This window comes from Thiocystis violacea, from assembly GCF_016583565.1.
Taxonomy (GTDB): Bacteria; Pseudomonadota; Gammaproteobacteria; order Chromatiales; family Chromatiaceae; genus Thiorhodococcus; species Thiorhodococcus violaceus_A.
Window position 1 is genome coordinate 1 of record NZ_NRRF01000036.1, and the last position, 47,601, is coordinate 47,601.

30 protein-coding genes and 1 pseudogene are annotated in these 47,601 nt (G+C 60.6%); 20 read left to right on the forward strand and 11 right to left on the reverse strand.

Annotation, left to right across the window (positions count from 1 at the left end):
• Positions 1-236: pseudogene (locus CKO23_RS14730) on the reverse strand (IS4 family transposase); the annotation flags it as partial.
• A 298-nt stretch (positions 237-534) separates the two neighbouring features.
• Here CKO23_RS14730 and CKO23_RS14735 point away from each other — a divergent pair.
• From CKO23_RS14735 to CKO23_RS14745, 3 genes are all read left to right on the forward strand, one after another.
• Positions 535-1,245, forward strand: coding sequence for a hypothetical protein (locus tag CKO23_RS14735; RefSeq protein WP_200332519.1), 711 nt, complete (start codon positions 535-537; stop codon positions 1,243-1,245).
• A gap of 56 nt (positions 1,246-1,301) precedes the next feature.
• Positions 1,302-3,059 (forward strand): DUF4214 domain-containing protein, encoded by a 1,758-nt coding sequence (locus tag CKO23_RS14740; protein ID WP_200332521.1) that lies wholly within the window; start codon positions 1,302-1,304, stop codon positions 3,057-3,059.
• A 323-nt stretch (positions 3,060-3,382) separates the two neighbouring features.
• Positions 3,383-4,594 (forward strand): glycosyltransferase, encoded by a 1,212-nt coding sequence (locus CKO23_RS14745; protein WP_200332523.1) that lies wholly within the window; start codon positions 3,383-3,385, stop codon positions 4,592-4,594.
• A 19-nt stretch (positions 4,595-4,613) separates the two neighbouring features.
• Here the strand turns inward: CKO23_RS14745 and CKO23_RS14750 are convergent, their stop codons facing one another.
• From CKO23_RS14750 to CKO23_RS14775, 6 genes are all read right to left on the reverse strand, one after another.
• A complete protein-coding gene (locus CKO23_RS14750; RefSeq protein WP_200332525.1) occupies positions 4,614-5,642 on the reverse strand; it encodes a glycosyltransferase family 4 protein in 1,029 nt (342 codons plus the stop codon).
• A 12-nt stretch (positions 5,643-5,654) separates the two neighbouring features.
• Positions 5,655-7,157, reverse strand: a complete 1,503-nt coding sequence (locus CKO23_RS14755) for a class I SAM-dependent methyltransferase (protein WP_200332527.1) — start codon at positions 7,155-7,157, stop codon at positions 5,655-5,657.
• A 265-nt stretch (positions 7,158-7,422) separates the two neighbouring features.
• Positions 7,423-8,694, reverse strand: coding sequence for an ABC transporter ATP-binding protein (locus tag CKO23_RS14760; protein WP_200332529.1), 1,272 nt, complete (start codon positions 8,692-8,694; stop codon positions 7,423-7,425).
• A 97-nt stretch (positions 8,695-8,791) separates the two neighbouring features.
• Positions 8,792-9,562: an ABC transporter permease gene (locus CKO23_RS14765; RefSeq protein WP_200332531.1), complete on the reverse strand. Its 771-nt coding sequence runs from the start codon at positions 9,560-9,562 to the stop codon at positions 8,792-8,794.
• On the reverse strand, positions 9,559-11,925 hold the full coding sequence (locus CKO23_RS14770) for a glycosyltransferase family 4 protein (protein ID WP_200332533.1): 2,367 nt from the start codon (positions 11,923-11,925) through the stop codon (positions 9,559-9,561). Before CKO23_RS14770 ends, CKO23_RS14765 begins: the two co-directional genes overlap by 4 nt.
• 1 nt (position 11,926) lies before the next feature.
• A complete protein-coding gene (locus tag CKO23_RS14775; protein ID WP_242482459.1) occupies positions 11,927-12,793 on the reverse strand; it encodes an FkbM family methyltransferase in 867 nt (288 codons plus the stop codon).
• 205 nt (positions 12,794-12,998) lie between these two features.
• On the opposite strand from CKO23_RS14775, the gene CKO23_RS14780 reads away from it, so the two are divergent.
• The gene (locus CKO23_RS14780) at positions 12,999-13,391 is read left to right on the forward strand and encodes a GtrA family protein (protein WP_200332537.1); all 393 of its coding nucleotides are present in this window, start codon (positions 12,999-13,001) and stop codon (positions 13,389-13,391) included.
• Between the two features lie 151 nt (positions 13,392-13,542).
• Here CKO23_RS14780 and CKO23_RS14785 read toward each other — a convergent pair whose 3' ends face one another.
• Both CKO23_RS14785 and CKO23_RS14790 read right to left on the reverse strand, forming a co-directional pair.
• Positions 13,543-14,541 (reverse strand): glycosyltransferase family 2 protein, encoded by a 999-nt coding sequence (locus CKO23_RS14785; protein ID WP_242482455.1) that lies wholly within the window; start codon positions 14,539-14,541, stop codon positions 13,543-13,545.
• Between the two features lie 51 nt (positions 14,542-14,592).
• The gene (locus tag CKO23_RS14790) at positions 14,593-16,845 is read right to left on the reverse strand and encodes a DUF6311 domain-containing protein (protein WP_200332539.1); all 2,253 of its coding nucleotides are present in this window, start codon (positions 16,843-16,845) and stop codon (positions 14,593-14,595) included.
• An 898-nt stretch (positions 16,846-17,743) separates the two neighbouring features.
• On the opposite strand from CKO23_RS14790, the gene CKO23_RS14795 reads away from it, so the two are divergent.
• Together CKO23_RS14795 and CKO23_RS14800 are read left to right on the forward strand one after the other, a co-directional pair.
• Positions 17,744-18,823 (forward strand): DUF4214 domain-containing protein, encoded by a 1,080-nt coding sequence (locus CKO23_RS14795; RefSeq protein WP_200332541.1) that lies wholly within the window; start codon positions 17,744-17,746, stop codon positions 18,821-18,823.
• Between the two features lie 478 nt (positions 18,824-19,301).
• A complete protein-coding gene (locus CKO23_RS14800) occupies positions 19,302-20,687 on the forward strand; it encodes a capsule biosynthesis protein (RefSeq protein ID WP_207168560.1) in 1,386 nt (461 codons plus the stop codon).
• Between the two features lie 62 nt (positions 20,688-20,749).
• On the opposite strand, the gene CKO23_RS14805 is transcribed toward CKO23_RS14800, so the two are convergent.
• Positions 20,750-21,145 (reverse strand): hypothetical protein, encoded by a 396-nt coding sequence (locus tag CKO23_RS14805; protein ID WP_200332545.1) that lies wholly within the window; start codon positions 21,143-21,145, stop codon positions 20,750-20,752.
• Between the two features lie 750 nt (positions 21,146-21,895).
• On the opposite strand from CKO23_RS14805, the gene CKO23_RS14810 reads away from it, so the two are divergent.
• The 5 genes from CKO23_RS14810 to CKO23_RS14830 all read left to right on the forward strand — a co-directional run bounded on the left by CKO23_RS14810 (position 21,896) and on the right by CKO23_RS14830 (position 26,856).
• On the forward strand, positions 21,896-22,297 hold the full coding sequence (locus tag CKO23_RS14810; RefSeq protein WP_242482456.1) for a DVU3141 family protein: 402 nt from the start codon (positions 21,896-21,898) through the stop codon (positions 22,295-22,297).
• Between the two features lie 44 nt (positions 22,298-22,341).
• On the forward strand, positions 22,342-24,000 hold the full coding sequence (locus CKO23_RS14815; protein WP_242482457.1) for a polysaccharide biosynthesis/export family protein: 1,659 nt from the start codon (positions 22,342-22,344) through the stop codon (positions 23,998-24,000).
• Between the two features lie 33 nt (positions 24,001-24,033).
• On the forward strand, positions 24,034-24,813 hold the full coding sequence (locus tag CKO23_RS14820) for an ABC transporter permease (RefSeq protein ID WP_200332547.1): 780 nt from the start codon (positions 24,034-24,036) through the stop codon (positions 24,811-24,813).
• Positions 24,810-25,511, forward strand: a complete 702-nt coding sequence (locus CKO23_RS14825; protein WP_200332557.1) for an ABC transporter ATP-binding protein — start codon at positions 24,810-24,812, stop codon at positions 25,509-25,511. Before CKO23_RS14820 ends, CKO23_RS14825 begins: the two co-directional genes overlap by 4 nt.
• 265 nt (positions 25,512-25,776) lie before the next feature.
• On the forward strand, positions 25,777-26,856 hold the full coding sequence (locus CKO23_RS14830) for a chain-length determining protein (RefSeq protein ID WP_200332559.1): 1,080 nt from the start codon (positions 25,777-25,779) through the stop codon (positions 26,854-26,856).
• A gap of 30 nt (positions 26,857-26,886) precedes the next feature.
• On the opposite strand, the gene CKO23_RS14835 is transcribed toward CKO23_RS14830, so the two are convergent.
• Positions 26,887-28,854 carry a capsular polysaccharide biosynthesis protein gene (locus CKO23_RS14835; RefSeq protein WP_200332561.1) on the reverse strand — a complete coding sequence of 656 codons (1,968 nt, stop codon included), beginning with the start codon at positions 28,852-28,854 and terminating at the stop codon, positions 26,887-26,889.
• A gap of 390 nt (positions 28,855-29,244) precedes the next feature.
• On the opposite strand from CKO23_RS14835, the gene CKO23_RS14840 reads away from it, so the two are divergent.
• The 9 genes from CKO23_RS14840 (at position 29,245) to CKO23_RS14880 (ending at position 46,860) form a co-directional block, all read left to right on the forward strand.
• The gene (locus CKO23_RS14840) at positions 29,245-30,018 is read left to right on the forward strand and encodes a glycosyltransferase family 1 protein (protein ID WP_200332563.1); all 774 of its coding nucleotides are present in this window, start codon (positions 29,245-29,247) and stop codon (positions 30,016-30,018) included.
• Positions 30,019-30,380: 362 nt separating this feature from the next.
• Positions 30,381-31,304, forward strand: a complete 924-nt coding sequence (locus CKO23_RS14845) for a hypothetical protein (RefSeq protein WP_200332565.1) — start codon at positions 30,381-30,383, stop codon at positions 31,302-31,304.
• Positions 31,305-31,593: 289 nt separating this feature from the next.
• Positions 31,594-32,610 (forward strand): hypothetical protein, encoded by a 1,017-nt coding sequence (locus tag CKO23_RS14850; protein ID WP_200332567.1) that lies wholly within the window; start codon positions 31,594-31,596, stop codon positions 32,608-32,610.
• The gene (locus tag CKO23_RS14855; RefSeq protein WP_200332569.1) at positions 32,607-35,300 is read left to right on the forward strand and encodes a glycosyltransferase; all 2,694 of its coding nucleotides are present in this window, start codon (positions 32,607-32,609) and stop codon (positions 35,298-35,300) included. Before CKO23_RS14850 ends, CKO23_RS14855 begins: the two co-directional genes overlap by 4 nt.
• 545 nt (positions 35,301-35,845) lie before the next feature.
• Complete coding sequence (locus CKO23_RS14860; protein WP_200332571.1) at positions 35,846-38,782, forward strand: glycosyltransferase family 2 protein; 2,937 nt, start codon at positions 35,846-35,848, stop codon at positions 38,780-38,782.
• Positions 38,779-39,843: a glycosyltransferase family 4 protein gene (locus CKO23_RS14865; RefSeq protein WP_200332573.1), complete on the forward strand. Its 1,065-nt coding sequence runs from the start codon at positions 38,779-38,781 to the stop codon at positions 39,841-39,843. Before CKO23_RS14860 ends, CKO23_RS14865 begins: the two co-directional genes overlap by 4 nt.
• A 368-nt stretch (positions 39,844-40,211) precedes the next feature.
• The gene (locus tag CKO23_RS14870) at positions 40,212-42,383 is read left to right on the forward strand and encodes a tetratricopeptide repeat protein (protein WP_200332575.1); all 2,172 of its coding nucleotides are present in this window, start codon (positions 40,212-40,214) and stop codon (positions 42,381-42,383) included.
• Between the two features lie 41 nt (positions 42,384-42,424).
• Positions 42,425-44,863, forward strand: a complete 2,439-nt coding sequence (locus tag CKO23_RS14875) for a hypothetical protein (RefSeq protein ID WP_200332577.1) — start codon at positions 42,425-42,427, stop codon at positions 44,861-44,863.
• Between the two features lie 299 nt (positions 44,864-45,162).
• Entirely contained in the window at positions 45,163-46,860 is a 1,698-nt protein-coding gene (locus CKO23_RS14880) for a hypothetical protein (protein WP_200332579.1), read from the forward strand.
• Positions 46,861-47,601 lie beyond the last annotated feature (741 nt).

Below are 47,601 nucleotides of genomic sequence, written 5' to 3' on the forward strand. Positions count from 1 at the left end.
TCCTCGCGCGCCCCTTGATAGGCCGCATGGATCGACGGTTGCTGGCGGGTGACCACCTGCATCATCAGATCGAACAGCGTCGAGAACAACAGATGACGGGTGTACTGGCTTTGCGCCGTCTGCTCAAACCAGGCGTTGAGCTGGTCCGGATGGAAGCTGCGCTCCAACACCGCGCGCGCCATGGTGGGGATGGGGAAATGCTCGGCAAAGCGCTCAAGCAGTGGATTCAGCAACATCGTCAACAGCCCGCTGGTTACAAAAGGGCGCGATTGTACCGAGGACGCGCGACTCGCGCTGCTCGGGCGATTCAGCTGCGTCGAGGGCGGGCGACCGGCAGGAGTCGTTGCGTTCACTTTTTGTGACCTTCACAGCCCTGGGTCTTGGGGGCAGCGTCGCGAACACCGTCACGCTTCTCGTGAAAACTCAGCCTGACTCTCAGGCCTGGGGTGTAGAGTCAGTCTCTGCCATCCTGCTCGCGTCTCGAGGCGCGGGGATGTATGTGACCCCATTGAACAACGAAGGAGCGCGCAAAAAGTGTCTAGGAATCCGGATTCGACTAATCGTCTACACCTGATCGGCACCGGCTCCGCGTGCGTGCACGCTCGTCCTTCCAGTGCGGTAGGCCAGAAGCCGTGGCTCGATGCCCGAGGTATTGCCGCCTTCTCTGCCCAACTCGGCACTCTTGCCAGCTTGCTGTTGGGCCTTGCCATGCTGAATACCCCTATCCTGGCTGCCGAGCCAGAACGTCCTGCCGTGACGGTGCTGGCGTCGGTCCCTGCCGATGTGCGTGGCGGGGACAGCCTGCGGATACCTGTCGACGACGACCTGCAGTCCTTCGTGGTGAGAACGGGTGATGTCAGGTTGGTGACAGATTTGCTTTCGATCGATGGGAGTAGCCTCGACGCGAGCAGCACTGCCCGGGACTCACTCCCGAATCTGACTTCGCGAACCTTGGCGTTCGAACTCTTTCCCGATACCTATGTCGAGATCCTCGTCTCCTCCCAGTCCCGCCCAACGTCGAGCGTCTTGTCCATCAGCGGAGGTCTTCGCGATGGCGACCTATCCACCTTCTCGATGACCATGACGCCGGACAGCTACCTCTTGACCTACCAGGATCGGCACACGCAGCTTCTCTATCGGGTCGTTGGTGATACCAGCACGGGTATTGGTCGAGTCACGGAATACGATCGTCGCCATCAGCCGATGATAATCCACTCCTCTCCCCTTATTCCTCCTGCGGAGTGATGTGGGGCGCAGAGATGGATGCGCTTTCGTAACGAGTACGTGTCGAGGATTTCGCTATGCGTTGCACAACACAGGGATTACCGAAGTACCGCTTTCTGCTCTTTTCGTTCTGCCTGCTTCTTCTCAGTCTATGTGGAGCCCGTGGCGCTCTTGCCGCGACCATTGACGTGATGCTGGTCTATGACACCACGGCAACTGACTGGGTGAGTTCGAACGGCGGCATGACCGCATTTTCGGAAGATGTCATCAATCGGATGAATCAGGCGATGCAGAACAGTGGCGCGGCGATCAACTTCCGGCTCGTTCACGCCATGTCGATCAATTATACGACCCAGTCGAGCTTGTCCACCCCACTGACAGCCGACTTGAGCGCCTTGCAGTCAGGTGCTGGCGTCTTCGCTTCCGTTGCGGCCGCGCGAGACGCCTACGGTGCAGATCTGGTCGCTATGCTGATTGACCACGGCTATGCTTGGGGGTATGTGGGGCAGGGCTATTTGTTGACGAATTGGTCAGGCCATGCTGCGTATGCTCATACCGTCAGTGCGATTCGGTCCGTCGCCATTAGCAACACGCTGACGCATGAGGTTGGTCACAACCTGGGCGCGCACCACTCGAAGCACCAGGCCACGTATCCCGGTCCCAATGACTACCTCGACGGCCAGTATTCCGCCGGTTGGTATTTCACGGGCGGTGACGGTCAGGATTACCACACTATCATGGCCTATAATGACGACGGCTTTGGAAACCATTACGAAGAGGCGCCACTCTTCTCTACGCCACTCAAGAGCTACCAGGGAACGACCGCCGGTAGCGCCAGCGATGGCGATAACGTCCGGCTGCTGGCCCAAACCGGCGCTGTGGTCGCCACTTACCGAGTCTCGACCGCCACCGATGCGCCGGTTGCGATTGCAGCAACGGACATCTCCAGCACCGGATTCACGGCACGATGGAACGCCGTCAGCGCCGCATCTGGCTATCGGTTGGAGGTATCGGGAAACACGGCCTTTGGCGACGTCGTTGTTCAGGATGTCGGGAGTGCGATGAGCTATGCGGTCGGAGGGCTGACGCCCAATACTGACTATTATTACCGAGTCCGTGCCTATAACAGCTCCGCTACCAGTGAAGCCTCCAACATCATTCCGGTTCGTACCCTTAGCTCAGGTGTCCTGGACGACCCCTATGACTTCGTTGCGCAGCAGTATCTCGACTTCCTGGGGCGGGCGGGCGAGACGGCCGGCATCAATTTCTGGGCCGATCTTCTAAATAGGGGAATCTTGACTCGTGCTCAGTTCGTAGACAGCTTTTTCAGCTCTCCAGAGTTCCAGGGTAAGATCGCATCACTCGCAAGGCTCTACTTTGCCTATTTTCTGAGAATCCCTGATTACGACGGCTTGATTCATTGGATTCGGCAGTTGCAAGCTGGAGTAAGCCTGATCGACGTCTCTCAGGTGTTTGCAGTCTCCCAGGAGTTCGTCGGTAACTATGGCGCGATCGATAACGGTGCGTTCGTAGATCTAGTCTACGAAAATCTTCTTGGGCGAGCCCCAGAGGACGAGGGTCGCAATTTCTGGATAGGTCAGCTTGAAGGAGGTTTGGGGCGCGGAGAACTCATGATTGGTTTCTCCGAGTCTCCCGAGTTCAGGACGCGCAGTTATAGCTGGGTGCAGGTGACCATGATTTACGTTGGCATGCTGCGGCGGGCACCGGATCAGGGCGGGTTCGATTTCTGGGTGCAGGCACTGCAGGGAGGACGCTCCGTGACGGATCTGATCGATGGATTCCTCGAGTCGCCTGAGTATGCTTCGCGCTTCTAACGCCTTGTTTGCGGCTCAGGTGATGTGGCCGGGGGGGGCGGATGAGGCGGCTGCGGGAACGAGGCGCGCCGGCTGCCAGGGTTCCTCGATGGGGTGAGCGCAGGGAAACCTGTTCCGCTGCTGGCCAGGGCTCGAGCGCATCCATGTAACGCTCGCGCCCAGAATCGCCGTTCGGAGTCTGGGAAGATCGGAGCATCCGTCAAGCGCTTAGGCCGCATTCGAATGCCGAGTGATCGACCAGCGCCTCCTTGGGTTCGGTTGAGGTTGTTGCTTGGGGTTCAGGGTCCGAATCAAGCAAGATCAGGCCTTCTGGAGGAATTGGTGTGAAGATCATCCTGTCCGTGGATGCCATCCGGCATCCTCTCACCGGGATCGGCCGGTACGCCGCCGAATTGGCGAGTGGGCTATCCGATTATCCGGGGATTGAGGCCGTTCGCTTCTATCTCAACGGTAGATGGTTGAACTCTGTGGCGAGCGAGACCCGGCAGTCGGCTGTTTCTGGGCCGTTGCGACGGTCTCTGCTTGCACGGGCTCGCTCTAGCCTGCCAAACAATTCGCTTACGCTCAAGACGTCTCGGCAGGTGGTTGGGGCGATCGATCAATGGCGCTTGAGGCGCCTTGACGATCATCTATTTCATTCTCCGAATTACTTCCTTCCCCGGTTTGGTGGGCCAACAATAGCGACAATCCACGACCTTTCGACGCTCATCTATCCGCAGTACCACCCAGAAAGCCGCGTTGCACTTGTCAATTTGGAGATACCTAATACCCTGGCTCGCGCGTCTCATCTCATCACTGATTCAGCAGCTATCAGGCTAGAGTTGATCAATCGCTTTGGGTGCTCGGCCGAACGGGTTAGCGCTATTGCGCTTGGGGTGGATCCCGTTTTTCACCCGCGTGAGCCGCAAGCGCTAAAGCCTCGGCTGGAACCCTATGGATTGACGCCGGGCGCTTATTGTTTGTGCGTGGCAACGATTGAGCCACGTAAGAACATTCAGCGCCTCATCATGGCTCACGCGAGTCTGCCATTGGCCTTGCGTCGCCATTATCCGCTCATACTGGCGGGCGAGACTGGTTGGAGGAGCGAGGAGATCCATGCGAGCATCACTGCTGCTCAACGCACTGGGACAGTCCGCTACCTCGACTACCTGCCCCAAGAGGATCTGCCATTCGTCTTTGCCGGTGCTCATTTGTTTAGCCTGCCCTCGCACTACGAGGGGTTCGGTTTGCCGTTACTCGAAGCCATGGCGAGTGGCGTACCCCTTGTGACCTCGACCTGCCCCACGTTGCTCGAGCTTGCTGGAGACGTCGGTTTAGTGGTCGATCCTGAGGATACGAATGCCTTGGCAGAGGCTCTTCGGCGCGGCATGGAAGACGATCTTTGGCGAAGAGATGCAAGCGCATCAGGCCTCGCTCGCGCGCGTCAATATTCCTGGGAGCAGTGTGTTCAGTCTACATTTGCTGTCTATCAGCGAGTGATGTACGGACGGTCGGCAACCGATGCGCTACACCTTTCTTCCCTGTCCGGTGGCTAGATCATTCTGCCTTGAGGGATCACGCGTCGAGGAGCCGAGTGATCGTGCTTTCCCAATTGATGTCCAGCCTCTGATACCGATCGCGGCCTGCACGGCCCATTTCAATAGCTGTCTGGGGATTTCCATGCAGTGCGTCGATGGCTTCTGCGATAGTCTCCGGTAGCGGGGGTACGATCCGACCGGTTTCGCCTTCAATCACGAATTCCAGTGGCCCTCCAGAATCCGTGCAGGTAATAACGGGTTTGGATGAAAGCATGGCTTCCAGCGTGATGTAACCGTAGTCCTCGTCGAAAGGTCCGAAGAAGACGGCAAGCGCATGCGCATAGAATGCAATCTTTTCAGCCTCGCTAACGTGCCCAAGCAGTCTGACACGATGCTCCAGTCCGTACCGAATGATGAGCTGTCGACAATGATCTGTAAGCCCACCTGTACCCGCAATGAGAATGGCGACCGGAGAACGTAAGTGCCGGGCAGCTTCGATGAGGAGGCTCTGTCTTTTTAGGTTCTCCACGCGGCTGGGATAGAACACGTAAGGTTCTGGTTCTGCCCAGCGAAAATGTGTCGCGAAGGCAGGAGGATGGAGAAGCGGGTCACTATCGAGTCCGTTGAAGTGCGAAAGGCGCTCAGCGACGCGGGCCGATTCTGCGAACCGACGTCGGGCGCGGGCAAGAACGCGGTTGTCGTAGTCGATCACCGTCTCACGCATGTTCAGACTCTCTGGCGTTGCTGTTTTGCTATCGAACAGCTCATATACGGCGCGAAATTGATGCATCACCCAAACGATGTGGTGAGGATGGGTCACGCCGTAGCCTGGAAACTGCAAACTGATCAGGCGATCCACCCTTTGCCCGTTTGGTCGGCTTAGGTCAAGCTGTTCGCAAAAGGTCATCAGGCTGAGAACGCTTGCCGCCGGTTGGAATTGGAAGGGGAAGCGAAGCAGCTCAACGTGGTGACCGGCGTGTTGCAGGGCGGTCACCAGACCGTTGACTTGGTGATTTGCTCCGCCCGCGATGAAGGGTACCTGGCAAGCGGTCACGATGATGTTCATCGGCTGTTCCTGCTATGCGTCGTTCGAACGGCTGACAGCCATGTCTTCACTGGCGGGAATACCAGGTTTCGTTGCGAGCAAGGCAAAGTCTTGGGGTCCATAGAGGTGGCCATTGACGCGGTTCGCGAGAGGTGTGTCGACGGCCAGCCTGTCCTGTTCGGGGTAGGGGTGCAGGCGCCATAGGCGGACATCCTCGAAACCCTGGTAGTCGACGAGAAACCTCAGGCCTGTTGGCGTCACCGGATGATGGTGGCTAAAGTCGTGGTAGAACGTATGGCTGCCGACCAGGACGTTTTCGGGATTGGGTGTCTCGAAGATCAAGCGACCGCCGGGTTGAAGTACCCGCCAAGCCTGTTCCACCAATTGAAACAGCAGCTCAAACGGCAGATGCTCGACGACATGGAAGCCGGTGATCACGGCATGCGAGTTATCCGCGAGGCGCGCGAGATAGTGCAAGGCATCGGATCGATGCACCTCCAGCCCTAGTTTTCTGGCACGCGCGACCATGTCTTCGTTGAGATCGACGCCAATCGCTCGAAAACCCTGGTCGGTCAGTAGGCGCATCCACTCGCCACGCCCACAGCCGATATCCAGCATCGGAGATGTCAAAAGCTCATCCGGTAGTTTTGCAATGTCCTGCAAATAAATCCGCTGATCGGCGGCTATATCCGACTCCTGTCCGCGATGTGCCTCTTCAAACGCGAGGTAGTAGGCATCAAGGCGATCTTTGAGGGCCGTGTCCGCGTCGTCCGGAGTTCTGTCAGGGCAGACGGGTCGCTGATCGAAAGCGCGTTGTTGGAGAACTTTGACGCGCGCGCGCAACAGGCCGATTTCACCAACTGCCGTGTCGAGTCGCTGGCCGTGACCTCGCTGTTGCTCCGCCTGCTCGTCGGTGCTCTTGCTTATTCGATCAAGCGCCCGCGCTTGGCGTTCGACCTGTGCTCGCTGGTCCTCTTCCATCTGACAAACGCGTGCTTGAAGCTCGTTGGCAATATGCGCTTGCTCCTGAAGCTTCTGTGACACCTCTGCGCGGAGACGGTGAGATTGACCTAGGCGCATCTGACGCCACAGGTGATACGTCCAGTTCAGACGCCGGACGATCGATCGGAATCCGAGTCGGGCGCCAACCCGGGAGAGATAATAGAGCGCTGGCGCTACACCGAACCCTGGGAACCTCAATCCAAGCGCGCGCGCTTCGGGAGATGCGCGAAGCGAAGACAGCACGAAAGGTTGCCCGAATCCATGATCGAGCATCTCGCGGTGGTGGGCCGCTCCATCGGGATCCGCCGGGCGCCGCAGCAACGCACGATACGCCTGGTCGATGAAGGCAGTCGGCTCAGAGATCGCAAGTAGATCGTCGATGCAACCCGCGAGTGTCTGCGCGTCCTTCTTGGGCAAGGTCGCTAGCCTTGCCAGTGGGACCAGCGGTTCGATCAGGTCGACTTGGTAATCGGGGCGGCTGGATTCTTCGCGGACACGCTGAATCAGCGCATCGACGTCAGGCAAAGCTTGCATGCAATGATTCCTGATAATGTGTTCTTGATGGCGAGAGCGCGAAAACCGCTGGCGATACCTGTCTCGCCTTCCTTTCAGTTATCAGCCGCTTTCCTCCTGTCCCTTCTCGTCTCCTTTCTGAAGCCATTGGTGGCGTCCAGGTGACCGAATGACATTCCGGCGCAGGGCGGTGACGGATGCATACCAGAGCTCACGTGAGCGGCAATATTGTGCACGGTCTTCTTGGTCGCATACGATGCTGTCCGGATCTTTGGGCGGCGATCATCTAGTCCAGCGGGATTGGGTGCAACTGTGAGACTGGGCGGAGCCGACAAACTCCCGCGAACAGAGGACCTCGAATGCCGGCGACCTCGAAGGTTACAGCATGATCTCGCCAGTGATAACAGGCATCTAGATGGTTTTCTTCTGAGTGGAGCGCGGCGCTGAGCGTATACTGGCCCGGCGCCACATCCATATCCATCGTGAAATCGATCTGCCATTCCCCTTTGCTCGTCGGAAGAGCGAGATCTAGATAGCGCGTGTTAGTGCCGAAGATATCCTGTCCGAAGCGATCGCGAATCAAGATGCCCGCAGTGATTTCCGGAAGGTCGCGATGGATTCGATAGTTGATGCGAACCGTTACTGATTCGCCGCTGCTGATCGTCTCTGCGCCTGAGTCTGCTCCGACAACGCGAGCCGAAAGGATCTCGGCATCGCCAGTGCCGTAGTCCGTTCTCGCGCGGTCCTGCTCGGTGATTTGCAGCGAATCATCGCTTTGTCTGGCAACCAGATAGTTGTACAGATTGATGGTGCGCTCTGGCTCGCCGATCGTATAAAGCTTTCCGTGCTCTAGGAGTAAGACGCGATCGCAGAGCATTTTTACAGCATTGAGATCGTGCGAAACGAGCACGATGCTTCCTCCGCTCTCGCGAAATTCACGAATGCGCCGATAACATTTCTGTTGGAAATGCGCATCCCCGACGGCGAGTGCTTCGTCGACGAGAAATGTATCTGGATCGGCGTGAATGGCGATGGAGAACGCCAATCTCATAATCATACCCGAAGAGTAAGTCTTCAGCGGCTCTTGAATGAAGTTGCCTAATTCCGAGAAGTCGAGGATGGCTTCACGGCGTTCCGCGATTTGGTCCTGTGTCAGGCCGATCAATAATGCATTGTTTGTTAGATTTTGAGTGCCGGAGAGTTCCGGATTGAATCCAGTTCCGAGCTCCAGAAGACCGGTGATGCGTCCGCCGCTTTCGATTTGCCCGCTGTCGGGAAGTAGCACGCCCGTCAGAAGCTTTAGCAGCGTCGACTTGCCAGCACCGTTGTGGCCAATGATGCCAAGCGTGCCTCCCTGGGGCACATCGAAGGTGACATCTTGCAGTGCCTGATGTACATGATGATAAGGTCGCCTCAGGATGATCTCTTTGAGCCGGTCGGATGGGTGGCGATATAACCGGAAACGTTTGCAAAGTCCATCAGCACGAATCACGATAGGGTCTTCGCTGCAATCAGTAGGGTCAGTAAGGTCGATGTTAATCCCGCTGCTAACCACCATAGGCCTGGCATCGGAAAACAGGCAACGCGATTCCGGAACAAAAAGAAAGTGGCGATGGCTGATCCGTTGATCAGAAGTGCGCCTATCATAAAAACGATCACAGAAAATCTCGTACGTCTTTTTCTAGCGTTTTGACGAATAGGTAGCTCAGTCCGAAGATTGCGAAGGCCAGTACCGCTACCCAGCTCAATTGAGCGTAATCGGGCTGTGTTTCACCGATGAACATCGCGTGGTAGCTCGTTGTGATTGGCGCCATAGGGTTAATGATTCCGAGAATTTTGTATAGCTTCTCAGGAACCACTGTGGGAACCCAAACGATAGGTGTCAGCCAAAACCAAAGCTGCGTCAGGATCGTGACAAACTCGCGGGTATCGCGCAAGAATACGTTGAGAACGGCGGCGAAAAGACCGAGTCCAAGTGCAAGGACTTGCTGGATGAGAAAAACCCATGGCAGGACGAGTAAGGTTGGTTTAAATGGAACGCCAAGTAGGAGTAGCACGAAGAGAAAAAAACTCAGACCTATCAGGAAACTCAGGCTCTCCGCAAGTACAATGAAAATCGGCAGGCTTGGCAGAGACAAGGCGATTTTGGAAAGTATCCCCTTCTTGTCGACAAAGACCGACGCCGCTCGGGTCAGCGTGTTGGAGAAGGCTAGCCACGGGAGCATTCCGGCAATCAGATAGACGCTGTAGCCATAGGCGTCGTTGACGCCAGGTAAGCGTGCGGCCATGATCTGACCAAAGATCACCACGAAGATGAAGAGCATCACCAAGGGATGCAGAAACGCCCAAGCGAATCCGAGCGCAGAGCCAGCATAGCGATCCACGAGTTCTTGACGCGCGAAACTCCATAAGAGCATCGGACTCATTGCGCGTAGGCCTGCCGCTGGCTGTCTTCGATCGCCTCCCACATGTGCTTCGCGATGACATCCCAGTCACCTGCCTTGGCGGCGCGATCGCGCGCAAGCCGTGCTCGCGCCTCGCGTCTGCCACTCGCCTCTGGCGCGAGCAAGGCCCGCAATGCGGGCGCGAAGTCGTGGAGTTCCGCCTGAATGAAATCGCGCTCTGCATCCAGGATACCGCCCCGGGCGCCGAAGGGTGTGCTTAGGATCGGGAGGCCCGCGGCCGCGTATTCCAGCATCTTTAGATTGGTGCCTGAACCGGTCGTCATTGGATTTAGGCCAACATCGGCTGCCGCGAGCCACACCCGCAGTTCGGCATCCGTGACTCGGCCCACGAGTTTCAGGTTTGGCGTCGTCTTTGGCTGTCCTGGCGCCTCGCAAACACTCCCGACCACGCAGAAGAGGATGTCGGGACAGGCTTCCGCGATAGCGATCAGGGCCGTGAGTGCGTCTAGATTCGGACCATGCAGGCTTCCCACGAAGAGCGCCACCGGGAGCGCGCGCAGCCCCAGCCGATCCCGGAGTCGATCCCGTCTACTGTCGTCAAGGCTGGGATATGAGGCCGAGTCGACGCCGTTCGGCACGGTCGCCGGGCGCTTGGGAAGATCGTAGCGAGCCTGCATCCGCGCGGCGTCTTCATCGCTGCAGCAAAGCACGAGGGGCGCCTGTCGCGCACAGTCGCGCTCTGTGCGGGCGACCGCCTCGACCTGCTCTGGTGCGTGACCGAAGATCGACCCCTTCAGATCGACTTCAACGTTCAGCGACTCATAAATAATTGGCGCGTTACAGACCGAGCGGATCGCTGGGAAGGCGTAAGGATGGCAGGCGATCAGGATGTCCGCCCATGCGACGGCTTCACGGATGGCCGCCAACCAGCCGGGGGTCAGTTCCGGGCGCAGCATGGCGGCCATGTCGGCGCACGACGCCCTCAAATCCCGGCTCAGCCTGTGCTCGAATCTGGCGTGGGCTTCCGTCATTGGCACGACAACCTCGGTCAAACCTGGCGCGAGCATGCGTGTCTTGGGTGTGGAACGCGCATCTGACAAATTGACGACCCTGACGTCGGCCCTCCGGGCGAGTTGCCGATACAGCTGAAACATGCGCACTTGACCGCCATTCCTGGGCGGAAAGATGCTGAAGGTGTTCACGACCGTGATGCGCGGAGCCGGTCTGGCGAAGTCGCGCGCGAAGTTTGGCCACTGGATGTGAACGACGCTCTCGGCGGCGCGATGCGCCAATCGGTCGCGCAATGCTGGTTCGAGGATCAGCCGCCGCATTCCGTCAGCGAGATCCGGCACAGATGGCGCCGCGATCAACCCGTTTTCCATGTGTTGCACGAGTTCGGTGACCCCGCCGGCGTCGGCGCAGGTCAAGACCGGTCGGCCGGCTTGCAGCGCCTCGAGTGCCACCAGCCCATAGTCCTCCTGCTCCGGCACAAAGACGACGAAGAGTGCGCGCTGATAGGCCTCCGCTAGCTCGGCGTCGGTCAAGCGACCGATCAGACGGATCTTTGGGTGGGCTCCAGCCAGCGCTTCGAGGCGACCACGCTGCGGGCCATCTCCACCAATCACCAAGGGTACGTCGAGCTTCGCCATAAGGTAGGCCTGCACAACCCAGTCCAAGCGCTTTGGGCCGTCCAATCGGCTAACGGAGAAAATCGCCCCTTCGATCGCCTTTTCGGTGGCTTGAGGCGCAGGGCGTGGCGGTGCTGGGGGGTGCTGCACCGTCACCTCCATCCCCTGCGGGAAATAATCCTTGCGCTGCTTCACGGTGCGCGAAATAGAACAGTAACGGCGCATTGCGGTTGGTGCGAGCCCGATCGCATCGAGCGAATGAACAACCTGCCGGATCAGTGCGCCGGGCAGGGCAAAGACACTCGGTGGTAGATGAGGCGCATCAAGGCGTAGCTCCTCCAGTGCTCCGAAGATCTCCGGCAGGGCGCTGCGAGCGCCTGCGGAGCGGGAGAGCATGGCCGTCAGCCGGTCGATCGCCGGAAAACCCTGTGGAGGCGTCGCACTCATACTCGTCGGCCAGGTGTCGTAAAGACCGCGCAACTTGTGCAATAGAAAGAGATGATGATCCGGATGTGCCGCCATCCAGGCCGGATACTTACCGCTGATCACTCGATCGAAATGCAAGAGGTCCAACTCGGCGAACTGGCGGTAGCTGTCGACGATCTCCCAGAAAGTGCGTTCCGGTGACGGGAGCTTGATCAGTTCGGCTTCGACTTCCTCAAACGCATTCAGTGCTGCAAGCCAGCTTGTCCAGAGATTTTCAGCGCCACCGATGACGAAGGGCACTGGGCTGGGTGCGACTAACGCAATCTTCATATCACTGGCCTACCGGCCATGCGTCCACGCTCAAGGCTATGGTGATCTGAGGCAAACGTTCTGAGGGGACCATCAAATAATCCCAGTAATAGGTGTCCACCGAGGCCAGCCAGTCCGCTAGATTGCGGAACGGATGACCTAGGAGATCAGTGAGGGCATACCCCCAAGCCGATGCGAGCACGAAGAGGTCCGCGGGCTGGCGACCGTAGACGCTGTACGAGGGGGAGCCGAACTCAACGGAAAACACCGGGCGATCCCGCGCTGCAAGCGCCCGCGCGCCGCCGAGGACGTCGAGCTCGGCGCCTTCGACGTCGATCTTGATGAAGTCCACTCGGTGTTGTGATGCCTCTGTGCTGAGCAGCGCATCTAGTGTGGTCACATCGACATCGATCTCCTTGAGGACAGCGTGCCGTTCGTCGTTGTAGTGGCGCCGGCGTAGTCCGCTTTCCTCGGGCGCATGCGTATTGACGACGAAGCGTGCGCGGCCTGGGCGCTCGCTCACGGCTGCATTGATCAACGTCACCTGCGGAGATTGTCCGAACAGGTGCGTCAAGTAGGCATATTCTCGCGGCAACGGCTCGAACACCCAAAGTTGTCTGGCGTGCACCTGCTCCAGGAAGATGCGCGTGTGCCGGCCTGAGTGGCCACCGACGTCGATGATGTTCGCACCGAGCGGGAGAATCCGGAGGTAGCTGCGCTCAAGTGTGGCTTCCCAATCCCAGGCGAGGGGGTCGGGGGTTCTCAGCGTCAGCGCTCGCAGATAGTCGCGCCCCGCGGGAGAGTCGGTTGAGCGATCCGACAGCCGAGCTGGCCCCCTGGCGTTGTCATTCTGATCCTCTGCCACAGCATGTTCCCTCTTTGGCTTCATCACCTAACCTGATCCGACCTCGCATAGAAACCTCAAGATTCCGTAGAATGGTCCCCTGTCCGCCAGTCTACCAAAGCCGGCGCGTGCCTCCGAAGAGTGCGCTGCCCAGCCAAGTCCGCCTCCCCCGACTGCAGAACGACGACCAGGAAGTATCGAAATGCCTCTCGACGTGACATGGGCTACCTCAGCCGGATCTAGACGCCTCTTGGAGACTGCCTTTCGCCTGGCCCGATTTGGCTTGGTTGGTATCGTCGCCACGCTGGTCCATCTGGGAGTCGTCGTCTCGCTCGTTGAGTCTGGCGTCTTGCCCGAGCCTCTCGTTGCGAATCTGTTTGCCTTTTCCTGCGCCGTTTTCGTTTCCTACTATGGTCACAACTACTGGACGTTCCGGCAACGTCGAGGCAGTGTGCCGCAATTCCTGCGCTTTCTTGTCATCACCGTGATGGCTCTGGGGCTCAACCAGCTCATTCTCTATGTCGTCACGCGACCGCTGGGGCTGGACTATCGCATCGGTCTGTTGCTCGTCCTCTGCCTGGTGCCCCTATTCACCTATGCGCTGTCGCACTTCTGGGTGTTTCGCGAAAACTGCGGCGCCTAGTCCCGCCTCAGCCATACATGCCCGCACGCAACGGAGACGGCAGCCAAGTCTATCGCGCTGATCTGCTGCCTGGTGGGGTGGGCATGGTTCAGGGAAGAAGGTTCGCCGGTTGTCGACGATCGAGGCCAAACCAGTTCCAGTAGCATGGCCCTCAGCTGGACCGCCTCGGTTCGGTCTGCCGAGAGGGGGGCTCAGAGACAACACTGCCTTCGGAGGCGTCGCGCTCGAAGCCGTGCGTGCTTCGGACCAGGAAGAGTGGCCGCTGTTTCACTTCGAGATAGAGACGCCCCAGGTACTCGCCGAGGACTCCGAGCGAGATGAGTTGAATGCCGCCCAGCATGAGAATGACGACGATCAGGGTCGCAAAGCCAGGCACGTCGACGCCGGAGATGAGTGTGCGAACGATGAGGAATGACGCATAGAGCATCGCCAGCAGTGATACGACCAGGCCCACATAACTCCAGAGTCTGAGCGGTAAGGTCGTGAAGCCGGTCAAGCCATCAAGGGCGAAGTTCCAAAGCTTCCAGAGATTCCACTTCGACTCACCCAATGCACGCTCCGCCTGCTCATATTCGACCTCTGCTCGTCGAAATCCGACCCAGGCGAAGAGCCCTTTCATGAAGCGATTGCGCTCAGGCAAGGCATTTAGCGAATCGACCACGCGACGGTCGAGCAGCAGGAAGTCGCCGACGTTCCGGGGAATCGGTGTCTCCGTGAGTCGGTTGAAAAGTCGATAAAAAAGGCCGGAAAACGCCTTTTTCATGCGGCTTTCCTCGCGTCGATCCATGTGGACGCCATACGCAATATCATAACCCTCTCGCCATTTCTCCAGGAATCGAGGGATGACGTCCGGCGGATGCTGTAGGTCGCTATCCATCACGACCGCGGCTGCGCCCCGTGCAAATTGAAGCCCCGCACTTACGGCGTATTCTTTGCCAAAATTTCGAGAGAGATCAATTATTTTGATGCATGTGTGAAGATTGGCAAGCTCTTTCATCACTAATAAACTGTCATCGTCGCTGCCGTCATTGACAAGAATGATTTCTGTCTCAAGGTCAATGTCTCTGATAACGGCAAGAAGCGCCGAAATCATCCGCGGCAGCATCTGCTCTTCGTTGAAGACGGGTACGATGATCGAGAGAACTTCCAATGCGACTCCTGCGGGTCTGGCTGCGCTGATTGTCGTGAATCCTGGTCGATATCAGTCTGATCGAGACGGGTCTTGATCCTGTTGATCGGATACGCGCGCATGGATGAGTGCGATGCCAAGCGGTCGGAGATCACCGTCACTCAAACCGATCTCCGCTGGTGAGCGTGGGCGTGCGATACGAAACTCGAATGTCAATCGACTGGTGCCTTCCGCCACCTCCGCCGGTAACTCGACGCGGCGCCAACCACCGGCATCTGTCTCTGTGAAGAACCATTCCGCGAGCGGGTATCCATTCACGAATACTTTGACGCGCTGCGAATCAAATGTCTTTCCCAGCAAGGCATTGACCTCGAACTCCGCCAGGGTCTTCCCCTTGAGGGGGCGTGCTAACGGCAGCTCGAGTTGCGCCTTTCGGCCCAGCGACCAGGTTCCCCAAGCTTCTGGTAATGACCAACCAGCGCCCAAGTGGTTGCTGTCCGGGCTACCCGCGATCAGGTGAAGCTCCCGGCCAGGGTCATAGGCCGAAACGGCATCTAGCGGATGGGCGCTCCATTCCGTCTTGAGATCTTCCGGCAAACGCTCCCACTCCAGACTGCAGGCGTAGCCATTCTCGAACTTGCGGCAGGCGGTCTGAGGCACGGACATTCTGTGGAGCTGACCAGGTGAAAAGGGCGGGTTTTGGAAGACGATCAATCGTCTGGGTTTGAGCTTGACTCTGTAGGCGTCTTGACCAACCTCGCGGGTGCAATCTGGTACCCAGCGCGCCGCGTAGAGGCTGTTGGTGTGCAGTTGGGCATGTGCGGCCAGGAGTTGAAGATCGAAATCCAAGTCCATGCCCTTGGTGTCCGCCGTGCAGAACATCGGCGGGTAAAGCAGCAACTCATCATGGAGCGGCACCAGAGTGCGCCAGCGCGCGTCGGTCAGGATGGGTGCCGTCTCTGTCGAGCGGGCTTTCACGTGCGCCTGCAATGGCCGCGTGTCTAGCCATTGCAGGGCGGCCACGAGCAACAGAGCCGGCGCGACAAGGCGCCGAGGTAGCCACGCCAGCAGGCCCAGAAGGGCCGCCAGATAGATCAAGTAGAGTGCCGGCCAGAAAAACCGACTCGTGACGCGGAAATGTCGGGCGAGTGCATCCAGCGGAGCCGGCCAAGGGTAACTAATGAGTAAGGTCTCGAGGGCATAGACGTTCGGAGAGAGAGCGTAGATGAAGAAGCCCATTGCCAGCAATGCCAGTAGCACAAGGCTCAGTTGCCCATCATCCGTTCGTCTCCCTCTTTTCGGCATTGGCGTTTCGAACTGCAGCCACCGTTTCATCCCCAAAACCATGACGATCAGCAGGGCGGCCCAAATACCTGCCCCGAAGTAAGCGAAGCCCTCGACGGCCTGGTGTCCAGTGGGATCGACGTGGCCTCGGCCCGGAAGTAGCCCACTGAGTCCCTGGGCAAGCAGGGGTGCGAGCAGATTCATGGTGTAGGTCGTCTCGGGTGCGACTGGGGAGGGTAGGCCGCCCAATTGAATATGTCCGGAAACGAGCATCAGGCTGAGTATCCAGCACACGCCGAGAAGAGTGCGTATCGTTTCTGCCGCTACCCTTCGATAACGTAAGAGACGTTCCACCCGCGCAGTCCCGAACATCGCACCCGTCAGCGCGAGGAGGTAGGGATGGACCCAGAGCGCCGCCGTCAGTAAGACGATCCACCAACCGAGTGCCCGCCATGGGGTTGTTCGGTCACGGCCTTCCCTCACCATGAGTAGCAACCCGAAGAGCACCAAGAAGTGCCCCATCAGCGCCAGGTGCTCCATCCAGTAGCGCATCAGCAGAACGGGAGTCGTGCACGCGATCACCGTTGCGGCCAGCACTGCGATTAGCGTGGTTGTCACGAATTCTCGCAGCAAGAGATTGAAAGCCACGGCTTGCAGCGCGAAACACAGCAGCACCCAGGCGCCGAAATAGTTCACCGCTTGCCCGGTCAAGGAAAACCACATCTTCGCCGGAAGGGCTAAGAGAGGGATGCTATCGGTGAAGATGATATTCATCCCCGCCGGTCCCAGATTTGCTGCGGCGAAGAGTGGAAAACGCCACGCGTCATGCAGGTAATAGAGCAATCCGACGAGCGCTTGATTCTGGTCGCCAGTTGGAAACCAGGCGCGATCGTTCTGACCAGACAAAAATCCCACGCCGACCAGTCCGATGGCAATTGCGGTTCCAAGCAGCCCGGATATCGCCACCAACCAAGGGGTAGACGGCGTCCACTGAGCGTCGATGGGCGAGCTTTCGCTGGTCGGATTTTGGAGCGCTGTCATGACTTCGTCGGGCAATAAGCGGCGGGAAACTGGAGCGATTACCGTGAAAGATGCGCTGCGCGGGAGCCCCGGTGCCCTGTCCCGATCCTGCATCTCGTCTCTGCGGCTACGAGGCTCACGCCCCTCTCCGCTGCGGCGATACGCACGCCCCGTATTGCCGGCGGTGGCTTGCTCTCCACGCTCTACGGCAGCTACCATCTGGTGCGTCTGGGTACCCGTGCAGAGCTTCGAGTGGAGCATTCATTGATCGGTTGGATTCAACGCATTCCGCAACCGTTCGACGTCCCCACTTTGGGCGCTAAAGTCTAACAGGACTCCCGGGTATCGCGTGAAATTTCCGCAGTGATGCGGGTTGCGCTTCGTCGAGAGCCGTGCCGGCGCTGTGCCGCTGAATGCAACGTGCTTGCTCCGCTCGTTAGTCGCTACCGCTCTCACGTGTGCAGATTGTCCGGGGGCGGCGCTTGAGATCGATCTTGTCCGAGTCTCTGTTTGGGCTCACGCAGGATGCGTCGTCCAATCGAGGGCGCTGCGGTTGTGATCGGCTCGCTCGTTTCTTCGTGCTGGGGTCCGTGGTAGTAAGCGTGCCTGTGAGTTTGGGTCTGGGCCTTGCTGGTCTTCCGTGCGAGATCCACTCTCGGAGGCCAGGATACTAGGTCGCGGGGGGGGCGGGGCTGCCTCCGTGGCTGATCAGCCAGCCTCGGCCGCTCTGGGGACTTCCTTGCATCGGAGGCGTGCTCATTGTATAAACACCTCGTATCCTTGCCCTTGACCCTCTCTCCCTCACCATGATTTTGCTCGCTCGGCTTGGGGCAAAAGGTGGACTTGTCCACGATGGGTCGTGGTACCCTGTGCTCGATCGTATCGGCTCTCACCCTTTATAGATGAGGTATTGTCACCTATGGCTACTATTACTTACGCGAACGGAGTCAAGTTCGACGCCAGCGTTGCTGACATTTTCGGTACTGCTTACTTGGCAGCATTTGGCCGCGCGCCCGTACCATCAGATACGGAAAGTGCCAATGATCCTGCAGGCTTGCCCTTCTGGGTCAATCAATACCTCGGCGGCTCCGGTGCCAACGCGGGTTACGTAAATAATCTTGGTGCGATTGGGGATGCGTTCGTTAACTCGAATGAGTTTGAGAGTGCCTTTGGTACTACTCTGACTGATGCTCAGTTCGTGCAGTTGCTCTACACCAATCTCCTGGGTCGTTCCCCAGATCCCGGTGGGTTTGATTTCTGGCTGGGCCAGGTTCAAATGGATGGTCGCGGTGCCGCCCTCATGGCGTTCGCTGACTCGAATGAGTTCGCGGCCTATAACTCAGATCTCGTCGAGGCGACAAATAGTTACATTCTCGCGCTCGCGGCTGCTCCCGCCGATTTCGCTCCAGACTTCAATAATCCCAGCTCCTTGGCGGCCGTGAGTGACAAGTGGCTGGCAGACAACCCCGGTCTCGATCCGATGAACGACGTCTTCAACGTTGGTTCTTCGGATCTTGCGAACTTCGCCAAGCAGCCAAGTGATCCGAACGGGTATCTCAACGGTTCCGACTTCGGGCAAGACATCGTCAGCTTCGATTTGACGAAACCCTTCGGTCATGATGTTGTCCTTGGAATGATCCTTGCCGATAAGTTCGCGTTCGACGCGAATGGCCGAAAGCAGGGCGACATCATTTCCTTCACGGGCGTCTCGGATGCTTCCGAACTGGCTGGGATGATTGCGTCGGTTGAACTCGGCAAGGATATGGATGCAAGCAATCCGGTCATTCCCGACTATCGTTACGAGATCTTCTTCGGCGATAAGGACTTCTGGGATATGACGGTTACCTTTAATAACGGTGACAGCATCCAGTTCATCGACTTTATTGCCGACGACGCAAATGCGTTTGCGTCAGGCTTGACCGCGGGAATGGTGAATGAAGGGGATCTTGTGAACCTTATTGGTGTGCTCGAGGCAAACGACAACATCATCTACGCCTGACAGTAAGCGCACTCGGAGACCTTGGTGGTGGTCCATTCGTCACCAAGGTCTCCAAGAAACCGTCACCGCATCCACTTAGCTTGGTTTTTTAAGTCTCTCGCCTCAGTTCCTGATTAGGCTGTTCTTAACTGCGGCTTATCAATAAACCGGTTATCGCTTGCTTCGCTACCGCGTATCCCCCTAACAGCGAGTGATTTCCGCGATGGCAGGATCGCTAACTTGTCCCCTGCTTTGATTGGGCGAGCCAGCAATGTCTATTTGCGGATTTTTCGCTGTGTCTCTTCTCTGGTTTGTTGTGTTGTGATGCGGGGGCGTTGATCTGTTCATGCGACTCTGCGGCGGGGCGTCGCGAGTGATGAAAGGTCGCCCTTGGCTGCGATTGGAACCTGAGATTTCGCGAATTCGTAACCTGAAATAGGGGAGGGCGCTCGTGCTGTCAGCGTTTGCGGGAAAACGTGTCCTCTTGCTGCAGGGGCCTATGGGTCCCTTCTTTTCGCGATTTCGTAAGGATCTGGAAGCGGCTGGTGCCGTCGTTCATAAAGTCAATTTTTGCGCTGGAGATCGACTCTACTACCCGTTCGGTGCGGTCGATTTTCGTGGAAGCCTTGATGACTGGCCGGCTTTTCTAAATGGGCTGATCGGCCAGTTCAAGATTGACACAGTATTCTTGTTTGGCGATTGCCGCTTCTACCATCGCGTTGTCCCTCAGGTGATCCGATGGCGCCGTATTGCCCTCTACGTCTTCGAAGAGGGATATTTGCGCCCTGATTTCATCACTGTCGAACCTGGCGGGGCAAATAATTACTCATCTATGTCTCGTGACCCCGATTTCTATCGGCGCCAGCCTTTTCAGCCGATTGCTCGGGGCAAGCCGGTCCAGGTAACCAACGCCTTTGTATGGGCTGCGGTCTACTCTATTTTTTATGCGCTGGCCAACACTGTGTTGCGTTGGCGGTTTCCTCACTATCAACACCACCGGTCATTGAGTCCGATCCGCGAAGCCTTTTTCTGGGCGCGAAGTGCTTGGCGTAAGCGTTTGTTTGCTTATCGGGAGCAGCGCGTGGCGGATTGGCTGAATGGTTCTGCGGCGAAGCACTATTTTCTGGTGCCGTTGCAAACCCACAACGATGCGCAGATTAGCGTGCATTCGCGGTTTTCTGGAATTGAAGAGTTCATCGAGAATGTTTTGATCTCTTTCGCTCGCAGCGTGCGAACTTCTGAAGCCGGCGATAGATCCCTAATTGCTGAGAGCAGTCCGCCCGCTCCCGCTGCTGGTGCTTGTCCCACTTTGCTTTCATCCCAGCAGTCGGGGCCGTCTCCCTATCTGGTCTTCAAGCATCATCCGCTTGATCGCGGATATCGGGATTATGGCGTTTTCCTCCAGAGAATGATTCGCAAGCATGGCCTGGAAGGACGGGTCGTCTATGTTCATGACGTTCATTTGCCGACACTTTTGAGCAACGCTCTGGGGACGATTGTGGTCAACAGTACGGTCGGACTCTCATCGATTCTCCACGGCACGCCGGTATGCGTTCTCGGCGATCCGGTTTACCACATGCCCGGATTGACGTTCCAGGGGGCGCTCGACGAATTTTGGCACGCACCTGGTCAGGTCGATAAATTGTTATTCGAGCGGTTTCGTGCTTGGTTGCGGGCTCAAAATCAGGCGAATGGAAGCTTCTATGCCAGACTTTCGCCCCTGAATAGCCGAACCGGAGTGCTGTGGCCGCCTGAGCTGGGGCGTCCATCGGGGCAAGAAGATGGGGTCGCTTTGGTTTCGCCGGTGCGAGCGCAGAAATCGCCGAAATGCGGGTACTATGACCTGGATGTTGCGCGGGTCGCCAATGCTGGCTCTGATATCTGACACTTCATCGCGCGCTTAGTCGTCGGTTGATTTGCGTCCTCGGGATTGCAGGTCAGCCAACCCTAACTTTCCGGTTGAGTGTTTTCGGTCTGCGGCAATTTTGGTCGCTTCCTGCCGATCGTCTGGGCATGCAGATTCTTCTTGAGGACGAGATCGACAACGTGCTGTTCGCGTTTGTTTGCTCGCCGGCAGTGATCCTCCTGGAAGATGTCCGCGAAACGAACTACCCAGGAAGCCCATGTCTTGTTTTTGCGTTCACGCCAGGCGTGAGAGGATACCGATTCCCAGGAATAGCCATTAAAGACAGCGGCGTTGACGAAGTGATCAAGTGCTCGCACGCCTGCTCGTGCGCGTTCTACACGGCCGGTGCAGCCATAAAATACCAGCAACATGAGACCGAGCAGAGCGAGCGGCAACAAGAGCAGCGACAGCAGAAAGCCGACCAGGAATTCCTTCATCCTTAAGAGCCTCGAGGTGAATCCCGGAGTGTTCGGGAGGGTTGCCGTTCGCAACGGGCGGGGCTTGCGAAGCCGCTTATGGTAGCGTTGGGCGCGCGTCCTGGCGAATTCTGGTTGAATGGCAGAGCGCTGCATCCGGGATGCGACTGCACTTGGCTTTGGGGCGGCTCAGTGTCGAGCCGAAAGTATCATTTTTATCTCGTGTATTTTGTCGGGGTTTGAAACGGCGAAAGCGGATTCCGCGTTTTGCTTGGCTTCAAAGCGCCAGCCCTTCTGATTTCTCCAGTGCTAAATCTCCTGCTCCGCGCCTCCCCCTAAGAGTCTGTCCGCAAATCACTCGGACAAGTCGTTTAGCGTTTACCCCGTTTGTCTGCTCGCATTCGACAGAGTGGCGTTTGGCGATGTTTAGAGCAGCATTGCCGTGGGCTTGTGTGCGATATCCGCCGACCTGGCGTGCGGGGTTGACGTATGCTGTCTGATTGTCTCCGAAAGGCTCGATGCGTCACTTTCGAGCGCGTTGGGAGACACGGGTGTTGTGAATATGAAACGGTGGCCAACCAGTGAGTGGTGCTTCTGGTCCATTTGGTGCAAAACTGCTAGGATCTGCCGCCAAAGCGGTTGTCGGGTGAGCGGCATTCATCGGCAAGGGCCGGGTTCGTTACCCTTACCGCCTGCTTGCGCGGCAGCTTGGGCGCGCCAACCTACACATGAGGCATTTTTGCTTTGCGACGGGTTTTTCTCAGCTTGAGCTTGGCTTTCCTCTCGGCGCTTCTGGCCGGCTGCGCGAACCTGTCCATGAAATCAGATTGGTCTTCCAAGCTGTTCTCGTTCGGTCAGGCTGAGGAGCCCTCGGTCGAGATGGTCAATTTTCAAGATCTACTGACGCGTGAGCCGGCCAATACGTTGCTGTGGCTCCCGCAGAGTCCATGGGGCTCGGATATCCATGTGCTGCTGCATGAACAGTACGCCGCGGCTAGCGGTCGCAACTGCCGCAACCTGACGATCGATCCGGATGGCCGGGCGGCTCCCGCGCTGGCCTGCCAGAACCCGAAGCACAATAAGGAGTGGCAGGCGGTCCGTCTGTTACAGATCGACGGTCGTCCCGTGTTGGGTGACAGCTCCGCTCGCGCGCAAACCTGGAGTGGGCGGTGAACCTGAATTCCCTTTCTCCATCTTTACTCTCATGCGGCGCCCTGTTGAGGTTTGGCCTGATCCTCCTGTTTCTGCTTGGGCTTTCGGCGCTTGCGCAGGGGCAGGGTATCAGCGCTAAGGTGGACGTCGCGGCGGACCAGCGCGTGGTGACGCCGCTTCAGAACGTGGCGCCGACGCCGTTGGTGGGCATCCCGAGGACGGACGACATCGAACCTTTCGGGTCGAATCTCTTTGCCGGCGGCTTCAGCGGCAGGCGGACGGCGGAGTTGAATCCTGGCTACCGCATCATGCCTGGCGATCAGATCACGGTTCGGGCTTGGGGGGCGCTGGAAGTCGACTTGGTCTTGCCCGTAGATACCCAGGGCAACATCTTCATCCCCGAGGTTGGGCCGGTCCAGGTGCAAGGCGTCACGGCCGCGGAACTCAATGACCGCGTGACCAAGGCGATCAAGGAGATCTACACGGACAATGTGTCGGTCTACACGAATCTCCAGGGCGTGCAGCCCGTGGCGGTGTTCGTGACTGGCTATGTCAAGAATCCAGGGCGCTATTCGGGTCCGCCGCGCGACTCGGTTCTGAACTTCTTGGATCAGGCCGGCGGGATCGATTTGGAGACCGGGAGCTTCCGCGACATCCGGGTGACGCGGGACAATCGGGCCATCGCCCATGTCGACCTCTACCCCTTTCTGATCAACGGTGTCTTGCCGCGACCGCAATTCGAGGAAGGGGATACCATCGTGGTGGGCCGGCAGGGCGCCATGGTGGCCGTTGCCGGTGACGTTGCCCAGGCCTATCGCTTCGAGCTGGACGCGCCGACGCAGTCTGTCGATGAGCTGCTGCGTTGGGTGCAACTGAAGCCTGGGGTTTCGCATGTGCTGCTGACGGGCGTGCGTGATACGGGTCCGTTTTCCTCCTATCTGACGATGCCGGACTTGCGCAGCAACTGGGTGCAGGCGGGCGATCAGCTCCTCTTTTCGGCCGACCAGCGCAATGAGACCATCGTCGTGCAGATCGAAGGCAGCTTCGAGGGGCCTTCCCGCTTCACGGTCCCGCGCGACGCGCAGTTGATGGAGCTGCTCGATAGTGTCCCCGTGGACCCGGAGCTGGCAGACGTCGATAGCGTGTCGATCCGCCGCAAGAGCGTCGCGCAGCGCCAGCGCGAGTCGCTCGACGAGAGCCTGAGACGGCTCGAGACCGCCTATCTCGGCGCCTCTTCTCAGACAGTCGACGAGGCGAAGATCCGTGTCTCGGAGGCCGAGCTGATTCAGGACTTCGTGACCCGTGCGCGCAAGCTGGAGCCGACGGGGCGGCTGGTGGTCGCCGAGAGTGGCAAGGTCCGCAATACCAGCCTGCAGGATGGGGACGTCATCACCATCCCCAATCGCTCTGATTCCGTCTTCGTGAGCGGCGAGGTGCTGGTGCCTCAGGCCATGGTCTATAAGCGCAGCCAAAGTGTCAGCGATTACATCGAGCGGGCAGGGGGCTTCACGGAGCGGGCCAATACGCGGGATGTGCTCTTGGCGCGTCAAAGCGGCGAGGTCGTCTCCGCGGCCGATGCGACGCTGCGCGCCGGGGACGAGATTCTGGTGCTGCCGAAGATTCCGACCAAGAACCTGGAGCTTGCCAAGACCCTGACGGAGATCCTCTACAAGATTGCCTTCACGACCAAGATCGCCTTGGATGTCTCCAACTCCGCCTTGTAGACCCGGGAACACCGGCCTTAACGAAGCGTCGACATGCGATCCCACTGGGAAGTGACCTGGAGCGTTTGGCAGGCGCTCTTCATGCGCGAGATCCTGGCTCGCACCACGGGCGACAGGCTCGGATGGTTCTGGCTGCTGGGTGAGCCGGTGGCCTTCATGGCCATCATGAGCGCAGTTAGGAGCCTGGCGTGGCGGACGCAGGGCATCGTTGGTGCCGATTTCATTCCCTGGTTGGTTGTCGGTCTGCTCGGCTTCTTCCTGTTTCGCGATGGGCTCATGCGTTCCTTGACCGCCGTCCAGTCCAGCCAGGCGCTGTTCGCCTATCGCCAGGTCAAGGCTGTGGATCCCGTGCTGGTGCGCGCCGGCGTCGACGGTATTCTGCGCAGCCTCGTGCTCGTCGTTCTGCTCGCCATCGGACTCTTGGTGGGCATCGATGCCCTGCCGGCGCACCCCCTGGAGGCATTGTTCGTGTGGCTTTCGATCTGGCTGCTCGGATTGGGGTGCGGGCTGGTCGTCTCCGTTGCCGCTCGGCTGGTGCCGGATGTCGAGCCGTTCGTGAAGATGCTGGGCCTGCCTTTGATGATTTTGTCGGGAGCCATCTTTCCATTGCACAACATCCCGCACCAGTTCCTGCAGTACCTGCTCTACAACCCGGTGATGCACGGCCTTGAGATGCTCCGCGTGGAGTTCTTCCCGGGTTACCAGGTGGTCGGGGGCACCCATCTGGAGTATCTCTGGTATTGGAACTTCGCCACGCTCGCGCTCGGGCTGGCGCTGCATGTGCGCTTCGCGGAGCGATTGAAGGCGCAATGATCGAGGTCAAGGGCGTCTACAAGCGCTATCACACGCGCAACCATCACCCCACAGACTGGGTCTTGAAGGATTTGGATTTCCGCTTGCCCAAGGGCGTGAGCCTGGGCGTCGTCGGCGGCAATGGCGTGGGCAAATCGACCCTCTTGCGGTTGATCGGCGGAATGGACTATCCCGACCGCGGCCAGGTCATCCGCCATGGCCGCGTCTCCTGGCCGATCGGACTGACCGGCGGGTTTCAGGGCTCCATGACGGGGCGCCAGAACGTCAAGTTCGTTGCCCGCATCCACGGCAACGCCTGCCGAATCCAGGAGGTCGTCGATTTCGTGCAAGACTTCGCGGAGATCGGCAAGGCCTTCGACGAGCCGATCCGAACCTACTCCAGTGGCATGCGCAGCCGGCTTGCCTTCGGCCTCTCGCTGGCGTTCGACTTCGACCTCTACCTCTCCGATGAGGCGACCGCGACCGGCGATGCCTCCTTCAAGGCCAAGGCCAAGAAGGCCTTTCATGATCGTATCGGCACGTCGAATATCATCATGGTGTCGCACAGCGAGGGCATCCTCCGCGACCTCTGTCAGGCTGGCCTCTGGCTGCGCAAGGGCGACGCGATTTGGTTCGACGATATCGACGACGCGCTCAAGGCGTACAACGCCAGTGTCAAGCCGTCTCGGCCTATGAAGGTCGATCGGGAGCGTTTCTGATGGTGGCCGATTGGGGTGGGCTGCATCCGGGGTGCGGCTTGGTCGTATGGGTTGGGTTTCGGGGCGCCGTTGCCGGCCACCTCGATGATCCTTTCTTGTGCATGGTCGCTAACCGAATTCGCCCTGTCTCGACAGGAGCTTGCTTCTCCGGACGTCGGCGGCTCGGATCGCGTGGGCGCCTCTGGCTCGGGCGGGGTCGAACGCGAACTCGATCACCCTCGCTCGCCACTGGTCTGGCCATGGCCTCATCCAAAAAGGGCGTTCAATGAAGTTCTTGCGCACCTATCCCACATGGGTCCTGATCTCGGCGGCAATCCTTGGCGCGACCCTCTACTGGTCCCTGTTTGCGACGGACCGCTATGTCTCGCGCGCGCATGTCGTCCTGCTCAGCGCGCAGATCGCCCAACCACGCGTCGGGCTTTCCGCCATCCTACCCGGCCCGACCGGCAATGATCTGCTGATGATGCGGGACTACCTGCTCTCGACCGACATGCTGGCTCTACTGGATGCGGAGCTCAACCTGCGCGCCCATTATTCCAGCTCGGGGATCGACTGGCTGTCCCGCCTGTCCGCGTCGGACGTGCCCGCGGAGGAATTCCACCGCTACTTCCTCAAGCGCGTCTCCGTCGAGCTCGACGAGTACGCGCAAGTGCTTCACGTCAGCGCCCAGGCCTATGACCCGGAAACGGCCCGCCGGATCGTGGCCCTCATGCTCCAGTCCGGCGAGGCCCACATGAACGACATGGGGCATCGTCTGGCCGAGGAGCAGGTGCGTTTCATCGAGATTCAGGTGGAGGCGCTGCGCACGCGCATGGTCGAGGCCAGCGACGCGCTGCTGACCTACCAGAACAAGCACGGGCTGGTGTCGCCGACCGGGACGGTCGATAGCATCAGCTCGGTCGTGGCGGGGCTCGAGAGCGAGCTGGCCAAGCTCGAGGCGCGCAAGGCTGCCATCAGTGTTTCTCAAAGCGCGCGCTCACCGGAGATGATGCGTCTGAACAGCGAGATTCGCGGGATGCGCGAACAGATCAGCATCGAGCGTGCGCGTCTCGCGCGCGCCTCGGGTGACGCGCTCAATCGGCTGTCGGCGGAATTCGAGTTGCTGCGATTGCAGACCGAGTTCACCAGCGAACTCTATTCGAGCTCCTTGGCGGCATTGGAGAATACGCGCGTCGAGGCGGCGCGCTCACTGAAACAGGTCTCCGTGCTGCAGGCGCCAACCGACCCCGACTATCCCACCGAGCCTCGGCGGCTCTACAACATCACGGTCTTCGCCATTCTTGCGCTCCTGGCGGGACTCATTGCGCAGCTCCTGATGGCGATCATCCGCGACCACAAGGACTGAGGCGCCTTCGAGCCTGACACCGTGAGAGGCTCAGTCGCGGCGACGCGCGAGCCAGCCGAGCAAGGGTCTGACGGCCTGGCGCCACCAGGGCAGGCCGCGCCCATCCGTTCGCCACGCCAGGAGTTCGTCCAGCGCGCGTTCGGGGGTGGTGAAGCGGCCGGTGGTCAGGCTTACGTAGGTGGGGTAGAGAATCAGGACGCCGGCCACGAGCATGTCGAGCGTCAGAGCACGGGTGCGACGGTCGATGGGTGCCTGATCTGTCGTGAGGCCCCAACCGGCGTAAAAGGGCTGGCCGTGACAGACGACCTGCTTGCCGCGAAGGAGGGCCTCGAACCCGGTCAGCGACGTCAGCACCTGCACTTCGTCCACCTGATCCAAGAGCGCGCCCATGGGCACATCGGGCACCAGTTCGTCGCACCACTCCCGAGCCTGTTCTTCGGCCTCCCCGCGCGCGCGCAAACCGGCCAGGACGTCGGGATGCGGTTTGTAGATGAGGTAGGCGCTGGGGTTGTCTCGCCGGGCCTGCCGCAGCAGGTCGAGATTGCGTCGAATCCCCGGCGCGCCCCGACGAATCGATGCATCAGCCTCGACCTGGCCCGGGACGAGCACGACACGGCTTGCCGCGCGTGGCCGCTCCCATCCGGCCGCGCCCACGTTGTACTTGGTCAGCCCGGCGCGGACGATGCGTTGGCGTAGCGTGCGGGCACGTGCGAGCAGCCCCGTGTCGAAGTCGGCCGTTTGAAGGATCACCTCAAGATCGGACGGGCGGCTCGGATCATAGTAGATGCCACGTCTGTCCACGACCCAGGAGAGCGGTCGAATCAAGTCCGCGCCCAATCCGACCGATCGCAGGAACCCGTCTTCCAGGCGCAGCGTTTCGGCCCCGTCGAGCGTCGCCGCCGTCCCCCACACCGCCAGCGTTTCCCCGTTCGCCGCATTGCTGACACTGGGCGCGAAACCGAGTTGGCTGCCCTGCAGAAACTGCCGAAGCAGCGGACGTTTCCAGGCTGAAAACCCGATTGCTCGGATGGGCTCTGGAAAGCGCTCACGCATGCGCCGTTGCAGGCCCATCCAGCTCAAGAGGCGCTCCACCTCGCAGGCCTGGCCGGTTTCCGGATCCAGATAACGCGGATAGGCGATGAGCGCGGCGTGAATCAATTGCTCGAGTTCCACGGGGCGGCGCCAGGCCGGGGCAGGCAAGGTATCTCGGGTCAAGCCCCAGCCAGCATAGAAGGGCATGCCGAAGGTCCGCACCGGGCGCCCCCACAGCAGGGCCTCGAATCCCATCTGGGAGGTGACCGTGTAGACGGCCTCGGCGTTCGCAATGAGCGAAACAGGATGCACGTCCTGGCTCAACACCCGCACGCGCTCCATGCCTGCCAGTGCGCGGGGATCGAAGTGGCCGCGCCTTCTTCCGGCGAAGACATCCGGATGAATCTTCACCAGGATCTGCGACTCTGGGTGCTCTGCGAGCGCGCGCCCAAGCATCTGCTCGAAGCATTCGGCGTTTGCCGAGCCTAGATGGATCGCGGGATCACCACAGGTTTGATCGACGACGAGCACGTAGGGACGGCTCAGTCGTGCGCGATGTGCCGGCAGATGGTTGTATTTGGATACCCGCGCTGCCTGCCATGCCGACTGAAGCGCCGAAGCCCGCTGGCGTTGCTGGGCTGACAGGGGCTGGCGGATGAGCGCGTCGAGTCTCGATGGCGTGGTCGCATCGTAGTAGATGCCACGGTCATCGACGACGATCGATAGGGGCGGATCGTCCGACCCCAGTCCGACCGAACGCAGAAAACCATCTTCGAGGGCGAGATAGGGTAGGCTGTGCGCCTGTGCGTAGTGCCTGGCGCGAGCGGCGGTTCGCTTGCGTCCCCAGCCGGCGATGGCGCTGAGCCCTGCCGGTGCGCGAAAGGGGTGCACGCTGACGATCGGCTCACCTAAGAGCACCGCGAGGCGCGGAATCTTGAGAATGCCGGGGGAGAGGATCCCAATCATGCAAGCGAGCGGTGGCGAGTGGCGAATGTCGACCGCTGAGTGTACCCCGAACGGAATGCGGATTGCGTCTTGCCGCCTGGTTTCTGTGCCGAGTGCTCTCAGCGCGCACTCCCGGTGCGCGCTGCAGGGTACCCCGTCATGGTGCTGAACCAGGCTCATCTGTCCGCCGTTGTCTATGTCGTCGAGGAGCGTCCGAATCCCTCCTCCGACTACTTCGTCCTCCCCGCGCTGCGCGCCGCGGGCTGCCGGATCATCCGATGCGGCTTCCGGCAAGTCCCTGCCTCCGCCGATCTCGACGGCGCTTGCATCGTCTTCGTGCGCTACGTCCCGCAGCCATGGATGCGGCTGGTCGAAGCGCATCGGTCGCGACTGCGGCGGGTGGTCCTCTTCATGGATGACGATCTCCTGGATCGCCGCGCGGCCAAGGGGCTGCCGTGGCGCTACCGCTGGAAGCTTGCGCGCTTGTCCACATGGCGGCGGGGTTGGCTGAGAGGGCAGGGCGCCGAGTTGTGGGTATCGACGCCCTATCTTGAAGCCAAATATGCCGAATGGCATCCTCGGCTGATCCCAGCGGTCGCGCTACCTGCGGTTGAGCGTGACGACAGCGTTCGGCTCTTCTACCACGGCAGCGCCTCTCACGCGTCCGAAATCCGCTGGCTGTATCCGGTGATCGAAACCGTCTTGCGCTTGGAGCCGCGCTTGACGTTCGAGATCATTGGCGGAGCCGACGTCAATCGCCACTATCGCCGCCTTCCTCGAACAAGTGTCGTGCACCCCATGTCGTGGCCGGCCTATCAAGCCTTTCTGACTGTGCCCGGACGTCACATCGGCCTGGCTCCCTTGCTTGACGAACCCTTCAATCGCGCTCGCGCCTGCACCAAGTTCTTCGATATCACCCGTGCGGGTGCTGTCGGGCTCTATGCGTCGGCGGGTGTCTGCGGCGACACCATTGAGCATGGCGTCAATGGATGGCTGGCGCCGTTGGACGTCGGCACCTGGGTTGAGGCGATCCGTTTCTTGGTTCAGGATGCTGTGCTTAGGCAGGCTTTACTAGGTTATGCCCGGGAGAAGCTCGGCGCCTTCTCGCTGACAGCGCATGATATGGGCGCTGCTCAGAATGGCGAGCCGGTCCTCGATTCCGCCGATGCGCGGAAACGCCAATAGGCGGGCGCAAGATGCAGACGATCTCGATGGACCGTCGTCATGCTGTTCCGCGCGTCCCATGTCCGACTTGGCTTTTGTGGAGTCAGGCGCTGCACTGAGAATGACTGGCGCCCTTCTGGTTCTGGTTGCTCGCTTTCCACCGGACACTTAGACTTGTGAGCTGGGCTGTTAGCGGCGCTGTATCCTAAGGCAAGACTGATGTGGCATGACTCTCCATGATTCGCTGGCGTAGAGTGCCGAAACCGCGCGCCCCAATCAGACTGCTGCTTCATCTGGGGATGCCAAAGTGTGGCTCCAGTGCCCTTCAAAGCTACCTGAGCAGCTCCGCGCTCGAGCAAGTCACTGAGGGTCGTTGCGCTTACGTGTCGCTGCAGCGTGATGGCAGGGTTCTGTCGGGGGCTGAGTTAGCGAGGAGCGCGGTTTCCTCGCCCTATGGCTATTGCTCATCGCTCGGGGGGGATCTCATCAAGGCGTTGACCGCCCAGCAGCAAAGGGATGCGCGCGCCGTGCTCGAAGAGCTTGGTGGCAAGCACGAGACCGTGATTCTGTCCTGTGAGGCTTGGGGGGCGCATCCAGCCCATTTTGCCGATGATTGCCTATTTGCGGACGACAGGTTTCGGGTCGAAGTCGTGGCATACGTTCGCCCGCAAGTGGAATGGATGAATTCGGCTTGGTGGCAATGGGGGGCTTGGACCACGCTCCAGTCAGGCCAGTGGATTCGCCGCCAGCGGCACAGCGTGTGCTGGCATTCGCTGCTTAGTCAATGGGAATCCAAACCATGGGTCGAGCAGTTGAATGTCCGGGTACTCGACGGAGATATCGTCCAAGATTTCATGGCGGATCTCGGCTACGCGGTGGGGCCGCAGGCGCAGATCAATCGCGGGCTTCCCGCCATCGTTCTGAGGCTCTTCCAACGTCACCGTCAGCTGCGCGCGGGTCCGCACGATTCGGCAATCGATTTCGTCTTGAGTCGACATCTCCGACTCGATAAGACGCACACGCCATGGGTTATGCGCCCCGGCCTAGTGCGTGAGCTCGTGGATTTCTTTCGGGAAGACAATGAGCGTTTGTCTTTGCGTCTAGCGCCCGATGACCGCGAGAAGATGCTGAGTGACCGGCGCTGGTGGGAGGCCGATGCCTATGCGGGGAGAGCATTGAGGTCGCCTGCTGTATTGGATAGGGTCAACGGCGCTGAGCTGGAAGGGCTTGCCGTAGCCGCCTTGGAGGCGATCGGCCGTCTTGACGCTGAGTTGAGGCGTTGTCGCTCAGCCAAGGAAAGCACCTGAGCCAAGCAGAACTGCTTGATTCATTGCTCGGGATGATGCTTAAGGATTTCTAGTCGCGCGTCGAAACGGCGATGAGTATGGAAAAGAGGCTCGTCGTCTCGACCCCAGCGCTCTGCCCCATGGTCTTGCGGGTGCGGGTGCGGGTGCCATCAGAGCTGAGCGCCCTGTGTCTGGCTGTTTCGGCCGCGAGATCCCGCGCTTTGCGTTAGCATCTGGCTACTGGCTGCGCCTTCTTCCCCTCGGAAGGCTCGCTGCGTTTCACCTGTAATGGATCGAAAAGAAGTGCGTTATGGCGAAGGTGTTCTTGCACATTGGTGTCAACAAAACAGGGACGACCGCGATCCAGTCGTTCTTCAGTGCTCACCGTGATCGACTCTTGGACCAGGGTCTGTTGTACCCGTGCGCAGGCTCAGATGGTTCGGCTCACCATGATTTGGCGCATCGACTTGGTTTCGTGACCACCGGTCACCATCGGGGTGTCGGCTTGGATGCGATCGCCGATTTACGAGAAGCCCTGGAAAGGGAAATCGCATGTGCGTCGCCTGCGGCCGTGCTCCTCAGCTCGGAGGATTTTGTCCGGCCCGCTCCACTTGGTCCCGTGCGGGACTTCCTGGAGCCTCATGACGTTCGGATCGTCGTCTACCTTCGACGGCATGACACATGGTGGCCCGCGCTGTACAGTCAGGCATTGAAATCAACGAGCAAGCCACCCTGGCGTGCTGGAATCGATGCCTACATGCGTCTACGGCAACGCCGGCCTTCGTCCCTGTTCAGCTACCGTGCGTTGCTGGAGCGCTGGGCCAGTGTATTCGGCGGCACGAATATCGTCGTGCGACCCTATGAGCGCCAACAGTACGCACCGGATATCGTCATCGACATGCTGCGCACCATTGCGCACGACCTCGGGCGCCGCGTGGATGACTTTCCCTTCCTCGACCGCATTTCGTCGCCACGGCGTAACGCATCCTTCTCCCCGTCCGCGCTGCAACTGATGGAGATCTTTCAGCGTGCCGAGCTTCCCCCCGAGGTTCGCGAGCGGTTGCTCAGGCATGCTCGGTCTGGGTCTGCCGTCGAGCCGAAACAATCCACCCTCTCGCCGGGGCGTCGGCTTGAGCTGATCGAGGAGAATGCCGCGGATTACGCCTACATCGCCCGGGAGTATATGGGCCGCGAGGATGGTCGGCTGTTCTACGATCCCTTGCCAGACCCCGACGAACCCTGGGAGCCCCCCAAGCCGCTTGCACCAGGGCAGATCGTCGAAGAGACCGTCAAAGCACTGCTCGGCGAAGCGGACCTCGCGTCGTGAGAATCCTGCTCAAACACCGCGTTCTGGCCCGCCGTGGCGAGTTGCTGCTGTTTGGGTTGTTCCTATTTCGCGCGGTGGCTCGAACCCATCGCCTGCGCCAGCGCTATCGCGGCGTCTTGATTCACCTCATCAAGAAGACCGACCTCTTCGACCGAACCTACTACCTGGACAACAATCCGGATGTCGCCAAGTCGGATATGCCGCCGTTGCGACACTATGCCGCCTATGGTGACCAGGAAGGCCGCTCGCCGATGCCGCTGTTCGATCCTGGCTACTATCGCGCGCGGGCGGCCGGCAAGACTAGCCGGGTCAACGCGCTCCTGCACTACGCCTACGTCGGGCGGTATCGGCTGGTCGCGCCGAGCCCCTGGTTCGATCTCCGTTACTACGTGTCCAATAACAAGGACATCGCGCGCTCAAAGCACGAGCCCATGCTCCACTACCTGCGCTGGGGCGGCGCGGAGGGACGCTCGCCGAATCCTCAGTTCGACGGCGCCTACTATCTGCGCACGAATCCGGAGGTGCGTGAGGGGCGTATCAATCCGTTGCTCCACTATCTGCAATGCGGGCGGTTCGCGGAGCGTCCGACGCGCGATGTACCCGTCGCCGCGTCCGGCATCCCGTACCTGGCGCTCGTTGAGTCTCTGCCTGATATCGACGACCTCTGTGCCAACTTCCAGGCTCCGCCCGAGGATCATGCGGCGCTCGTCGACGTGATCGTTCCGGTCTATGAAGACCGTGAGTTGACCCGGCGTTGTCTGCACAGCGTGCTCGCGGCGAAGAACCGCACGCCCTTCGCCCTGACCGTGATCGAGGACGCGAGTCCCGATCCGCAACTGGTCGAAGAGCTTGAGCGACTCGCGGCGCGCGGCCTGCTCGAATTGCGCCGCCACCCGCGCAACCTCGGGTTCGTCGCGACCGCCAACGAGGGAATGGCCCTGCACCCCGAGCGTGACGTCGTCCTGCTCAATTCCGACACCGAAGTCTATGGAGATTGGCTCGACCGCTTGCGTGCCGCCGCCTACCGTCATCCGCGTGTTGCCACCGTCACCCCGCTGTCCAACAACGCGACCATTTGCAGCTACCCGCGTTTCCTACATGACAACCCCTATCCGCTCGAGACCGGTTACGCCGCGCTCGATGCCATGGCCGCGCGTTTGAACGCGGGCGAAGCGGTCGAGGCGCCGACCGGCGTGGGTTTCTGCCTCTACCTGCGCCGCGACGCGCTGCGCGAGTTGGGGGTTTTCGACGCCGAGACGTTCGGGCGGGGCTACGGGGAGGAAAATGACTATTGTCAGCGGGCGATACGCCGTGGCTGGGTCAATCTGATCGCGGCCGACACCTTCGTGCGACACATCGGCGGTGCCTCGTTCAAGGGCGAGAAGGGCCACCTCTTGGCGGCGGCGATGAAGAAGATGGCGCGGCGCCATCCGACCTATCGGCAGGAGGTCGATGCCTTCATCCGCCGCGACCCGCTCGCGCCCGCCCGCCAACGCCTCGACCTCGAACGCCTCATCGCCCGCGCGCGCGAGGACAATGTCCTCATCGTCTGCCACAATCGAGGCGGCGGGGCCGAGCGCCACGTCCAGGAAGATACCCGCAGGCTGCAAACGCAAGGCAAGGGCGTCTTCTACATGCGCCCGGATCGCACGCGGCCAACCCATGTCCGCCTCGGCCACCCGAGCTGTCGGGCACTGCTCAATGTGCCCACCGACGCCCTGTCCGACACACACGTTCTGGCGGATAGGCTGCGTGCCTTGCGCATTCGACGCATCCACAGCCACGGCTTGATCGATTTCGCCGCCGAGGCGCCCGATCAGCTCCTGATGCTGGCCCGGACGCTCGACGTGCCCTTGGACGTCGACATCCACGACTACAAAGTCATCTGTCCCCGCATCAATCTCGCCGACAGGCAAGGGCGGTATTGCGGCGAGCATGGCGAGTCGGCCTGCGATCAATGTCTGGCCCAGGAAGGCAACGACTTCGGTGTCACAAGCATCCGTACCTGGCGTGAGATGCACCATCGGGTGTTGCAGGCGGCGGAGAGGGTGTGGGTTCCTTCATCGGACGCTGCGACGCGCCTGTTGCGCTACTATCCCGATCTGAATCTGAGCGTTGTGCCGCATGAGGAGATCGATCCGAGCCGGTTGACGCTGACGGAGCCGCGGCTGAGGGGCGGGGAGCCATTGAGGATCGTCGTGATTGGGGCAATTGGCAAACTCAAGGGGTACGACGTGCTGCTTGCCTGCGCGCGGGACGCGCGTCAGCGGCGCCTGCCGCTCGAATATCACCTGTTGGGCTATAGCATCAAAGACGCCCCCTTGCTCGAGGCCGGCGTCCAGATGACCGGGCGCTATCTCGATCAGGAGGTGGACGCCAGGCTGAAGGCCATCGCGCCGCATGTCGTTTGGTTCCCCTATACCTGGCCTGAAACCTATAGCTACACGCTCTCGTTTGCGCTGCGGGGTGGATACCCTGTGTTCGCCTTCGATCTCGGCGCCATCGCCGAGCGCGTCCGCGATGCCCATCACTCCGGCGTGCTGTGGCCACTGGATTTTGCCGATACACCAATGCAGATCAATGACGGCTTTGCGTCTTACCGAGAGCAGCAGTTGGAGCGCGAGGAGCACAAGACAGCGCTGCTCTCAAGCGCGCAAGGAAGCCCCGTCGTGCGCAATCTTGGCGCCTAGCGCCTTGGCTTCCTCCTGAATGAGCCTTCTTCGGCCGGTGCACGAAGATCGCTCTTCCTGTGCGGCCTCGGCCTCGAGTCTCGGACAACTGATGGTTTGAACGCGATGGCTTCAGCAGCTACCTCGGGTGTAGTTCACTCCGATGCTCAGTCCAGCTGGGCTTAGAGCGAGGCGAGGAGAGACTCATGTATCGATTTGGCGTCTCGGGAGACGCTATCTGGTTTCTCGGTGAGGCGTCGAATCTCGGGCCAAGCTCGGCGCGATTGCAGGTATCCGACCAGGCGTCTCCGCTACCTTTTAAATGGTTCGCGAGCCGCGAGTCATTCTTCTATCACGCTCTGCGTGGGCGCAATCTGCTTCCGAACGGGGACTTTGGCGGCGCAGGTCCGCCATCGCTCCAAGGTTGGACGGCAGAGGCTCCGCCCGAGACAAGAGTCGCCCTCGATTTCACCGAGGAGTGGCGGCTGAAGGACGGGCATACGGCCTTTCTCTTTGCGCCTGCCGAGGCTCTTCGACCGACTCTGTCGCTGGACACGTCCCTATTCTTGGTCGGCGACGCAGGACTCACCTACCGGTTCTCCGGATTCTTTGCCACGCACCGCGGCGCGGCTCTTGTCGAGCTCCGTTTCACGGACGAGCAGGGGCGGAGTGTTGGCGATGAGCGCTTTCGCGTTCCCCACGCCGAGGGCTGCCAAGGCGGGCAAGCACTGGAAGGCTATTGTTGGCGGGAATGGGCGTTCAAACCGCCGTTGGCGGCAAGACAGGTCCACTTGAGGTTGAGGCTTGGCGACTACGAGGGGCCGGGAGATCGGAGTAGCTTCCTCTTCCTCACGCATCTCTCTCTGGGCGTTCTGGATGAGGAGCAGACGCCAGCATGGAGCCCGTTTTCCGCGGGCGGGGCGCGCCTGTGCGCGCAGGGGCGGGATGCCTGCTGGCACGGCTGGGGACTTGCCAGTCTCGCATCGCAAACGCAAGGGTCGGAGCCTTTGACGGCGACGCTGATCTGTGATGGCGAGGCCGCTGAGCTCACCCTCGAACGGACCTGCTCTACCCTGCCCGCGGCGGATTCCGCGTCTGCCGTGTCAGTGCTCCGTCGCGCATCGAGCGAGCGGATCTGGGTGTCCTCACGCTGGCCCTTCGCCGGCCCCTGTCGGATTCTGACGCAACAGCGCACTTGGAGCGCACACCTCGGGCGGGCAGGCTCGCGTGAAGCCTTTCTCCGCGATGCATTGACAGGTGAAAACCTCCTGGTCAATGCCGACTTCGCGCTGGGATTCGCTGGCTGGGAATGCGTGTCCGAGAGCGGTGTGGATTTCAGCGATGGGACGCGTCTCGCGGGCGGGCATAGCGCTTTCGTGTACAGGAAGGCCGATTCCGAGGTTGGCCCGGTCCGGTTGTACGCGGACGAGATCGCTCTGCCCGGCTCCATGCCAGGAAATACCTATCTCTTGAGTGCCTACTTTGGCTACCACCGCTGTGTCGGGAGGCTGGGGATGCAGTGGTTCTCGTCGGATGGGGCACTCTTGGATGAGCTGCTCCTTGAGCCTGACGCGCGGGATGCGCTGGGCGGGACTCGGCTCAAGGCCTACGATCGCCAGCAGGCGTTGGTTCCCGCGCCAGAGGGTGCTGTCGCCGCTCGGCTTTTTGTCGAGAAAGGCATGACGCACAGCGGATACAAGGACAGTTTCCTGTTCTTCACGCGGCCGTTTCTTGGCCTGGCTCAAGACCGAGGCAGTCCTTGGAAGAGCGCTGATCCAGCCTGGCTCGGGGCCGTGCTGCGGTTCGCGGATTCGGCGCCCTGTTTTGCGCCACTCGTATTCCCCGAGGATGCGCCGATACCGCCAGAGCCATGCCGCCTGGCTCTGGACGACGGGATCGAGATTCCGGTTGCGAGTGTCGGTCAGGTTGAGCCGTACCACCCGGAGGCGCGCGCGCAGGGGGGTGTGGCCAATGGCGCCTTTCAGCGATGGCCGCATGGACTGACGGTGCATTCCCGCTCGACGCGGTTCGAGACCGCCGCGGATTGGATCGTCAGGAATCCTGCCGAGACCGCGGTTTCCGTGACGGCCAGACAGCTTCGCACCCGCAGTCCCTGGGAGGGCGATCCTGGGGAAGCGCACCACGGTCTCGCGATTGCGTTTGGGGAGAGTGCGGAGCCGGTGTGGTTGGAGACCTGCGTGAGCGCGGCTGACCTGAAAGTGGGCTCTGCCGCCGTGCTCAGCTACTATCTCGTGGCGGCCGAGGGCACTCTTGATGGCTGCCTGGATCAAGTCGTCCTGCAATGCGGCGATCATTCGATCACCTTGGCCAAGTGCCTCTCCTACGGTCCCCTGGGCAGGCATCATCGTCACCTGCTGACGGTTCGGGATGTCGATGCCTTGCTGGCATCGCCGGATGGGGTGCGTCTGGAATTCGATCTCGGGCACGCGGCCGCTTGCGTGTTGGCGGACGTGCAGCTGTCGCGGACGGCGGCGCGTGCGCGTAATCCGCATCGACATGTCGACGCCCCCATCGAACTTGAATCTCCAAGTCTGCGTGCTCAGGTCGGACGCGTGCGCCTTATCGACGATTGGGGTCATCCCTCGGCTGTCGAGACTCTCCGGCGTCGTCCTGCGCTGCCTCCCAGCCCCGAAGTCGATATTCTCGTCCCGATTTGCAATGCATTGGAGGATACGCTCGCCTGTCTCGAATCCATCCGCGCGAGCACCAGGGTGCCGTACGGTCTGCTCCTGATCGATGATGCCTCCGGGGGCGACGTCGCCCAGGCGCTCCAGAGCTATCAGGCAGAAAACCCAGGCGTTCGCCTGATCCGCAACGCGGAAAACATCGGTTACACGCGTTCCGCAAACATTGGCTTCGCGAATGCCTGTGCCGATTGGGTCGTTCTGCTCAACAGCGACACCCTGGTGACCTCCGGTTGGCTGGAGGGGATGCTCGAATGTGCCGCGAGTGATCAGCGGATCAAATTCGTGGGGCCGCTTTCGAATGCCGCCTCATGGCAATCCGTGCCCGAGCTCTTCGATGTCAGGCGCAGATTCAAGGTCAATCACCTGCCGCCCGGCTACACACCCGCCGACATGGCGCAGCTGATGTCACGCTGCTCTCGGCGTGCCTTCCCAGCTGTGAAGCTTCTCAATGGCTTTTGTACCCTGATGCATCTGCCCACTGTGGTGGCGCTTGGTTTGCTCGACGAGTTGGCCTTTCCGCAGGGCTATGGCGAGGAGAATGATCTGTGTCTCAGGGCGGTCGCCGCCGGGCATGGGCTCGCGATCGCGGACCACGTCTATGTGCATCATGCAAAGTCCGCAAGCTTCGGTGATGCTCGGCGTGCCCTCCTAGAGCAAGACGGGGCCGCGGCCTTGGCGGCCAAGCACGCGCCTCGGCTGGTGGAATGCGCGTTGGCCGAGCTCGCGGAGAACAGCGTGCTGGTCGAATTGCGGGAAGCCATCCGTCGTCACATGCAGAGGGATTTCGGAGCATGACGCTTCCCCGCGTTCTCTATGTCTTACCGGTGCCTGGGAGCAGTGGTGGAGCCAACTCGGTCGTTCAAGAGGCATTGGGTCTGCGCCAAATCGGTGTCGAAGCCGCGATTGCCGTTGATACGCGCAACCATGGCGCCTTTCTGGACAATTACCCGGAGCTGCAGGGCAGGGTGCGTCTTGAGCACTATGTCCCTGGCGAGTTGGGCGCGCTCCTCGGCGATGTCGACGTTCTCGTGGCGACACTCAATAACTCGGTGAGCGAGATTCGCGATGCCTTGCAGCGGACAGATGCGTCGCCCTTGGTTGCCTATTACGTCCAAGACTACGAGCCGTTCTTCTATCCGCACGACTCGGCTCAATGGCATGTCGCGCGCGCCTCCTATGAGCTCATTCCAGGCATGCGCTGCTTCGTCAAGACCCAGTGGCTGCAGGAGATGCTCTACGCAAACCATGGGATCCGCGCGGCCAAGGTCGCACCGAGCATCGATCACGGTATCTACTTTCCGAATCTGGCGCGCTCCGCGGGACCACTTTCGATCGTCGCCATGCTGCGGCCTCAGACGCCTTATCGCGGACCGGCCCGCACCCACCGCATCATGGCGACGCTCGTCGAACGCTACGGTGATCGGGTGTCGCTGCAGACCTTTGGTGCGACGGATGAGGAGATTGCCTCGGCTGGATATCCGCTGACGGCGGCGGTGACCAATCGCGGGACGCTGCGTCGCGCGGAAGTGCCGCACCTGCTGCGTGACGCCGATCTTTTCCTGGATCTCTCCGACTACCAAGCCTTCGGTCGCACGGGCTTAGAGGCCATGGCCAGCGGTTGCGTGCCGTTGCTGCCGATCTTCGGCGGGGTGGGCGAATACGCCCGTCCCGGCTACAACGCCTATGTCGTCGACACGCGCTGCGATACGGCGGTGCTCGCGGCCATCGCGGCCTTCGTCGACTTGTCTCCCGAAGCACGCCTGGCGATGCGGCTGCGTTGCATCGAAACGGCCAGCGCATACAGCATCATGCGCGCGGCGCTCAGCGAGCTGCGATTTTTCATGGATGCCCTCTGAAAGCCGGTCGGTCAGTGTGTGATCTGAAGTCGTCAAGCTGTGCCAAGGCCGTTAGAATGGAGTGCGTTTCGTTGTCGCAAGGCGCTCCCGAGTCACCGCAATGCCGGGGATGGCGATGGGTAGATTCCTGCGATGAGACCTCAATGACGAGCTTGGCCGGCAGAGTGCGCGAGCGAGCGCCAAGCCCCCAAACCCCTGGCCGCGATTGGCGAACGGCGCTGCGCTTGTCCGCCAAAGTGCGGTGCCATGGAAGTGACTGGAGTGAGAGTCAAGGTTTCCGATGCTGTGCTGCGTCAGAGCCGACAGTTGTCTTCGCCGCAGGCTTTCGCATTCAAAACGTCAACATCTACGACTGAGCCGAGTGACTGATGGACGAATCCAATCCCCCTCTCTACCGAGCCGGTCCGTCCGGTCAGGCCGTCTGGCTACTGAGCAACCGCCCAGCGTCAGAGCTGGAGCCCGCTGTTTTGCTGGCAGAGGGCGAGCCCGAGCCCCGCAAGCTCGACTGGACCAATCTGGATACGCCATTCCTGCGCAAGGCGCTGAGTCGTCGCAATCTGCTCCCGAACGGTGATTTTGGCGGCTCGGGCGCTGCGAGCCTGGACGGCTGGACGGGCGAGCAGGCGCAGGCGCCTGCCATCGTCGCCGTCGATTTCGGCGAGGATTGGCGTTTGCGGGATCGACATACGGCCTATCTGTTCGCGCCCGCTGACGCGGAGCGCCCGATCCTGTCGCTTGACCGCCCGATTCAACTGCTTGCCGGCCGGGAGCTGTCCTATCGATGCTCCGGTTTCTTTGCAACCCATCGCTGCGGTGGCGTCGTCGAGTTCGACCTCCTGGATGCGCAGGGAGCTGTCATCGATCAGATTCAATGCCCGATCCCGAAGCGCGAGGATCTGCCCGGTGGGCCGTCGCTGTCGGATTATCGTTGGCTCGATTGGCCGATCGCCATGCCCGCGGAGGCAACCCATGCTCGACTGCGTCTTCGCATGGGGCCGCACGAAGGTCCTGGCGAAGCGACGAGTTTTCTCTTTGCGACCCATCTCTGTGTCTGTGTGGTCGCGGACGACACTCCCCGTCTGGCTTGGGCGCCCTATTCGGCCGGTGCGTGCGAACTGATCAGGCGTGTGGCGCAAGGGTCATGGGCGGCCTGTGCGCTGGCTGAAGAGGTCTCTGAACAGGATGATCTCGCGTTGGTGAGCGAGGCTCGGCTCGCCGTCGATGCCGAATCGATCTCGGTTCAGCTTGAGCGGTCATCTGTGGGCCAGCTTCCCGATGCATCGGCAGGGGTTACCGATGTCCTGTGCCCGGATGGCTTGGGGCCAGTGTGGATCTCGGCGCCTTGGCCGATCTCAAGCCGTTTTTCGATCGCGGCGGAGCCGGAGGCGATCCAGACAAGCCCAAGCCTGCTCCGCACCTCGGGCGATTTCCTGGCGGCCGCCCTGGCCGGTGAGAACTTGCTGGAAAACGCCGACTTTGCAGAGGGCTTCGCGCATTGGAACGAGCAACCTGGATGCGGGACCGACTTCAACCCAAGCACCCGGCTCCATGAAGGCCACACGGGCTACATCTACCGCAAGGCGAGTGACGAGTCGGATGCGACGACGCTTTGTGCGGAGGCGATCCTGCTCCCGGTGACTGCCGGTGAGCGGGGCTACCAGCTCAGCGGCTATTTTGGCTACCACCGTTGTGGCGGGCACCTGGGCGTCGAGTGGATCGCCGACGACGGTGGTGTCATCGAACGTGTCCAACTCCAGCCGAGTCGCCACAAGGCGTTGGGTGGAACTGAGCTTGATGACTATGATCTTCAGGCGGCCGCGATCGTCGCGCCGGCCGAGGCTGTTGCCGCTCGCGTCTTCATTGAGAAATCCGCCACTCATCCAGGGGAAGATGGTAGTTTCATCTTTTTCACACGGTTGTTTTTCGGCCTTGCGACGCGTGGCTCCACAGCTTGGAGACCAAGGGATCAGCCCTGGCTGGAGCGGGTGCAAGCCTTCGCCAAGAGCGCCGAGCACTTCCAGCCGATGCTTGAGAACGCGGTCGATCTCGCGGAGGCGGCGATGCGCGACGGCCAGTGGATCGCTGCCTGCCAATGCTGGCAACGCATCCTGGATGCGGCGGGCGCGTCGGCGATTGCCCGGCGTGCCTATGCGGGACTGGCTGATGGATTGACGCGGATCCGCGCCTTCGACGATGCCGAAGCCGTCGTTCGCGAAGGACTGGCCGCTTACCCCGGCGACGGACGACTTCTGGTGCAGTCCGCGGAGCTGGCGACGGCGCGTCGAGATTGGTCGCGGGCGGCCGAGCGCTGGCAGCAGGTTCTATCTGCCGGTCGCATTGACCTCCCGTCTCGCGCGTATCTCGAGTACGTATCCGCGCTCTGCGAGCAGCAGCGTTATCAAGATGCCGAGCGGATGATCAGTGAGGCCATGGCGCGCCAACCTGACGATCTCCTCTTGCATGCGGGCTATGCGGAAATCTCCATGGCGCAGCAGGACTGGCCTGAGGCAATTCGGCGTTGGCAGGGCCTGAGCCAATGAGCCTCTTGATCGCAACAGGACATCCGGAGAGTGGATGGGACATGGCCGTTCCTCATCTGTTGCCGCTGGTGTCGGAGCGAATCGACGCGCTGTTGGCCGAGTGGCATCAGGAGGTGCTGCACTCCGCGCAGACTGAGGCAGAACCGGTCGTCAACCCGGATCGCCCGCTCGTGGAGCGCTTGCAGGGACTCATCCAGTTCTCCGCCGACAGCACGCCCAGCTTGCTCGCTGACGAGCGCAGCTTGCGGCTGCTCGAGTTCTGGTCCGAGCAAGCCCCGGACGCGCTCTTCCTGCTCTTCTATACCCGGGCGGAAACCGCCCTTGCCCATGCCCTGCGTCGCGGAGTCGAGCCAGCTGGCTTTGTTCGGGACTGGCAAGCAGCCAGCCGGCGCATGATGGCGTTCCAGCGTCGTCATCGTCGTCGCGCGCTCCTCATCGATGCTGAGCGGGCCTGCGCCCAGCCTGCCGCGTTGTGCGAAGCCCTGGCCAGCATGGGACTCGCGTTCGACCTTGAGTCGGCATGTCCGACTCTAGGGGCATCGACGCCGGTGCTTGAGCGGTTGGTCGCGAGTCATCTGCTTGGTGAAGACGACGAATCTCTCGCGATCGAGGCAGAGTTGGAGGCGTGCGCCTTGCCGTTGGATCCAGTGGATGCCCCCGCGCTCCCAGATCCTGATGCGCTGTGGGCCGAGTATCGAGAGGCCGGTGAGACGCTGAGGGCGCTTGGGCAAGTGCGAGATACCCAGTCCGCGCGCATCAAGGAGCTCGAAGAGCAACTTGAGGTGCTTTCAGCCGATTTTCGTGCATTGAGCGAGGAACGCGATTCGTTCGCGCAGGCGCGAGCTGAGCTTGATCGTGAGCGCGACCGGCAAGTCCAGACAGCCGCGGAGCGCCAGCGTCAGCTCGATACCCTGGCTGCTGAGAAAGCGGGGTTGAAAAAGGAGCGGGACGCTCTGTCCAAACAGGTGGCCTCTGTGACCGCCGAGCGCGACGGTCAAGCAAAACAGCTCGCGGAGCGTGCCGCTGAAATAGCGCGCCTTGAGGCCGAGCATGACTCACACGCGAAGCAGTTCGCCGAAGAGAATGAGCTGCTTCTGCTGCAACTGCATCAGGTTCAGGAAGAGCTGGAAAGCATCTTTCTGTCGGCCAAGGGGCAGTCGGAGGCGACCGCGGAGCTTGAGCGCCGAATCGAAGGGCTCACGCAAGAGCGGTCTGCTCTCACGAAGGAACGGGATACGCTCGCCAAGGAGCGGTCTCAGCTGGTTGCTGAGCGTCAAGGACAAGCCAAACAGCTCTCCGAGCGCCAGTCCGAACTCGCCAAGCTGACCCAAGAGCGGGACGTCTTGGTCAAAGAGCGGGCGGCGCTCAAAGGCTCTCGGGACGAGCAGGCGAGCGCTGCGGCGGAACGGCAGCGTCAGCTCGATACCCTGGCTGCTGAGAAAGCGGGGTTGAAGAAGGAGCGGGACGCTCTGTCCAAACAGGTGGCCTCTGTGACCGCCGAGCGCGACGGCCAAGCAAAACAGCTCGCGGAGCATGCCGCTGAGATAGCGCGCATTCAGGCGATGCAACGAACGCAGGAAGACGCTCTCAAGGACGTCAGCGAGGAGAATGAGCTGCTCCTCCTTCAGCTTCACCAGGTGCAAGAGGAGCTGGAAGTCTTCTTTCTCCGCAACCAGAGCTTGGAGCCCGAGCTGGAGGCCAACAAAACGGCTCGCAGTCAGCTGTTGGAGGCACTGAAGCGACTCGCGCAGGCGCACGATGACAAGAGCCAGCAGGCGCTGGACGCCGGTGCTCGAATCGCGCGACTCAAGCGGCACTTCGAGGCGGAGCGGCAAGCCAATCGCATCGCTCGGCAGCAGCTCGAACTCGCCCTCGGCCGCTTGGCGGCCGAACTCAGGTCGCAGGTTGATTCGGTCGCCCGCCTTCAGCGCCAATTGGAGACCGCAGCCCGGACCGCGAGCACACCGGTGCCGCTTGAGATGGCTCCAGCCGCTCAGACGTCATGGCCACAGACAATCGGCGGCGACCCTGAATTCCCGCGAGCGGGAGACCTACCTGCGGAGGCGCGGGCGGCGGTACCCCAGTCGCCGGACGCGAGCGCCTCTGCGGACTCGGCGCCTGCGGTGCCGACCTCGACCTTCAGGGAGCGCCAGAAACGACGCAAGCAGCTCAAGCATCAGCGGCGCCTGATCAAGGACTCGGAGCTCTTCGATGAGACCTGGTATCGGCGGGAGTATCTCGGTGGCGCCAGGAACGTCGATCCTGTCGAGCACTACTTGAGCGTGGGCGCCATGAGGGGGTTGAATCCGTCGCCGGGCTTCGAGACCGCTTACTACCTGAAGGTGAATCAGGATGTGCTTGAGTCTGGCATGAACCCTCTGATTCACTACCTTCGCTTTGGAATGTCCGAGGGTCGAAGGCCAACACCGGACACGCCAGAGATTACCCACGGATCAGCGTCCGATGGCGCACGGCTTTAGTGCGGGATGGGCGACAGAGCCATCGGCTCACGGATCTCAATCATCAGACCGGCCAAGCTATACAGTCGGTTGGAGCGGCGCCCGGTGGGAGCGGCGCCCCGCCGCGACCTGGTTCCCGTCGCGCCGAGGGCGGCGCTCCCACGAGGGCGTGTCGTAACCATGATCGAGGCTTACTCACGGCAAGGTAGTCATTGCTAACTGCGATCCCTATGACCCCAGAATTCGAGACCACTTCTCAACTCGCAGGCCAGTGCGCCGTGCATACCCTGGTTCACTTGGGCGCAGGTCGCTGCCGCGAGTTGGATGACCATTTGGCGATGGCCCAGCGTTTGCTGCTGGTCGAGGCGGATCCTCAGGCCTGTCAGCAGCTGCAAGCGCGAACCGCGGAGCTGGAGCAGGTTGAGGTGCGATGCTGCGCGCTCTCGCCAGAACCGGGGCAGGCGACCCTGCACCGGTACAATCTTCCTGACGCCAACAGCCTTCAACCGGCTGTCGGTTTGCTACGACTGTTCCCTGGATTGAAGCCTCGGGACCGCCTGGCGTTGGATGCTCTGTCGCCAACAGCCTTGCTCGAACCTTTGCAGCTGAACGAGCAGAACGAGCACCTGCTCGTCATCGATCTTCCAGGCCAAGAGCTGCCCATCTTGGAGTCCCTTGCGCAGTCCGGCGATCTGCACCACTTCGCCCACATCCATCTCTACTGTGGCATCGAGGCGCTCTATGAATCGGGTCGCCCGGCGACGGAGGTCGTCGACTGGCTTGCCGAGCATGGCTTCGACCTCATCGCAACAGAGGATCGCCTCGATCCTGATCAGCCATGCTGGATCCTGCGGCTGAATCGCTTAAAGCTCGATCGCATCGCGCTTCAGTATCGACTTGAGGCGCTTGAAGCCGAGAACGCGGCGCTTAAACAGGCTTGCGATGAGCAAGCCAAGAGCACGGCGGGGCTTCAGAAGCAGCTCGAGGCGCTCAAGGCTGATAAGGTGGCCGTGGTCAAAGAGCGTGACGCCCTTGCCAGCGAGCACGCTGCGCTCAAGAGTGCGCGCGACCAACAGGCCAAACTGGTGGCGGAGCGTCAGCAGCAGCTCGACGCGGTGATGACGGAGAAGGCCACCCTTGTCAAAGAGCGCGAGACGCTGAGCACGGATCACGCGGCGCTCAAACAGGCTCGCGACGAGCAAGCCAAGAGCACGGCGGAGCTTCAGAAGCAGCTCGAGGCGCTCAAAGCCGAAAAGGACGCCTGCGCCAAAGAGCAAGCCACGCTCAAGTCAGCTCGCGACGAACAAGCAAAGCTGGCCGTCGAGCGCGCCGAGCAGCTCAAGCAGCAGACAAGTGCGCGCGATCAGGCTCAAGCCAAGCTCGACGAGCTAACCAAGACCCTTGAGCAGCGCACGCAGGCGCAAACGAGTGCTCAGGCCAAGGTCGAGGAACTCAGCAAAGCTCTCGAAGCAGCCAAGGCAGAGGCGGACAAACAAGCCAAACTCGCCATCCAGTACAAGGCCGAAGCAGACACACAAACCAAAGAACGAGCCGCTCTCCAGGCCGCCCGCGACGAGCAAGCGAAGTTAGCCACCGAGCGCCAGAAACAGCTCGAGGCGCTCAAGACCGAAAAGGCAGCCGTGGTCAAAGAACGTGATGCTCTCGCCAGCGAGCAAGCGGCACTCAAGAGCGCGCGCGACCAGCAGGCCAAGCTGGCGGCGGAGCGTCAGCAGCAGCTTGACGCGGTGGCCGCCGAGAGAGCAGTTGTTGCCAAGGAGCAAGCGGAACTTCGGTCTAAGCACGAGGAGCAATCGACGCTCGTACAATCGAAGCAGGCAGAAATCGAGAAGCAAAAGGCTCAGTTGCATGAGACTCAATCTCGAATCCACACGCTTGAAGGCCAGATCGCCGAAAGTGATCAGCGGCAGGCACTCATGAACGAGGAAATGATCAAGGCTGAAGGACAGATTGAGCTGATCAAGGATCTCTTGCTGAAAGGAGACCTCCAGATCACCTGACTTGGCTCTGCGCCGAGTGCCGGTAAAGACGTGGCATCGTGGAGCGGTGTCCACTTCAGTCGCGGGGAGGTCCGGCTTGCGTTTAGCCGTCCGCTCCGACGCTGTGTGCTCGCCCAGCAGTAACCAAGGTAATTTCCTGGAAACAACAGATCGGCAAGCCTGATCCCGATGGGAAAAGCCCGTGCGATGAGCGTTGTTCGGAGCGCTGAGGATCGCCGGGCGTGCCCATCTGCCGGATCTAGTATCACGGGTGGTCAGGAACTCTAGCCCGTCGGGGCCAATATGAGGATTGCTGACGCGTGCTTCGATGCCTTGAGCCGCCAAGCCCCGCCCTGTTAGTATCGACCTCACTCGAGCGCAGCGCGCCCACCAAGACGCCGTGCGCCGTTTCCCCAGTCAGACCCGCGACGTGGGCCGCAGCCGTATGCTCATCAGCCAAGTTCTCATCTCCAGCGCTAACAACACACTCGGCTATGCCGTCGCGGTCAGCGGACCACAAGTCCCCGCCCCACCTTCAGGATGCTATTGCAGTCGGCGTTCCTGGACGCCGCCAACGCTTGCTCGGCCGCGCACGGATTCAAGAGCAATGCGAGCCTCCTCGCTGTGCCAGGCTAAGAGGATATCCGGAACAGAAAATGCTTAAATCATTAAAATTCTAAATAAGATAGCCTCTTAGGTACGACAATCACGCGTATCGATGATGCCATGGCCTTTCAAGAGATGTCCGATGATTTTTGGCGT

Coding starts and splice junctions, on each gene's coding strand:
- CKO23_RS14740 (WP_200332521.1), top strand. CDS start 1,302: ATGCGTTGCACAACACAGGGATTACCGAAGTACCGCTTTCTGCTCTTT.
- CKO23_RS14750 (WP_200332525.1), bottom strand. CDS start 5,642: ATGAACATCATCGTGACCGCTTGCCAGGTACCCTTCATCGCGGGCGGA.
- CKO23_RS14755 (WP_200332527.1), bottom strand. CDS start 7,157: ATGCAAGCTTTGCCTGACGTCGATGCGCTGATTCAGCGTGTCCGCGAA.
- CKO23_RS14760 (WP_200332529.1), bottom strand. CDS start 8,694: ATGGTGGTTAGCAGCGGGATTAACATCGACCTTACTGACCCTACTGAT.
- CKO23_RS14765 (WP_200332531.1), bottom strand. CDS start 9,562: ATGAGTCCGATGCTCTTATGGAGTTTCGCGCGTCAAGAACTCGTGGAT.
- CKO23_RS14770 (WP_200332533.1), bottom strand. CDS start 11,925: ATGAAGATTGCGTTAGTCGCACCCAGCCCAGTGCCCTTCGTCATCGGT.
- CKO23_RS14775 (WP_242482459.1), bottom strand. CDS start 12,793: ATGAAGCCAAAGAGGGAACATGCTGTGGCAGAGGATCAGAATGACAAC.
- CKO23_RS14790 (WP_200332539.1), bottom strand. CDS start 16,845: ATGACAGCGCTCCAAAATCCGACCAGCGAAAGCTCGCCCATCGACGCT.
- CKO23_RS14795 (WP_200332541.1), top strand. CDS start 17,744: ATGGCTACTATTACTTACGCGAACGGAGTCAAGTTCGACGCCAGCGTT.
- CKO23_RS14800 (WP_207168560.1), top strand. CDS start 19,302: ATGGGTCCCTTCTTTTCGCGATTTCGTAAGGATCTGGAAGCGGCTGGT.
- CKO23_RS14805 (WP_200332545.1), bottom strand. CDS start 21,145: ATGAAGGAATTCCTGGTCGGCTTTCTGCTGTCGCTGCTCTTGTTGCCG.
- CKO23_RS14820 (WP_200332547.1), top strand. CDS start 24,034: ATGCGATCCCACTGGGAAGTGACCTGGAGCGTTTGGCAGGCGCTCTTC.
- CKO23_RS14825 (WP_200332557.1), top strand. CDS start 24,810: ATGATCGAGGTCAAGGGCGTCTACAAGCGCTATCACACGCGCAACCAT.
- CKO23_RS14830 (WP_200332559.1), top strand. CDS start 25,777: ATGAAGTTCTTGCGCACCTATCCCACATGGGTCCTGATCTCGGCGGCA.
- CKO23_RS14835 (WP_200332561.1), bottom strand. CDS start 28,854: ATGATTGGGATCCTCTCCCCCGGCATTCTCAAGATTCCGCGCCTCGCG.
- CKO23_RS14840 (WP_200332563.1), top strand. CDS start 29,245: ATGGATGACGATCTCCTGGATCGCCGCGCGGCCAAGGGGCTGCCGTGG.
- CKO23_RS14850 (WP_200332567.1), top strand. CDS start 31,594: ATGGCGAAGGTGTTCTTGCACATTGGTGTCAACAAAACAGGGACGACC.
- CKO23_RS14865 (WP_200332573.1), top strand. CDS start 38,779: ATGACGCTTCCCCGCGTTCTCTATGTCTTACCGGTGCCTGGGAGCAGT.
- CKO23_RS14870 (WP_200332575.1), top strand. CDS start 40,212: ATGGACGAATCCAATCCCCCTCTCTACCGAGCCGGTCCGTCCGGTCAG.
- CKO23_RS14875 (WP_200332577.1), top strand. CDS start 42,425: ATGGCCGTTCCTCATCTGTTGCCGCTGGTGTCGGAGCGAATCGACGCG.